Annotated in this window: 56 protein-coding genes, 1 tRNA gene and 1 other RNA gene (1 of these 58 only partly in view); 14 read left to right on the top strand and 44 right to left on the bottom strand. The window is 68.9% G+C overall.

From position 1 onward, the window contains the following. Positions 1-103: 103 nt before the first annotated feature. The 7 genes from ilvC to ACFQY2_RS15095 form a co-directional block, all read right to left on the bottom strand. Entirely contained in the window at positions 104-1,132 is a 1,029-nt protein-coding gene (ilvC, locus tag ACFQY2_RS15125) for a ketol-acid reductoisomerase (protein ID WP_378746774.1), read from the bottom strand. Positions 1,133-1,209: 77 nt separating this feature from the next. After that, on the bottom strand, positions 1,210-1,719 hold the full coding sequence (ilvN, locus tag ACFQY2_RS15120; RefSeq protein WP_378746773.1) for an acetolactate synthase small subunit: 510 nt from the start codon (positions 1,717-1,719) through the stop codon (positions 1,210-1,212). Positions 1,720-1,722: 3 nt separating this feature from the next. Continuing rightward, complete coding sequence (locus ACFQY2_RS15115) at positions 1,723-3,525, bottom strand: acetolactate synthase large subunit (protein ID WP_378746772.1); 1,803 nt, start codon at positions 3,523-3,525, stop codon at positions 1,723-1,725. 58 nt (positions 3,526-3,583) lie between these two features. Continuing rightward, positions 3,584-5,317: a dihydroxy-acid dehydratase gene (ilvD, locus tag ACFQY2_RS15110; protein WP_378746770.1), complete on the bottom strand. Its 1,734-nt coding sequence runs from the start codon at positions 5,315-5,317 to the stop codon at positions 3,584-3,586. Positions 5,318-5,326: 9 nt separating this feature from the next. Continuing rightward, a complete protein-coding gene (gene otsB / locus ACFQY2_RS15105; protein ID WP_378746769.1) occupies positions 5,327-6,124 on the bottom strand; it encodes a trehalose-phosphatase in 798 nt (265 codons plus the stop codon). After that, positions 6,121-7,545: a trehalose-6-phosphate synthase gene (locus ACFQY2_RS15100; RefSeq protein ID WP_378746768.1), complete on the bottom strand. Its 1,425-nt coding sequence runs from the start codon at positions 7,543-7,545 to the stop codon at positions 6,121-6,123. Before ACFQY2_RS15100 ends, otsB begins: the two co-directional genes overlap by 4 nt. Before the next feature lie 46 nt (positions 7,546-7,591). Beyond that, positions 7,592-8,815, bottom strand: coding sequence for an MFS transporter (locus ACFQY2_RS15095; protein WP_378746767.1), 1,224 nt, complete (start codon positions 8,813-8,815; stop codon positions 7,592-7,594). A gap of 144 nt (positions 8,816-8,959) precedes the next feature. On the opposite strand from ACFQY2_RS15095, the gene ACFQY2_RS15090 reads away from it, so the two are divergent. Continuing rightward, positions 8,960-9,238, top strand: a complete 279-nt coding sequence (locus ACFQY2_RS15090) for a hypothetical protein (RefSeq protein WP_378746765.1) — start codon at positions 8,960-8,962, stop codon at positions 9,236-9,238. Positions 9,239-9,264: 26 nt separating this feature from the next. Here the strand turns inward: ACFQY2_RS15090 and ACFQY2_RS15085 are convergent, their stop codons facing one another. Genes ACFQY2_RS15085 through ACFQY2_RS15075 form a run of 3 tightly spaced genes read right to left on the bottom strand, consistent with a single transcriptional unit; the run spans position 9,265 to position 11,907 of the window. Next, a complete protein-coding gene (locus ACFQY2_RS15085; RefSeq protein WP_378746764.1) occupies positions 9,265-10,443 on the bottom strand; it encodes an acetyl-CoA C-acetyltransferase in 1,179 nt (392 codons plus the stop codon). After that, complete coding sequence (locus ACFQY2_RS15080) at positions 10,440-11,111, bottom strand: CoA transferase subunit B (RefSeq protein ID WP_378746763.1); 672 nt, start codon at positions 11,109-11,111, stop codon at positions 10,440-10,442. The genes ACFQY2_RS15085 and ACFQY2_RS15080 overlap by 4 nt, the downstream gene beginning before the upstream one ends. A gap of 1 nt (position 11,112) precedes the next feature. Next, positions 11,113-11,907 carry a CoA transferase subunit A gene (locus tag ACFQY2_RS15075; protein WP_378746761.1) on the bottom strand — a complete coding sequence of 265 codons (795 nt, stop codon included), beginning with the start codon at positions 11,905-11,907 and terminating at the stop codon, positions 11,113-11,115. Between the two features lie 81 nt (positions 11,908-11,988). Here ACFQY2_RS15075 and ACFQY2_RS15070 point away from each other — a divergent pair, with 81 nt between their 5' ends. Continuing rightward, the gene (locus ACFQY2_RS15070) at positions 11,989-12,807 is read left to right on the top strand and encodes an IclR family transcriptional regulator (protein ID WP_378746760.1); all 819 of its coding nucleotides are present in this window, start codon (positions 11,989-11,991) and stop codon (positions 12,805-12,807) included. Between the two features lie 7 nt (positions 12,808-12,814). Here ACFQY2_RS15070 and ACFQY2_RS15065 read toward each other — a convergent pair whose 3' ends face one another. From ACFQY2_RS15065 to ACFQY2_RS15025, 9 genes are read right to left on the bottom strand one after another with little or no spacing between them, the layout of a single operon-like run. Beyond that, a complete protein-coding gene (locus ACFQY2_RS15065; protein ID WP_378746759.1) occupies positions 12,815-13,702 on the bottom strand; it encodes an alpha/beta hydrolase in 888 nt (295 codons plus the stop codon). Further along, the gene (locus ACFQY2_RS15060; protein WP_378746757.1) at positions 13,702-14,454 is read right to left on the bottom strand and encodes a 3-hydroxybutyrate dehydrogenase; all 753 of its coding nucleotides are present in this window, start codon (positions 14,452-14,454) and stop codon (positions 13,702-13,704) included. Before ACFQY2_RS15060 ends, ACFQY2_RS15065 begins: the two co-directional genes overlap by 1 nt. Further along, a complete protein-coding gene (locus ACFQY2_RS15055) occupies positions 14,451-15,134 on the bottom strand; it encodes a TetR/AcrR family transcriptional regulator (RefSeq protein ID WP_378746756.1) in 684 nt (227 codons plus the stop codon). The genes ACFQY2_RS15060 and ACFQY2_RS15055 overlap by 4 nt, the downstream gene beginning before the upstream one ends. Beyond that, positions 15,118-16,674 (bottom strand): class I adenylate-forming enzyme family protein, encoded by a 1,557-nt coding sequence (locus ACFQY2_RS15050; protein WP_378746755.1) that lies wholly within the window; start codon positions 16,672-16,674, stop codon positions 15,118-15,120. Before ACFQY2_RS15050 ends, ACFQY2_RS15055 begins: the two co-directional genes overlap by 17 nt. Beyond that, on the bottom strand, positions 16,671-17,780 hold the full coding sequence (locus tag ACFQY2_RS15045; RefSeq protein ID WP_378746754.1) for a branched-chain amino acid ABC transporter permease: 1,110 nt from the start codon (positions 17,778-17,780) through the stop codon (positions 16,671-16,673). Before ACFQY2_RS15045 ends, ACFQY2_RS15050 begins: the two co-directional genes overlap by 4 nt. Further along, positions 17,777-18,652 carry a branched-chain amino acid ABC transporter permease gene (locus tag ACFQY2_RS15040; protein ID WP_378746752.1) on the bottom strand — a complete coding sequence of 292 codons (876 nt, stop codon included), beginning with the start codon at positions 18,650-18,652 and terminating at the stop codon, positions 17,777-17,779. The genes ACFQY2_RS15045 and ACFQY2_RS15040 overlap by 4 nt, the downstream gene beginning before the upstream one ends. Next, a complete protein-coding gene (locus tag ACFQY2_RS15035) occupies positions 18,649-19,359 on the bottom strand; it encodes an ABC transporter ATP-binding protein (protein ID WP_378746751.1) in 711 nt (236 codons plus the stop codon). Before ACFQY2_RS15035 ends, ACFQY2_RS15040 begins: the two co-directional genes overlap by 4 nt. Continuing rightward, positions 19,356-20,132: an ABC transporter ATP-binding protein gene (locus ACFQY2_RS15030; protein WP_378746750.1), complete on the bottom strand. Its 777-nt coding sequence runs from the start codon at positions 20,130-20,132 to the stop codon at positions 19,356-19,358. Before ACFQY2_RS15030 ends, ACFQY2_RS15035 begins: the two co-directional genes overlap by 4 nt. Positions 20,133-20,151: 19 nt before the next feature. After that, positions 20,152-21,339, bottom strand: coding sequence for a substrate-binding domain-containing protein (locus ACFQY2_RS15025; protein ID WP_378746748.1), 1,188 nt, complete (start codon positions 21,337-21,339; stop codon positions 20,152-20,154). Positions 21,340-21,464: 125 nt separating this feature from the next. Between ACFQY2_RS15025 and ACFQY2_RS15020 the strand changes: the two genes are divergently transcribed. Beyond that, positions 21,465-21,905 (top strand): MarR family winged helix-turn-helix transcriptional regulator, encoded by a 441-nt coding sequence (locus ACFQY2_RS15020; protein ID WP_378746747.1) that lies wholly within the window; start codon positions 21,465-21,467, stop codon positions 21,903-21,905. Continuing rightward, complete coding sequence (locus ACFQY2_RS15015; protein ID WP_378746746.1) at positions 21,902-23,128, top strand: MFS transporter; 1,227 nt, start codon at positions 21,902-21,904, stop codon at positions 23,126-23,128. The genes ACFQY2_RS15020 and ACFQY2_RS15015 overlap by 4 nt, the downstream gene beginning before the upstream one ends. A gap of 32 nt (positions 23,129-23,160) precedes the next feature. Here ACFQY2_RS15015 and ACFQY2_RS15010 read toward each other — a convergent pair whose 3' ends face one another. Next, complete coding sequence (locus ACFQY2_RS15010) at positions 23,161-23,628, bottom strand: hypothetical protein (protein ID WP_378746745.1); 468 nt, start codon at positions 23,626-23,628, stop codon at positions 23,161-23,163. A 73-nt stretch (positions 23,629-23,701) separates the two neighbouring features. Here ACFQY2_RS15010 and ACFQY2_RS15005 point away from each other — a divergent pair, with 73 nt between their 5' ends. Next, a complete protein-coding gene (locus tag ACFQY2_RS15005) occupies positions 23,702-24,796 on the top strand; it encodes an LOG family protein (RefSeq protein ID WP_378746744.1) in 1,095 nt (364 codons plus the stop codon). 88 nt (positions 24,797-24,884) lie between these two features. Here ACFQY2_RS15005 and ACFQY2_RS15000 read toward each other — a convergent pair. Then, positions 24,885-24,957, bottom strand: a tRNA-Lys gene (locus ACFQY2_RS15000). A gap of 153 nt (positions 24,958-25,110) precedes the next feature. Between ACFQY2_RS15000 and ACFQY2_RS14995 the strand changes: the two genes are divergently transcribed. Both ACFQY2_RS14995 and ACFQY2_RS14990 read left to right on the top strand, forming a co-directional pair. Further along, positions 25,111-25,920 carry an inositol monophosphatase family protein gene (locus ACFQY2_RS14995; protein WP_378746742.1) on the top strand — a complete coding sequence of 270 codons (810 nt, stop codon included), beginning with the start codon at positions 25,111-25,113 and terminating at the stop codon, positions 25,918-25,920. 32 nt (positions 25,921-25,952) lie between these two features. Further along, a complete protein-coding gene (locus tag ACFQY2_RS14990; RefSeq protein WP_378746741.1) occupies positions 25,953-26,534 on the top strand; it encodes a hypothetical protein in 582 nt (193 codons plus the stop codon). Positions 26,535-26,582: 48 nt separating this feature from the next. Here ACFQY2_RS14990 and ACFQY2_RS14985 read toward each other — a convergent pair whose 3' ends face one another. Further along, entirely contained in the window at positions 26,583-26,780 is a 198-nt protein-coding gene (locus tag ACFQY2_RS14985; protein ID WP_378746740.1) for a hypothetical protein, read from the bottom strand. A gap of 99 nt (positions 26,781-26,879) precedes the next feature. Between ACFQY2_RS14985 and ACFQY2_RS14980 the strand changes: the two genes are divergently transcribed. After that, positions 26,880-27,539 (top strand): TetR/AcrR family transcriptional regulator, encoded by a 660-nt coding sequence (locus ACFQY2_RS14980; protein WP_378746739.1) that lies wholly within the window; start codon positions 26,880-26,882, stop codon positions 27,537-27,539. Positions 27,540-27,599: 60 nt separating this feature from the next. Further along, positions 27,600-27,950 carry a YciI family protein gene (locus ACFQY2_RS14975; RefSeq protein ID WP_378746738.1) on the top strand — a complete coding sequence of 117 codons (351 nt, stop codon included), beginning with the start codon at positions 27,600-27,602 and terminating at the stop codon, positions 27,948-27,950. 99 nt (positions 27,951-28,049) lie between these two features. Here ACFQY2_RS14975 and ssrA read toward each other — a convergent pair. Then, positions 28,050-28,419, bottom strand: a transfer-messenger RNA (tmRNA) gene (gene ssrA, locus ACFQY2_RS14970). Positions 28,420-28,565: 146 nt separating this feature from the next. On the opposite strand from ssrA, the gene ACFQY2_RS14965 reads away from it, so the two are divergent. Continuing rightward, positions 28,566-29,228 (top strand): SIMPL domain-containing protein, encoded by a 663-nt coding sequence (locus tag ACFQY2_RS14965; RefSeq protein WP_378746736.1) that lies wholly within the window; start codon positions 28,566-28,568, stop codon positions 29,226-29,228. A 55-nt stretch (positions 29,229-29,283) separates the two neighbouring features. Here the strand turns inward: ACFQY2_RS14965 and hflX are convergent, their stop codons facing one another. Beyond that, entirely contained in the window at positions 29,284-30,792 is a 1,509-nt protein-coding gene (gene hflX, locus ACFQY2_RS14960) for a GTPase HflX (RefSeq protein WP_378746735.1), read from the bottom strand. 72 nt (positions 30,793-30,864) lie between these two features. Here hflX and ACFQY2_RS14955 point away from each other — a divergent pair, with 72 nt between their 5' ends. Then, on the top strand, positions 30,865-31,509 hold the full coding sequence (locus ACFQY2_RS14955) for a class I SAM-dependent methyltransferase (protein WP_378746734.1): 645 nt from the start codon (positions 30,865-30,867) through the stop codon (positions 31,507-31,509). A 53-nt stretch (positions 31,510-31,562) separates the two neighbouring features. On the opposite strand, the gene dapF is transcribed toward ACFQY2_RS14955, so the two are convergent. The 16 genes from dapF to ACFQY2_RS14875 form a co-directional block, all read right to left on the bottom strand. Further along, positions 31,563-32,435, bottom strand: coding sequence for a diaminopimelate epimerase (gene dapF / locus ACFQY2_RS14950; protein ID WP_378746733.1), 873 nt, complete (start codon positions 32,433-32,435; stop codon positions 31,563-31,565). Between the two features lie 23 nt (positions 32,436-32,458). Continuing rightward, a complete protein-coding gene (locus ACFQY2_RS14945; RefSeq protein ID WP_378746732.1) occupies positions 32,459-32,998 on the bottom strand; it encodes a dihydrofolate reductase family protein in 540 nt (179 codons plus the stop codon). 40 nt (positions 32,999-33,038) lie between these two features. Further along, positions 33,039-33,953, bottom strand: a complete 915-nt coding sequence (gene miaA, locus ACFQY2_RS14940; RefSeq protein WP_378746731.1) for a tRNA (adenosine(37)-N6)-dimethylallyltransferase MiaA — start codon at positions 33,951-33,953, stop codon at positions 33,039-33,041. Between the two features lie 118 nt (positions 33,954-34,071). Then, positions 34,072-35,622 carry a tRNA (N6-isopentenyl adenosine(37)-C2)-methylthiotransferase MiaB gene (gene miaB, locus ACFQY2_RS14935; protein ID WP_378746730.1) on the bottom strand — a complete coding sequence of 517 codons (1,551 nt, stop codon included), beginning with the start codon at positions 35,620-35,622 and terminating at the stop codon, positions 34,072-34,074. Positions 35,623-35,711: 89 nt separating this feature from the next. After that, positions 35,712-36,443, bottom strand: a complete 732-nt coding sequence (locus tag ACFQY2_RS14930) for a regulatory protein RecX (protein WP_378746728.1) — start codon at positions 36,441-36,443, stop codon at positions 35,712-35,714. Between the two features lie 2 nt (positions 36,444-36,445). Then, positions 36,446-37,495 (bottom strand): recombinase RecA, encoded by a 1,050-nt coding sequence (gene recA / locus ACFQY2_RS14925; protein ID WP_378746727.1) that lies wholly within the window; start codon positions 37,493-37,495, stop codon positions 36,446-36,448. A gap of 244 nt (positions 37,496-37,739) precedes the next feature. Then, positions 37,740-37,961 (bottom strand): DUF3046 domain-containing protein, encoded by a 222-nt coding sequence (locus ACFQY2_RS14920; RefSeq protein ID WP_378746726.1) that lies wholly within the window; start codon positions 37,959-37,961, stop codon positions 37,740-37,742. A 16-nt stretch (positions 37,962-37,977) separates the two neighbouring features. Then, complete coding sequence (locus tag ACFQY2_RS14915; protein WP_378746725.1) at positions 37,978-38,286, bottom strand: helix-turn-helix domain-containing protein; 309 nt, start codon at positions 38,284-38,286, stop codon at positions 37,978-37,980. Between the two features lie 180 nt (positions 38,287-38,466). Continuing rightward, a complete protein-coding gene (locus tag ACFQY2_RS14910; RefSeq protein WP_378746724.1) occupies positions 38,467-38,949 on the bottom strand; it encodes a CinA family protein in 483 nt (160 codons plus the stop codon). Next, positions 38,946-39,521, bottom strand: coding sequence for a CDP-diacylglycerol--glycerol-3-phosphate 3-phosphatidyltransferase (pgsA, locus tag ACFQY2_RS14905; protein WP_378746723.1), 576 nt, complete (start codon positions 39,519-39,521; stop codon positions 38,946-38,948). Before pgsA ends, ACFQY2_RS14910 begins: the two co-directional genes overlap by 4 nt. Beyond that, complete coding sequence (locus ACFQY2_RS14900; protein WP_378746722.1) at positions 39,521-42,262, bottom strand: DNA translocase FtsK; 2,742 nt, start codon at positions 42,260-42,262, stop codon at positions 39,521-39,523. The genes pgsA and ACFQY2_RS14900 overlap by 1 nt, the downstream gene beginning before the upstream one ends. A gap of 147 nt (positions 42,263-42,409) precedes the next feature. Next, positions 42,410-44,086: a ribonuclease J gene (locus ACFQY2_RS14895; protein ID WP_378746720.1), complete on the bottom strand. Its 1,677-nt coding sequence runs from the start codon at positions 44,084-44,086 to the stop codon at positions 42,410-42,412. A gap of 60 nt (positions 44,087-44,146) precedes the next feature. Continuing rightward, entirely contained in the window at positions 44,147-45,124 is a 978-nt protein-coding gene (dapA, locus tag ACFQY2_RS14890; RefSeq protein WP_378746719.1) for a 4-hydroxy-tetrahydrodipicolinate synthase, read from the bottom strand. A gap of 69 nt (positions 45,125-45,193) precedes the next feature. Continuing rightward, positions 45,194-45,955, bottom strand: a complete 762-nt coding sequence (locus ACFQY2_RS14885; protein WP_378746718.1) for an SDR family NAD(P)-dependent oxidoreductase — start codon at positions 45,953-45,955, stop codon at positions 45,194-45,196. After that, positions 45,955-46,431 carry a dihydrofolate reductase gene (locus tag ACFQY2_RS14880; protein ID WP_378746810.1) on the bottom strand — a complete coding sequence of 159 codons (477 nt, stop codon included), beginning with the start codon at positions 46,429-46,431 and terminating at the stop codon, positions 45,955-45,957. Before ACFQY2_RS14880 ends, ACFQY2_RS14885 begins: the two co-directional genes overlap by 1 nt. 17 nt (positions 46,432-46,448) lie before the next feature. Next, complete coding sequence (locus ACFQY2_RS14875) at positions 46,449-47,258, bottom strand: thymidylate synthase (RefSeq protein ID WP_378746716.1); 810 nt, start codon at positions 47,256-47,258, stop codon at positions 46,449-46,451. Between the two features lie 94 nt (positions 47,259-47,352). Here ACFQY2_RS14875 and ACFQY2_RS14870 point away from each other — a divergent pair, with 94 nt between their 5' ends. The 3 genes from ACFQY2_RS14870 (at position 47,353) to ACFQY2_RS14860 (ending at position 48,874) form a co-directional block, all read left to right on the top strand. Next, a complete protein-coding gene (locus ACFQY2_RS14870) occupies positions 47,353-47,781 on the top strand; it encodes a TlpA family protein disulfide reductase (RefSeq protein ID WP_378746715.1) in 429 nt (142 codons plus the stop codon). After that, on the top strand, positions 47,778-48,362 hold the full coding sequence (locus ACFQY2_RS14865; RefSeq protein WP_378746714.1) for a DUF4395 domain-containing protein: 585 nt from the start codon (positions 47,778-47,780) through the stop codon (positions 48,360-48,362). Before ACFQY2_RS14870 ends, ACFQY2_RS14865 begins: the two co-directional genes overlap by 4 nt. Before the next feature lie 86 nt (positions 48,363-48,448). Beyond that, a complete protein-coding gene (locus tag ACFQY2_RS14860) occupies positions 48,449-48,874 on the top strand; it encodes an OsmC family peroxiredoxin (RefSeq protein ID WP_378746712.1) in 426 nt (141 codons plus the stop codon). Between the two features lie 8 nt (positions 48,875-48,882). On the opposite strand, the gene ACFQY2_RS14855 is transcribed toward ACFQY2_RS14860, so the two are convergent. The 4 genes from ACFQY2_RS14855 to ACFQY2_RS14840 all read right to left on the bottom strand — a co-directional run. Continuing rightward, positions 48,883-49,326 (bottom strand): hypothetical protein, encoded by a 444-nt coding sequence (locus tag ACFQY2_RS14855; RefSeq protein WP_378746711.1) that lies wholly within the window; start codon positions 49,324-49,326, stop codon positions 48,883-48,885. Beyond that, positions 49,323-50,069, bottom strand: coding sequence for a 4-hydroxy-tetrahydrodipicolinate reductase (locus tag ACFQY2_RS14850; RefSeq protein WP_378746710.1), 747 nt, complete (start codon positions 50,067-50,069; stop codon positions 49,323-49,325). Before ACFQY2_RS14850 ends, ACFQY2_RS14855 begins: the two co-directional genes overlap by 4 nt. Positions 50,070-50,130: 61 nt before the next feature. Then, positions 50,131-50,733, bottom strand: a complete 603-nt coding sequence (locus tag ACFQY2_RS14845; RefSeq protein WP_378746708.1) for a histidine phosphatase family protein — start codon at positions 50,731-50,733, stop codon at positions 50,131-50,133. A gap of 82 nt (positions 50,734-50,815) precedes the next feature. After that, positions 50,816-50,859: the final stretch of an aldo/keto reductase gene (locus ACFQY2_RS14840; RefSeq protein ID WP_378746707.1), read on the bottom strand. Its footprint extends 982 nt past the window's final position; only the last 44 of its 1,026 coding nucleotides appear in the window; the start codon falls outside the window, past its right edge; it ends in the stop codon at positions 50,816-50,818.

Raw genomic sequence — 50,859 nt, 5'->3', positions numbered from 1 at the left:
GCCCGGTGCAATACCGGACCCAGACCCTCGCAGCATAGGCTTCAACTAAACCAGTCCAACAAACGCGGACCAGTTCATGCGGGGCGCCCCTTCTTCATGCTGATCAGCGCGCTGCGCTGCCCTCGACGTAGTCCTCGTCCGCCTGCTTCCAGGCGAACAGCGAGCGCAGCTCCTTGCCGGTGACCTCGATCGGGTGCCCCTGCTCCTTCTCGCGAAGCGCGAGGAACTCCTCGGCGCCGTTGTCCTGGTCGTCGATGAAGCGCTTGGCGAAGGCGCCTGACTGGATGTCGGCGAGAACACCCTGCATCCGCTCCTTGACGCCGGCGTCGATGATGCGCGGACCCGAGACGTAGTCGCCGAACTCGGCCGTGTCGGAGATCGACCAGCGCTGCTTGGCGATGCCGCCCTCCCACATGAGGTCGACGATGAGCTTGAGCTCGTGCAGAACCTCGAAGTAGGCGATCTGCGGCTGGTAGCCCGCCTCGGTCAGGGTCTCGAAGCCGGCCTGGACCAGGTGGCTGACGCCACCGCAGAGCACGGCCTGCTCTCCGAACAGGTCGGTCTCGGTCTCTTCGGTGAAGGTCGTCTTGATGACACCGGCACGGGTGCCGCCGATGGCCTTCGCGTACGACAGTGCGAGCGCCCACGCGCCACCGGAAGCATCGCGCTCGACCGCGATGATGTCCGGAATGCCCCGGCCCGCGACGAACTCGCGGCGCACGGTGTGTCCGGGCGCCTTCGGCGCGATGAGGATGACGTCCACGCCCTCCGGAGCGTCGATGTAGCCGAAGCGGATGTTGAATCCGTGCGCGAACGCGAGCGCCTTGCCCGCCGTCAGACGGTCCTTGATCGACTCGTTGTAGATGGTGCGCTGGTGCTGGTCCGGGGCGAGGATCATGATCACGTCGGCCCACTCGGTGGCGTCGGCGACGTTCTTCACGGGGAAGCCGGCCTCTTCGGCCTTGGCGATCGACTTGGAGCCCTCCTTGAGGGCGATCGTGACCTCGACGCCGGAATCGCGCAGATTCATGGCGTGGGCATGGCCCTGCGAGCCGTAGCCGACGATGGCGACCTTCTTGCCCTGGATGATCGAGAGGTCAGCGTCGTCGTCGTAGAAGATCTCGGTGCTCACGGTGTGTTTCTCCTTGGTTGTGGTTTTGGCGGGCCCTTCGACATGCTCAGGGACCCAGAAATTCAGTTGTCGAAGGGTCAGCCCCGCAGGACGCGCTCGGTGATGCTCTTCCCACCGCGGCCGATGGCGAGCAGGCCGGACTGCGCCAACTCCTTGATGCCGAACGGTTCGAGCGCCCGCAGCAGCGCCTGGGCCTTGCCCTGGTCGCCCGTGACCTCGACGACCAGCGCATCCGGAGCGTAGTCGACGACCGAGGCGCGGAACAGGTTCACGACCTCGAGCACGTTGGACCGGGTGTTGTTGTCGGTGCGCACCTTGATGAGCATGTGCTCGCGCTGCACCGACGTCGAGAAGTCCAGCTCGACGATCTTGATCACGTTGATGAGCTTGTTCAGCTGCTTGGTGACCTGCTCGAGCGGCAGCTCGTCGACGTCCACCACGACCGTGATGCGCGAGATGCCTGGCACCTCGGTCACACCGACGGCGAGGGACTCGATGTTGAAACCGCGGCGGGCGAACAATCCGGCCACGCGGGTCAGCAGACCGGGGGTGTCCTCCACCAGCAGGCTCAGAACATGCGACGCCATGACTCAGATCTCCTCGTCGAACGCGGGCGCGTGGTCACGCGCGTACTGGACATAGCTGTTGCTGACTCCCTGCGGGACCATCGGCCACACCATCGCATCCGCACTCACGACGAAGTCGATCACCACGGGGCGGTCGTTCGTCTCCAGAGCGAGTTTAATCGCGGCATCCACCTCGTCCTCGCTCTCCACCCGGATCGCGAGGCAGCCATACGCCTCGGCGAGCTTGACGAAGTCGGGGATGCGCACCGTGCCGTGTCCGGTGTTGAGGTCGGTGTTCGAGTGGCGTCCGTCGTAGAACAGCGTCTGCCACTGGCGCACCATCCCGAGCGAGGAGTTGTTGATGATCGCGACCTTGATCGGGATGTTGTTGATGACGCAGGTCGCGAGCTCCTGATTGGTCATCTGGAAGCATCCGTCGCCGTCGATGGCCCACACCACGCGGTCCGGCTCGGCGACCTTGGCGCCCATGGCGGCCGGCACGGAGTAGCCCATCGTGCCCGCTCCCCCGGAGTTCAACCAGGAGTTGGGCCGCTCGTACTTGATGAACTGCGCCGCCCACATCTGGTGCTGACCGACGCCTGCGGCGTACACCGCCTCGGGTCCGGTCAGCTCTCCGATGCGCTGGATCACGTGCTGCGGTGAGAGCAGACCGTCGCTGGGCTGAGCGAATCCGAGCGGGAACTCGGACTTCAGCCCGTCCAGGTACGACCACCACTCCTCGGTGTCGGGCTGTGATCCCGCGATCGCGCCGCGGTAGGCGGTGTCGAGGTCGACGAGTACGTCGCGCACGTCGCCCACGATCGGCACGTCCGCTGTGCGGATCTTCGAGATCTCAGCGGGATCGATGTCGACGTGCACGATCTTCGCCTTGGGCGCGAAGAGCGCCGCGCGGCCCGTGACACGGTCGTCGAAGCGGGCGCCCAGCGAGACGATCAGATCCGCCTCCTGCAGCGACAGCACCGCCGGCACCGTGCCGTGCATGCCGGGCATGCCGAGATGCTGCGGGTGCGAATCGGGGAAGGCTCCCCGTGCCATCAGGGTGGTGACCACCGGTGCCCCGGTGGACTCCGCCAGCGTGAGCAGCTCGGCCGAGGCGCGACCGCGGATGATGCCGCCGCCGACATAAAGCACCGGCTTCTTGGCCTCGGCGAGCATCGTCGCCGCGGCCTGGATCTGCTTGCCGTGCGCCTTCGTGACCGGCCGGTAGCCGGGCAGGTCGATCTTCGGCGGCCAGACGAACGACGCCACGTTCTGCTGCGCGTCCTTCGTGATGTCCACCAGCACGGGACCGGGGCGCCCCGTCGAGGCGATCTCGAACGCGGCGGCGATCGCACCGGGGATGTCCTCTGCGCGCTTGACGAGGAAGGAGTGCTTCGTGACCGGCATCGTGATGCCGACGATGTCGGCCTCCTGGAAGGCGTCGGTTCCCATCAGCGTGGAGAACACCTGTCCGGTGATCGCGACGATCGGCACGGAGTCCATGTAGGCGTCGGCGATGGCGGTGACGAGGTTGGTCGCCCCCGGGCCGGAGGTGGCGATGCAGACGCCGACCTTGCCGGATGCCGAGGCGTAGCCCTCGGCGGCATGACCGGCGCCCTGCTCGTGCCGCACGAGGATGTGGCGCAGTTCCGAGGCGTCCATGAGCGGATCGTAGACGGGGAGGATCGCCCCGCCGGGGAGACCGAAGACATCGGTCACTCCGAGCAGTTCGAGTGAGCGGACGACCGCCTCGGCGCCGGTGAGCTCGGGCGCGGATGCGGGGCGCGCAGGCGGTCGTGGCACGGCGGGAGCCGAATCAGGAGTCATGTCATTCCTAGGTGATCGAGTGCGCTCGGGAGGCTGGGTCCCCGAGACTGTCGAAGGGTCAACCGGTCACAGCGCCCTGAGCTGCAGAGCGCACGAGACGGGAGTACTTGGCGAGGACACCACGGGTATAGCGCGGAGGAAGGGGCTCCCAGCCCTCACGGCGGGAGTTCAGCTCGGACTCCTCGACGAGTAGCTCGAGGGAGCGAGCCGCGATATCGACCCGTATCAGATCACCATCGCGCACGAAGGCGATCGGACCAGCGTCCACCGCTTCGGGTGCTATGTGGCCGATGCACAGGCCGGTTGTGCCGCCTGAGAATCGTCCGTCCGTCAAGAGTAGTACATCTTTCCCGAGCCCCGCGCCCTTGATGGCTCCGGTGATGGCGAGCATCTCGCGCATTCCCGGACCGCCCTTCGGGCCCTCGTAGCGGATGACGACGACGTCGCCGGCCTGGATCTCGCCGTCGGCGAGGGCGTCCATCGCGGCGCGCTCGCGCTCGAACACGCGTGCGGGCCCCTCGAAGACGTCGGCGTCGAAACCGGCCGACTTCACCACCGCGCCCTCGGGGGCCAGCGAGCCGTGCAGGATCGTGATGCCGCCGGAGGCGTGGATCGGGTTGTCGAAGGTGTGGATGACCTCACCGTCGATGGGATCGGGGTTCAGCTCGCGGAGGTTCTCGGCGAGCGTCTTGCCCGTGACGGTGAGCGCATCGCCGTGCAGAAGGCCTTCGTCGAGCATCGCCTTCATGATGACGGGGATGCCGCCGTGGCGGTCGACGTCGTTCATCACGTAGTTGCCGAACGGCTTCATGTCCGCGATGTGCGGCGTCTTGTCACCGATGCGGTTGAAGTCGTGCAGGCTCAGATCCACACCCGCCTCGTTCGCGATGGCGAGCAGGTGCAGGACGACGTTGGTCGAGCCGCCCAGAGCCATCGCCAGTGCGATCGCGTTCTCGAAGGCCTCCTTCGTCAGGATGTCCTTGGTCGTGATGCCCTGACGCAGGAGGTTGACGACGGCCTCCCCCGAGCGGTGCGCGAAGTAGTCGCGACGGCGGTCGGCGGACGGCGGGGCGGCGGAGCCGGGCAGGCTCAGACCGAGAGCCTCGGCGACGGATGCCATGGTGTTGGCGGTGTACATGCCGCCGCATGCGCCCTCACCCGGTGCGAACGCGCACTCGATGCGCTTGAGGTCCTCCTCGCTCATGCGTCCGGCGCGACACGCGCCGACACCCTCGAACGAGTCGATGATGGTGATCTCCTTCTCGGTGCCGTCCGAGAGCTTGACCCAGCCGGGTGCGATCGATCCGGCGTAGAGGAAGACGCTGGACAGGCCCAGTCGGGCACTGGCCATGAGCATCCCGGGGATCGACTTGTCGCAACCTGCCAGCAGCACGCTGCCGTCGAGCCGCTCGGCCATCATCACCGTCTCGACGGAGTCGGCGATGACCTCGCGCGACACGAGCGAGAAGTGCATGCCCTCGTGGCCCATGGAGATGCCGTCCGAGACCGAGATGGTGCCGAACTGCAACGGATATCCGCCGCCGGAGTGCACGCCCTCCTTCGCCCCCTGCGCGAGCCGGTCGAGGCTCAGGTTGCAGGGAGTGATCTCGTTCCAGCTCGAGGCGATGCCGATCTGGGGCTTGTCCCAGTCCGCGTCGCCCATGCCGACGGCACGGAGCATTCCCCGGGACGTGGTGGCCTCGATGCCGTCGGTGACGACTCGGCTGCGCGGCTTGATGTCGATTTCGGTGGGTGCGCCGGGCGCACCGGAAGGAGCTTCGCGGGAGGACATGACGGAAGTCTATTCCCGCCCTGAGGCGCGTTCGGTCGCGATGACGCCAAGGAGCTCGGCGACCTGCTGTGGGGACTCCACACGCACGGTGGCCGCCGTGTCGCCCGCGCCCACGCGCACTCCCAGATCATCAGCGGTCAGAACGCGCATGGCGTCCTCATCGGTGACGTCGTCTCCGGCGAAGACGATGCCGGTCGCCCGGGTGTGCTCGCGCAGGGCCGCGATGGCGGCGTCCTTCCCCTCCGCTCGGGAGGAGAACTCCAGGATGCGGTCGCCCGTGCGTCGGCGCCAGCGCGCAGCGCGACGTGCCAGCACCTGGTCGACGGCGGCGAAGGCGGCGCGCTCGACGTCGGGATGCGCCGGGCGTCCGTGGATGCCCACCCCGAAGGTCTTGCGCTCCAGCTCCACGCCCGGGTAGGCGGTCAGGAGTGGTTCGAGTTCCTCGAACAGCGACTCGCGGAGCTCGCGTTCCTCCGCCTGCTCCGGGATGTCGGACTCTCCCTCACCCGGGTACCAGTACTGCGCGCCGTGGGAGCCGGCCAGCAGCACCGGCGAATCGTCGGCGTGCTCGGCGATCTCGCGCAGGTGCACCAGGCTGCGGCCGGACACGTAGGCGACGAAGGTGTCCGGCAGCGCCGCGAGTCGGGCGACGGCATCCGTCACGGCGGGGAGCGCCCGCGCGCTCATCGGCTCCGGCACCAGCGGCGCCGCCGTGCCGTCGAAGTCCAGCGCCACCAGCAGCACGGGGGTACGGGCGATCGCGGTGACGGCGGCATCCGGCGATCCAGGGGTCCACTGCCGAGTCATGCGTGCTCCTCCTCTGCGTGGCGGCAACGGTGCGCCGCCTGGTCCAGGGCTCGCAGGAACGACTGCGACCAATCCGTGACGTCGTGCTCGAGCACGCGCTTGCGCAGCGAGCGCATCCGCCGGCTCTGCTCGTGACGCGGCATCTCGATGGCCGTGACGATGGCATCCTTCACGCCCTCGATGTCGTGCGGGTTGATGCGCACCGCCTGGCGCAGCTCGTCGGCGGCGCCGGTGAACTCGCTGAGCACCAGCACACCGCGGTTGTCCGCGCGGGTGGCGACGTACTCCTTGGCGACGAGGTTCATCCCGTCGCGCAGCGCCGTGACCAGCATCACGTCGGCAGCGAGGTACATCGCCACCATCTCCTCGCGCGGGAAGCCCTGATGCAGGTAGCGGATCGCGGTGTGCCCGAGCGTGTCGTGGTTGCCGTTGATGCGTCCGATCGCGAGTTCCACCTCGTCGCGCAGCAGCATGTAGGCGTTCACCCGTTCGCGGCTGGGGCTGGCCACCTGGATGAAGGCGACGTCCTCCACCGAGATGCGGCCCTGGTCGAGCAATTCGCCGTACGCCTTGATGCGGTGCCCGATGCCCTTGGTGTAATCGAGCCGGTCCACGCCCAGGAGGATGTGCTTGGGGTTGCCGAGTCCCTCGCGGATCTCGAGCGCGCGGGCCTGGATGTCGGGACGCCTGGCCAGCTCCCGGTACGGCGTCGTGTCGATCGAGATCGGGAAGGCCTTCACCTGACTGACGCGACCGTCGGGCATCGCCACCGACGCGGCCTTGGTCTCGTACCCCAGCCGCCGCTTGGTCGCCGCGAGGAAGCTCGCGGCATCCTGAGCCCGCTGGAAGCCGATGACGTCGGCGCCCAGCAGGCCGCGCAGCACCTGATCGCGCCACGGCAGCTGGGCGTACAGGCCGTGCGACGGGAACGGGATGTGGTGGAAGTATCCGATCGTGATGTCCGGACGCAGGTTGCGCACCATCTCGGGGACGAGCTGAAGCTGGTAGTCATGGACCCAGACCGTGCCGTTCTTCGCCACGGCGGCGGCAGCGGCCTCGGCGAACCGCAGGTTGACGGAGACATACGCCTCCCACCATTCCCGGTGGTACTGCGGTGGTGCGATCACATCGTGGTAGAGCGGCCAGATGGTGTCGTTCGAGAATCCCTCGTAGTACTCCTCGATGTCCTGCTCGCTGAGGCTGACGGGGATCAGGCGGATGCCGTCGGCGTCGAACGGCGCGATCTCGACATCCGGCATGCCCGCCCAGCCGACCCAGGCGCCGTCCACGCTGCGCATCATCGGCTCGAGTGCGGCCACGAGTCCGCCCGGCGAGGTTCGCCAGGTCTCCTCTCCATCTGCATTCACGATCCGATCGACCGGAAGGCGGTTGGCGACGACGACGAACTCTGCGGCGACCATGGGACTCCTCTGCTCGGTACCTCCAGGCTACCGAGCGCGAGCCGTGTCAGCGCAGGGGTGGTGAGAGCAGCCGGTTTGCGATACCGGCCGCCACCACGATCGCCGCGGCGGCGAGGGGCATGATCAGCGCCGCTGCCGTGCCGGTGCTCTCCGCCAGCTGACCCGTGATCGCCGCGGCCGCGGCCTGGCCGACCACGATCCCCGAGCCCAGCATCGTCATCACCGTCGCCGAACGGCCCAGCGGGCTGCGTGCGACCCCCAGACTGTAGAGCGTGACCAGCGTCGGTCCGATGCCGATCCCCAGCAGACCCAGCGCGATCGTCATGGTGGTGACGTCGGCAGCTCCGGCGACGAGCAGCGAGCCGCCCAGCAGGATGCCGCCGAAGACGATCCAGCGCGCGTGCAGCGTGAAGCGAGGAGGCAACCAGGCCACGCCGAGGGCGAGGATCGCCGAGCCGATGCCCATCACCCCGTAGAGCAGGCCGGCCTGCTCCGCCGCTCCGCGGTCGGCCATGAACGAGGTCAGCGAGGTGAGCATGGAGCCGAAGAACAGGCCGACGCCGAGGATGCCGATGACGACCACCAGCAGCACCGGTCGGAACAGGTCCGACGCCGGAGTGGGGGCCGACCCGTCGGCGCCTCGGGTCGCCGAGACGTGCCGCGCCGTCGGATGCAGTGCGAAGGCGCCCACGAAGACGAGGGTGAGGGCGGATGCCAGGGCGATCGGAGCCCACGGTGTGATCAGCGATGCCAGCGCCCCCACGATGAAGGGTCCGAACACGAACACGGTCTCGTCGGCCGCCGACTCGTACGACATGGTCGCGGAGGTGCTTCGCTCACGCAGGGCCTGCGGCATCCGCTCGTCTATGATCGTCACCAGCCGCGACCTCGACATCGGCGACACCTGGGGAGCCGTCGCGCCGATCGCGAAGGCGGACACCAGCACGAACGCCTGATCCAGAGGGCTGTAGACGACGACGGCGAACGCCGCGAGCATGATCGCGTTCAGCACCGCCGCGGCGATCAGTACCGGCCGCTGCCCGTAGCGGTCGGCTGCCGCACCCAGGAACGGCCCGATCAGGGCTGTGCCGAGACCGACTGCGGCCGATGTGATGCCGCCGAGCCCCAGGGAGCCGCGCGCGGTGACGACGACGGTCAGCACCCCCACGACCATCATCGCGAACGGAAGGCGCGCGATGAACGCGATGATGAAGTACGGCAGGCCTGCGAGGCGGATCAGGCTCGGCGAAGAAGAGGAGTTGTGCGTCATGGCTCTCGGGCGCCGCAGCGGTTCCGCGTGACGCCGGGTCGGGTGCCGCCGCTTTCCGCCGGAGATCCGACGGCCGGTAGATACACAGTCGATACTGCTGTCAACCCTACCCGAGCATCCCTGCCACTCGGATAGCGTGGAGCCATGCGCTATCTCCTTCGCACCGGACTGTTCAGCGCCATCAGCATGGGCGTGACCCTGCTGCGCGGCTCACGCGGCCAACAGGTCACGTGGCGCGCGATCCTCGGATGGGTCAGCTGGGCGATCACGTTCGCCCTGGCACTCGGCGCGATCAAGGACATGCGCCGCCAGGAGAAGGGTCTGCCCGTCGCGACGGACTCGCCGTTCGCCCCCAAGCCGGACAAGCGGGAGCGCAAGCAGAAGCGCCGCGACGAGGTCGCGCGGATCGCCTCCGAGCGCTGATCCCCACGCCCGGAGGTTCAACGGACTCAGCGGGTGAGGATGAGCGCCTCCCCCTGACCGCCGCCACCGCAGAGCGCCGCGACGGCTGTGCCGGATCCGCGCTGGGCGAGCCGGTGGGCGAGGTGCACGACCAGACGCGCGCCGCTGGCGCCGATCGGATGTCCGATGGCGATGCCGCCGCCGTCGGTGTTCACGATGTCGCTGGAGAGTCCGAGCTCCTGCTGGGACCGGGCGACCACGGCGCCGAACGCCTCGTTGATCTCGACGAGATCCAGGTCGGATGCGGCGATGCCCTGCTTCTCCAGCGCGCGCTCGATCGCACGCGCAGGCTGCGCCTGCAGCGAGTTGTCGGGACCGGCGGTCTGACCGTTCGCGCCGATGACCGCCAGCACCGGCCAGCCCTTCGCCTCTGCGTTCTCACGCGAGGTGACGATGACCGCCGAAGCACCGTCCGAGATCTGCGAGGAGTTCCCGGCCGTGATCGTGCCGCCCTCGGCGAAGGCCGGCCGCAGTCCAGCCAGCGACTCGACGGTCGTGCCGGGGCGCACCCCCTCGTCCTGGGTGACGACGATCGGGGCGCCCTTGCGCTGCGGCACGGACACCTCGACGAGCTCCGCGTCGAACGCGCCGTTCTGCTGGCCGGCGGCCGCACGCTGGTGCGAGAGGGCGGCGACCGCGTCCTGCAGTTCGCGCGTCATCTCGTAGCGCGGATTGTGCCGCTCGGTCGATGCGCCCATGCTCTCGCGGTCGTACACGTCGGTCAGCCCGTCGTGCGCCATGTGGTCGAGCACCTCGATGCTGCCGTAGGCCCAGCCGTCACGCGAGCCCATGAGCAGGTGGGGCGCTCGCGTCATGGACTCCATGCCGCCCGCGACGACGGTGGTCGCGTCGCCCGTGCGGATCATGCGCGCGGCATCGATGATGGCCGTCAGGCCCGACAGGCAGACCTTGTTGATCGAGCTCGCCGGGACGTCCCATCCGATGCCCGCTCCGATCGCGGCCTGCCGCGCGGGGTTCTGGCCGGAGCCGGCCGAGAGCACCTGGCCCATCAGGACGGCGTCGACGTCCGTCGGCGAGATGGCCGCCTGCTCCAGGGCACCGCGGATCGCGAACGAGCCGAGCTGCGGCGCGGTGAACGAGGCGAGCTGCCCCTTCAACCGTCCCTGGGGTGTGCGGGCGGCCGCGACGATGACGATGTCGCTCATGAGTTCTCCTTCAGATTCTCCGAGACGGTCAGGTGCTCGGACACGATGAGTGCCGGCTCCGTCGCGTCGATGACGTCCTGCACGCTCACTCCGGGTGCCGTCTCGACGAGCACCAGTCCGTCGGCGGTGACGTCGATCACGGCGAGGTCGGTGATGATGCGGTCGACCACCGCCCTGCCGGTCAGCGGCAGCGAGCACTCGTCCACGATCTTCGCGGAGCCGTCCTTGGCGACGTGCTCCATGAGGATGATCACGCGTCCGGCGCCGTGGACGAGGTCCATCGCACCGCCGGGCCCCTTGACCATCTTGCCCGGAATCATCCAGTTGGCCAGGTCGCCGTTCTTCGAGACCTGCATGGCCCCGAGGATGGCGGCATCGATCTTGCCGCCGCGGATCATGCCGAAGCTCGTGGCGGAGTCGAAGAAGGCCGCGCCGGGCAGCAGGGTCACGGTCTCCTTGCCGGCGTTGATCAGGTCGGGGTCGACGTTCTCCTCCGTGGGGTACGGGCCGACGCCGAGGATGCCGTTCTCGGACTGCAGCACAAGGGTCACGCCGTCGGGGACGTAGTTGGGCACGAGGGTCGGCAGGCCGATCCCGAGGTTGACGTACGAGCCGTCGGCGAGCTCGCGGGCGGCTCTGGCCGCCATCTCATTGCGCGTGAGGGCCATGTCAGTTCCCTTCCTCGGTTCCTGAGCCCGTCGAAGGACGGACGGTGCGTCGCTCGATGCGCTTCTCGATGTCGGAGCCGACCTCCACGACGCGGTGCACGAACACTCCGGGCAGGTGGATGCCGTCCGGGTCCAGCTCACCGGGCTCGACGAGCTGCTCGACCTGGGCGATGCAGATCCGACCCGCCATCGCGGCGAGCGGGTTGAAGTTGCGGGCCGCCTTGTTGAAGACGAGGTTGCCGTGCCGGTCGCCCTTGAGCGCGTGCACGAGCGCGTAGTCGGTGGTGATCGACTCCTCCAGCACGAACTCACGCTGCTCGCCGTGGAACTCGAACGTGCGGGTGTCCTTGACCGGAGACGCGACGGCGATCGTGCCGTCTGGGTGGTAACGGCGAGGCAGACCGCCCTCGGCCACCTGCGTGCCGACGCCCGTCTGCGTGAAGAAGGCGGCGATGCCCGACCCGCCTGCCCGGAGCTTCTCGGCGAGAGTCCCCTGCGGAGTCAGTTCGAGTTCGAGATCGCCCTCCAGGAACTGGCGTTCGAACTCCTTGTTCTCCCCCACGTACGACGACGTCATCTTGCGGATGCGCTGCGCGGCGAGCAGGATCCCCAGTCCCCAGTCGTCCACGCCGCAGTTGTTGCTCACGACACTGAGGTCCGTGGTGCCCTGCGCGTGAAGCGCCTCGATGAGGAGCATCGGATTGCCCGAGAGCCCGAAGCCGCCCACGGCGAGGGATGCTCCGTCCGGGATGTCGGCGACGGCTTCCGCCGCCGATGCGAACTGTTTGTCGATCACAGGGCCACTCCTTCGTGATGGGTCACCTCCAGCATCCGCCCGAGGCGCGACAGCGGGCAAGCGGATGCTTGCGATGTGGTCATGAGAACGAGTAGCGTCCATATTGTGGAATCACCTTCTTCCGGGCGGCGTACGGTTCCCGGGGCGCAGGCGATCGCCCGTGCCTCGGCGCTGCTGCGTCTGGTCTCGGCGTCCGCTGACGGTGCGTCGCTGCAGACGCTGGCCCGGGATGCCGAGCTCAGTCGCTCGACCGCGCACCGTCTGCTGACCGCCCTGCGCGTGGAGGGGCTGGTCGATCAGGATCCCGCGACATCGCGGTGGATGCCCGGCCCCGAGCTGTATCTGATGGGAACAGCGGCGGCGTCGCGGTATGACATCACCGAGATCTCTCGCGATATCGTGCGGTCTCTGGCGGTGAAGACCGAGGAGAGCGCGTTCCTGTCCACCCGCCGCGCAGACGAGACGGTGTGCCTGATCCGCGAGGAGGGGTCGTTCCCCATCCGGTCCTTCGTGCTCAGCGAGGGCATCCGCTTTCCGCTGGGCGTCGCCAGCGCCGGCATCGCGATCCTGTCTTTCCTCCCTGACCACGATGTGGATGCCTACCTGGAGCGTCATCCCGAGCTCGAGGAGCGCTGGGGACGCGCCCACGGCCCGGGACCGCTGCGCAAGCGGCTGGCCGAGACGAAGGAGCGCGGCTACGCCGTGAATCCCGGCCTGATCGTCGAGGGATCGTGGGGCATCGGCGCCGCGGTGTTCGACCGCGAGGGTCGCGCCGAGTGGGCGCTGAGCCTGACCGGCGCGGAGTTCCGCTTCGGCCCCGATCGGCTCCCCCAGCTCGGGCGCACTCTGCTCGCGCATGCGCACCAGCTGTCCTCCCGGATCGCCGGCGCCAGGCACTGAAAGCGGGTCAGCCGAGCTCGGCGCGCAGCAGCGGCGCCAGCTTCTCGGCACCGCGATGCGACATGACCACCGTGTAGTGGTTGAGGTCGTGCAGCGCCACGTGCCGCACCTGGGGGAACGTCTCGAGCAGCCGCGCCAGATGCTCCGGCGCGTACAGCCCGGGCGTCTCGTTCTGCAGTCCGCGGGGGACGGTGAGGAACAGCGTGGGCTTCGACAGCGCCGACAGCGCATCCGGAAGCGTGCTGCCGGTGTTCATGTCGGCGGTGTCCTCGGCCATGATCCGGTAGCTCGTCGCCGAGCGCAGCGCGCCGCCGTCGGGCACGAGGTCGTAGGCGATGTACGCCTCGAGCTCGTCGCTCCAGTCGTCGGCGAAGGCCGGGTGGCCGCGCCAGAAGTCGTCGATGTAGGCGTCGACACTCGGCCAGCGCTGCGACAGCCGCTCGGCGACGGGACCGAGGATCATCGGCACCAGCTGCTCGGGCGCGACGCCGGCAGGCACATCCAACGGCAGTCCGCCGTCGACGAGCATCAGGCGGGAGACCCGATCGGGATGCCGGTGCGCGACGGCGACCGCGACGAAGGCGCCCATGGAGTGCCCGACGACGGTCGTCTCGGCGATGCCGAAGGCGTCCAGCACGGCCGCCATGTCGTCGGCGTGCACCGCCATGCCCGCGGGTCCCCGCACGGCGTGGCTGGCACCCCGACCGCGCAGGTCCGGAGCGATCAGCCGCACACCCGGCAGACGGTCCACCAGGAACGGCCACGCCAGGTGCGACGAGGTGACGCCGTGGATGAGCAGCGCGGTGTGCGCGGCCTCACCCTCGGGCTCCCAGACGCCGACGCGCAGGTCACCCCCGGTCACGGGAACGTCGACGGTGCGATAGGTGTGGGGCATCAGCGGGAGCTCCATCCGCCGTCCATGGTGTACGACGCACCGGTGACCATGCCCGCGGCATCCGAGACCAGCCATCCCGCGAGCGACGCGACCTCGGACGCCTCGACGAGTCGCTTGATCGCGCTCTCCGTGAGCATGATCTTCTCCACGACGTCGGCCTCGGGGATCCCGTGCAGGCGCGCCTGGTCGGCGATCTGCTTCTCGACCAGAGGAGTGCGCACATACCCCGGGTTGATGCAGTTGCTCGTGGTGCCGTGCGGGCCGCCCTCCAGCGCCGTCACCTTCGACAGTCCCTCCAGCCCGTGCTTGGCCGCGACGTAGGCGGACTTGAAGGCGCTGGCGCGCAGCCCATGGACGCTGGAGATGTTCACGATGCGCCCCCAGCCGCGCTCGTACATGCCGGGCAGCACCGCACGGATCAGCAGGAAGGGAGCCTCGAGCATGATGCGCTGGATCGCGCGGAACGCGTCGGGATCGAACTCCTCGATCGGGCTCACCCGCTGGATGCCGGCGTTGTTCACGAGGATGTCGGCCTGCAGCGCCACGTCGTCCAACGCCGCCGTGTCGGAGAGATCGACGACCCACGCCTCTCCCCCGATCTCGTCGGCGGCAGCGGTGGCCGCGTCGGCATTGAGGTCGGCGATGACGACGTGGGCGCCGCGACGCGCGAACTCCTGCGCGCAGGCCCGTCCGATCCCGCTCGCCCCACCCGTGACGATCGCCCTTTTTCCCGCGAGATCGTGCTCGGTCATCGTCCTGCCTCCTCAGTGCTGTGCGACGTCGTGCTGTCCGGGCGCAGCGCTCGAGCGATGAACGCGGTCATGCCGTCGAGTACGGCCGGGGCGATCTGTGCGGGCGGGTTGCCGTCGGCATCCTTCTCCCAGAGCAGATACCGCATGCCGATCAGTTCACCGGCGCCCATCAGCGCCCAGGCGACGACCTCGGTGTCGAGCTCCTCGGCGACCTCGCCGCTGCGCTGGGCGGCGGCGAGCCCGGCCTGGTAGCCGTCGACGATGCGTTCGTAGTGCAGCCGGAGCATGGCAGGCGACACGAACTCCGCCTCGCGGACGACCCGGTACAGGGCGGGATGCCTGGCAGTGAAGCGGAAGAACCCCTCGAACCCGAGCCGCTCGGCCTCGATCCGGCCGGACGCCCCCGCCATCGCCTCGGACATCGAGTGCCGCACCCTGCTGTTGAGATCCAGCACCAGCGCCTCGAAGATGGACTGCTTGCTGTCGAAGTACAGGTAGAACGTTCCCAGCGCCACACCGGCGTGTTCGGTGATCTTCACGATCGAGGCCTCGTGATACCCGAGGTCGGCGAAGACCTGTTCGGCCGCCTCCAGGAGGCGTCGCCGCGTCTTCTGCCCCCGCGTGGTCAGCGGACGTCCGGTCGCCTGGGAGACCGGCGGGTCCTCAGTGTGCATGGTCATGGTTCTCCTTCTGCTCGCGGAGCAGTTCCTGCGCCCATCGGCGCAGTCGACCTCGGGCGATCTTGTCGATCGTCGAGCGCGGCAGCTCGTCGACGAACTCGATGTGCGCGGGAAGCTTGAACGACGCCAGACGTTCGGCGGCGAAGGCGCGCAGTTCATCGGCGGAGACCGGCGCGACCGTCACGACGAACGCGAAACCGCGCTCCCCCCAGGTGTCATCCGGCACACCGACCACGGCGCAGGCGGCGACCAGTGGATGCGCCCCGAGAGCACGCTCGACCTCAGCCGGCGCGACGTTCTCTCCGCCCGAGACGAAGATCTCCTTGAGCCGATCGACGACGTGATGGACGCCGTCGGCATCCCGGCGCAGCAGGTCGCCGGTGCGCAGCCAATCACCGTTCATGGCGCGCTCGGTGGCCTCGGGGTCGTCGAGGTAGCCGGCGAACACGCTCGCACCGCGCACCCACAGCTCCCCGGTTGCGGCGCCCTCGAGTTCGCAACCGGTGAGAGGGTCGACTATCCGGGCGTCGACGCCCGGATAGGGTCGTCCGACCGCTCCCGGATGCGCCGAGACGAGTTCCGACGGGAGGTGGAGCACGTTGGGGCCCGCTTCGGTGAGCCCATAGCCCTGCGTGAACAAGACCCCGCGCTGCGCCCAGTGCGCGACGAGGTCTTCGGGGACGGTCGCGCCTCCTGCGACGACGCGTCGCAGCGTGGACAGGTCGGCGGACGCCCACAGCGGATGCCGCTGCAGCATCCGGTACTGGGTCGGAACGCCCATCATCGCGGTGACGCCTCGCGCGGAGATCAGCTGCAGCACGCGCCCGGGGTCGAACGAGCGCTCCAGAACGACGGTGGCGCCCCGCCACCAGGCCTGCAACGGCTGCACGTTCCACGCGGCGACGTGGTACTGCGGCAGCATGGCGAGCACGACGTCGTCGGTGTTCAGCGGCATCGCCCGGTCGAGGGCGAGGTTGTTCCAGAAGCAGTTCTCGTGCGTGAGAATCACGCCCTTGGGGGCGGCCTCGCTCCCGGAGGTGTAGATGATCAGCAGCGGATCGTCGTCCCGGGCGGGCCGGCGGGGCGCGGATGTCGCCGAGCCCGGCGCCTCCCGCTCGATGCCCGACACACCCAGCACGGCGTTCGGCGCGTCGATCTCCGCGATCTCGAGGGCCGCCGCCGCCAGCGAGCAGTGCTCGTCCTCGATCAGGAGCAGGGCGGGATCGGTCCGGGTGAGCAGGTCCGCGAGCTCCGCCGGTGTCAACCGCCAGGAGAGCGGGACGAAGCCGATCCCCAGCTCAGCGCAGGCGAAGAACGCCACGATGTGGTCGGTGGAGTTTCCCGACACGGTGGCGATCCGCTGACCGGCGCCGTAACCGGCATCCGCGAGCCGCCGCACCAGGGCGTCGGTGCGGGCCGCGAGTGTGCCGTAGTCGGTGCGGACGCCGCGGTCGTCCACGGCGACGCGCGCGGGAGCCGCGGCGGCGCTGTCGCGCAGCCAGCGACCGATCGTGTGCGGGCCCGCCATGGCATCCATCATGGCGCGACCGCCTGCCGATCGATCTGCTCCTCGAGCGCATCCAGGCCCCCGCCGGTCTGCCCGCCGCGTCGACGTCGCAGCCACGAGTCGACGGTGCCGGCGATGCCGCCGGGGAGGAACATAACCACGAGGATGAAGAGTACGCCCAGGATGAACAGCGGCTCCGACAGGGGCACCCGCAGCACATCGGGCAGCTGCTGGATGCCGTCCGCGCGGGCGAGCACCGTGAGCCGCTGGTCGAGGATCGTGTACAGCACACCCCCGAGGACGGCTCCCCAGCGGAAGCCGACGCCTCCGAGGACCACCATGACGAGCACCGTGATGGTCAGGTCGGCCCCGACGGCGCTGGGCTGGGTGCCCGACTGCAGCAGCAGGTAGGCGACGCCGGCCAGTGAGGCGCAGAGTCCGGCGATCACGAAGACCAGGAGTCGGGCCCGGGACGGATGCAGCCCGAGCACGCGCACACGCAGCTCGTTCTCGCGCGCCGCGGCGGCGAGGTGCCCGAGGCGCGAGCGATCGACCCAGAGCACGATCAGGTAGACCAGCACGACGACCGCCAGGCAGACCCAGTACAGGTTGCGGGTGTTGACCACGCCGACCAACCAGTCGGGAACGCCGGCGGTGTTCAATCCCAGGCCCTCCTCGCCGCCGGTGATCGCCTGGTTGCGGCGCACGAGCACGGATCCGGCCTGCGCGAACGCGAGCGTGACCATCGCGAAGGGGATGCCGTTCACGCGCATGGCCACCGCTCCGGTGACCACGGCGATGACGATGCCGCCGAGCAGTGCGACGAAAACTCCGGGCACCAGCGGCAGCTCGGCGGCTCTGAGCACGATGCCCAGTCCGTAGGCTCCGGCGCCGAAGTACAGAGCGTGCCCGAAGGACAGCATCCCGGCCGTGCCGAGCAGCAGGTTGTACGACAGTGCGAGGGCCGCGAACACCATGCACAGCGACATCAGCGCGAGCGACCCGGGCGTGTACGTCGGGCCGGGGAGGATGCCGGGGATCGACAGGTTCAGCATCGGCAGCAGCGCCAGGGCTACGACGAGGACCACCCCCACGAGGAGCGGGAGAAGGCGGGAGACACGGGTCGCGCGCATGATCATGCCCTCTTTCCCATCAGCCCGGCCGGGCGCACGAGCAGGACGACCGCGAGCAGGATCACGACGATGAAATCGCCCGTTCCGCCCAGATAGGTGTTGGCGACCTGCTGCATCACGGCGACGAGCACCGAGGCGATGGCCGCTCCCGTGAGCGAGCCCAGACCGCCGACGACGGTGACGATGAACGCGAAGATGAGCAGGGTGGATCCCATGTGCGCCGACACGTACGTCAGCGCGTGCATCGCGAGGACGCCGCCGATGCCCGCCGCGGCGCCGCCGATCGCGAACACGAGCGTGAAGGAGCGGCGCACGTCGATGCCGAGCGCGGTGACCATCGCCCTGTTCTCCACACCGGCGCGGATGATCATGCCGTAGCGGGTCTTCTTCAGGAACAGCACGAGGCCCGCCAGCACGAGGCCGGCGGCGATGATCAGCACCCAGTACTTGTTGGGGATGCTGGCGCCCAGCACCGAGGTGGTGCGGCTGAGCCAGGCCGGCCCGGCGATCGTGATCGGGTCGGTGCCCCAGATGCCCTCGAACAGCGCGACCGCGGCGAACGACAGTCCGACCGTGACGAGCACCTGCTCGATGTGCCGTTCGTACAGCGGCCGGATCAGCAGCAGTTCCGTGCCTGCCGCGAAGACCGCGCCGACCACGGCCCCGATGAGGATCGAGAGCAGGAATCCGCCCCAGCTGGTGACCCCGATGGCCTGGGCGACGGCCCAGCCGACGAAGGCGCTGAGAGTGAGGAAGGCGCCGTGCGCGAAGTTCAGCACGTGCATGAGCCCGTAGATCAGGCTCAGGCCGCTGGCGACGAGGAAGTACAGCGCGCCCAGACCCAGGCCGATGATGAGAGTGAGGATGAGAGTGCTCATGCGTGCTCCTCGGCGCTGACGCCCAGGAGGCGCCGGGTCAGGTCGGCATCATCGAGGATCTCGGATGCGCGGCCGACGAACGCCACGCGCCCATCGGCGATCACGATGGCCTGATCGGCCAATCGCCGGACGACATCGAGGTTCTGCTCGACGAGCAGCATCGGGACCACCCGAGCGGCCTCGGCGAGCGCGTCGGACACCTCGGTGACGATCTTGGGGGCGAGCCCCTTGGTGGGCTCGTCCACCAGCAGCAGGCGGTTGTCGTTCAGCAGTGCACGGGCGACGGAGACCATCTGCTGCTGCCCTCCGGAGAGGGTGCCAGCGCGCTGGTCGCGACGCGTGACGAGGTCGGGGAAGAGCTGTGCGACGAAGTCGCGACGCGGTTCGCGCTGGCGCTCGGCGAGCGCGAGATTTTCGGCGACGGTCAGTCCGGCGAAGACGTCGCGGTCCTCGGGCACGTACCCGACGCCCCTCTGGACGATGCGGTGCGTGCTCAGCCCGTCGATCCGCTCACCGTCCAGCAGTACCTCGCCCTTGCGGGTGATGAGGCCCAGGATGCCTCGCAGCGTCGAGGTCTTGCCCGCTCCGTTTCGACCGAGCACGGCGGTGATGCCCGTGGCCGGCACGTCGAAGGTGACGTCCTCGACGACCTGCTGGCCGGCGATCCAGGCGCGCAGGTTCCGCACCTGCAGGATCGGGGCGCTCATGCGCTCGTCCCCAGGTAGGCGCTCTGCACGGTCGCGTTCTCCATGATCCGCTGCGGGGTGTCCACGGCGATGATGTTGCCGAAGTACATCACGGCCACCAGGTCCACCAGTCCCATCAACACCTCGATGTGGTGCTCGACCATCAGCACGGTGCAGCCGGTCTCGGCCTGCAGAGCCCGGATGCTGTCGACGAGCCCCGCGACATCGCCGGAGGCGACACCCGCCATCGGCTCGTCGAGCAGCACCAACCGGGAGCGGGTGGCCAGGAGGACGGCGATCTCGAGTTTGCGCTTGTCGCCGTGGCCGATGTCGCCCGCGCGGGCGTCCAGCCGGTGCCCGAGGCCGACCGAGTGCAGCAGCTCCTCGGCGCGGACGCCGGCGGCATCCGTGCGCCTGGGGAAGTGGAACAGCGAGTAGCTGCCGCGCTGGGTCGCCTGCACCGCGGTGCGCACGTTCTCGTGCACCGTCAGCTGCGGGAACAGGCTGGAGGTCTGGAAGGTTCTGCCCAGTCCCGCCCGCGCGCGCTGGGGCACGCTGGTGCGGGTGATGTCCACGCCGTCCATCAGGATGCGCCCGGCAGTGGGCCGGACGAGCCCCGAGACGGCGTTGAACAGCGTGGTCTTGCCTGCGCCGTTGGGTCCGATCACTCCGACCAGGGCACCCGGCTCGATCGCGAGGTCGACGTCCTTGAGGATGGTCGCACCTCCGATGTCGAGGCCGAGACCCTCGATCCGAAGCGCAGCTCCGCTCGCGGACGGGACTGGGGTGTTCATCGTGGGCTGATCCTCCGGGTCACGGGGCGACGTCTGCGGCGGGAACAGTGGAGACCAGCTCGGGGACGAAGGAGCCGTCCTGGGCGACGAGCCTGGCCTGGTACATGTCCTGCAGCAGCGCGTGATCCTCGGCGCGAACCGTGTTCTTGCCCTTCGGCCCCTCGAACTCGAAGCCCTCAAGCGCGGCGATCATGGCATCCACGTCGCCCTTGCCCTCCTTGACAGCCTGCACGAGCATGATCGCGGCGTTGAAGCCGTCGGGGCTGAACAGATCGGGCTCGCCGCCCGCCTTCTCCAGACCGGTGACCATCGCGGTGTTGACCTCGTTGTCGGGTGCGGCGGCGAAGTAGTGGTTCAGGAAGTTGATCTTCTCGGAAGCGACGCCGTAAGCGCCGAAGGTGGCGCTGTCGCCGAGACCCGTGACCACCGGGATGTCGTCGAGCACACCCTGCTGGCTCATCGCCTGCCACATCGCACCGGAGGTGGCTCCGGCCCAGGCGACGAACACGAGATCCGGCTCGGCGGTGAGAACCTGCTGCGCGAACGGGGTGAACTCGGTCACGTCCTCGGCCACCAGCACCGGCTCGACCGTCGCACCCTTGGCTCCCAGGATCGCCTCGACCGCAGCGACGTTGCCCTGCCCGAACGCGGTGTTCTGCGCGAACACCGCGATCTTCTTGCCGTCGATGTCATCAAGGAAGGTTCCTGCGGTGGCGACGTCCTGCGCGGACTGTCGACCCGAGCGGAACGTGTAGTCGTTGATGCCGGTGACGGCGTCGGCCGCCGCCGGGCCGGAGATGAAGAGCACCTTGTTCTGTGCGGCCTGCTCCGCCACGGCGAGCGCGACACCTGACGAGGCGCTGCCCAGCAGGATGTTCACGCCGTCACCGATGAGCTCCTTCGCCGCGGTAACCGCCGTGTCGGGGTCGCCCGCGTCATCGCGGTTCTCGATGACGATGGTGGTGCCGTCCACCGCGCCGGTGCCGTCGGTGGCGTAGTCGAGACCGACGGCGAACGCGTCCAGGTACTGCTTGCCGTAGCCCGCGAGCGGGCCCGTCTCGCTGGTGATGACACCCACTCGCACTTCGGCAGGACTCTGGTCACCGCCGTCGGCAGCGGGTGCGCCCGCCTGCGGCGCACACGCCGTGATCACGAGGGCCGCGGTGACGAGCACCGAGCCGAGGAGCAACTTCTTCGTAACTCGCATCTGGAGGCCTTTCAGCAGTGGAAGGTAAGAACATGAAACCCGATTCAGGTAATGTATAGCACGGGTCGGCGCAGGTCAACACAGCACGGCATCCGATGCATACCGCACGATATATACTTCATGGCATGAATAGAGCGGATGTGATCCCGTCCCTGGTGCTGTCCGCCCATGCGCTGGCCCGTATCGCCGCCCAGGAGGCGGGGAACGAGGCGCCCTCGGCGCAGTGGCGTGCACTGGGCATCCTGGAACGGCTCGGCAGCCTGCGCCTGGGCGAACTCGCCTCCGCAGCGCGGACCACGCAGCCCGGCATGACCCGGCTCATCGGCGCACTCGCGCAGTCCGGACTCGTGGTCAGAACCGCCGATCCGGCCGACACCCGCGCGACCGTCGTGACCGCCACTCCCGCCGGTCTGCAGGCGCTCGCGGACTGGCGCACCGAGATGCGCGACACGCTCGCCCCCCGCTTCCGCGAACTCACCGAGGAGGACTGGTCCGCGCTGCAGCGCGCCGCCGACATCCTCGCCCTCCACGCACAGGAATCGAGCACGACAGGAGACGTCGCATGAGCGGAGCACCCCAGGGATCGGTCTGGCGTCAGCCCGCACAGGTCTGGGCGGTGGCGTTCGCGTGCGTCGTCGCGTTCATGGGAATCGGCCTCGTCGACCCGATCCTTCCGGCGATCGCGGAATCCCTGCAGGCATCCCCCGTCGAGACCGAGCTGCTGTTCACCAGCTATCTCCTGGTCACCGGGCTCGCAATGCTCGTGACCAGCTGGATCTCCAGCCGCATCGGAGCCAAGGCGACTCTGCTGACGGGCCTGGGACTGATCGTGGTCTTCGCCCTGCTGAGCGCTCTGAGCGGCAGCGTCGACTGGGTCATCGGATTCCGGGCGGGCTGGGGCCTGGGAAACGCGCTGTTCATCTCCACGGCGCTCGCCACCATTGTCGGAGCCGCCGCCGGCGGCAGCGGGGCGGCTATCGTGCTGTACGAGGCCGCTCTGGGTCTCGGCATCGCCATCGGACCGCTCCTGGGCGGCCTGCTCGGCGAGGTCAGCTGGCGCGGGCCGTTCTTCGGCGTCGTCGCCCTGATGGCCATCGGCTTCATCGCGGTGCTCGCCCTGGTCAGCAGCGGCGAGGACGCGCGCGTGCCGATGCCGTTCTCGGCGCCGTTCCGTGCGCTGGGACGACCTGCCCTGGCGATCCTCGCCGTCGCCGCCCTCTTCTACAACATCGGGTTCTTCGTGCTGCTGGCATTCTCGCCGTTCCCCCTCGGGTTCGGCGCCATGGGCATCGGCTTCACGTTCTTCGGCTGGGGTGTCGCGCTCGCCGTCACGAGCGTATGGGTCGCCCCGGCGCTCATGAGACGGCTGTCGCGGACGACGATCATCCTCGCGACGCTGCCACTGCTCGCGGTCGATCTCGTCGCCGCCGGGATGGTGGTGGCCAGCCCGGCGGCTCTCGTGGTCTGCATCGTCGTCGGCGGCCTGCTGCTGGGTGTGATGAACACCGTGCTCACCGAAGCCGTCATGGAGGCGACGGATCTGCCGCGCTCGGTGGCTTCCTCCGCGTACTCCGCGGTTCGCTTCCTCGGCGGCGCGATGGCTCCGCCGGTGGCCGCGGCGCTCGCTCATGCATTCGGCGACACCGTGCCCTACGTGTTCGCTGCGGCGTCCGTCATCGTCGCGGCTCTGACCGTGCTGCTCGGGCGCCGCGTGCTGGCGCACATCGACGATCCCGGTGACGGTGCCGGAGAGGACGCCGAGGCGATTCTGCTCGGCGACGCGGCCTGATACGGGGTTCTGCCTGAACGGAAGCGGACGGGCTACTCCACCATCAGGTCTTCGATCTCCAGGTCCTCGTCGAGCAGACAGTAGATGATCATGTCCGGGTACTCCTCCGGCGCGAGGTAGAGCAGTGTGATCCCGCCGTCGCCGAACACGATCACGCCGTCCAGGACGATATCCGCTCTGAGATCGCGGAGCGCGCTCTCCACGTCGGCGTCATCATCGCCCTCGTACGCGGCATCGGTGAGCTCCTCGGCCACCTCCTGTTCGCGTTGGTCGAGCGTCTCCTGCGTCAGCCTGGCCAGCGCATGGCGCACGGTCGACTGCATCGCGTCCATGTCGGGCAGGTCCTCACGGACGATGTCGTCGTCCTCATCGTCGTCGTCGTCGCGCTCGAATTCCTCCTCGAATTCGTACTCCACGGTGACGCGGCGCCCGCCGGGCAGCTCGACACTGGCTGTCAGAGCTCCGTCCTCGTCCTGGTCGATGTCGTCAAGCTCGATCATGAGAACCTCCTGATCGCCATGATGTCACCGCGTCGCGGCAGGCGGAAGTGCGAGTGCGCCTAATCTCGTCGACATGCGGAGAACTCATGGACGTGTGATCTACATCGACGCGCTCGACGACCTCGACGACCGTCTCGCTGCCGGAGCGCGCTCCCTCTCGGGGTGGCGGCTTCGTGGCATCGACCTGCGCGATCGCGGCGGGGCGCTGCGGGCGGTGGAGGTGACGGGGGCGCTGTTCCTGGGATGCCTGCTGCGTCCGGAGGACGGCGAGTCCGTGCGGGCGCGTGGCGCGATCGTCTTTCCGACGATCCCGGCCGTCCCGGTCGACATGTACCGGACCGCGCTGTACACCCCGCAGGAGCTGTACGACACGGCGGATTACCCGCAGAGCCTGGACGCGCGTGTCTACGCCTGGTCGCAGCACCAGGACTCCAGGGACACCGCCCTGGCGCAGGCGCTGCACGACCACAGCCTCGGCCTCGCCCTCGAGGACTGGACGCGGGAGCGGACGCTGGTGGGAGTGATGGGAGGTCACGACGCCGCACGCGGCGAGCGCGGCTACGTCGACGGCACGAGGCTGGGGCGGATGCTGGCGCAGACGCACACCGTCGCCACGGGCGGCGGTCCCGGCGCGATGGAGGCGGTGAATCTCGGCGCGTACCTGTCCGAATACGACGAGGACGCACTCGGCGAGTCGATCGAGATGCTCGGCGCGGTGCCGGACTTCGCTCCCCGCATCGGCGACTGGGCGGATGCCGCCTTCACCGTGCGCGATCGCTTTCCGGCCGGCGCGGAGTCCCTCGGCATCCCGACGTGGTACTACGGGCACGAGCCGCCCAACCCGTTCGCGCAGGCGATCGCGAAGTACTGCCATAATGCGCAGCGCGAGGCGATCCTGCTGCAGGTCTGCCAGGCCGGTATCGTGTTCCTGCCCGGCGCCGCCGGCACCATCCAGGAGATCTTCCAGGACGCCTGCGAGAACTACTACGCGGACGAGTCGTCCATCGCCCCGATGGTGCTCGTCGGCCGCGAGTACTGGACCGAGCACTACCCGGCTTGGCCGCTGCTGAAGGCTCTCGCGAAGGGGCGTCCGATGGAGGGGCACGTGCACCTCGTCGAAGGCATCCAGGAGGCCGCGGAGCTCATCGGCGGCGGTGCATCACCGTAGCGGCGCTTCGCTCAGGCGCGTCGCGCGCGGAGCGCCTGCTGACGCAGAAAAGCCACGAGGACTGGCGAGAGTCTTCGTGGCTGATCCGTGCACCCCCAGGGACTTGAACCCTGAACCCATTGATTAAGAGTCAATTGCTCTGCCGATTGAGCTAGAGGTGCGTGGTCCGAGTGAGCACTCCGACCGAGGAATTACATTACCAGCGGCGCGAGTGCGCACCAAATCGCTTCCGGAACCCGGGCGCGTTGCGTATCGTTTCACGACCGATACACGCCCGGCCTCTCGCGATGTCACCCCCGGGCTAGCCTGGAAGAGTGACCGCCTCCCCCTCCGCCACGGACTTCAGTGCTGACCTCGAACTCGCGCTCCGGCTCGCGGACGCCGCCGATGCGCAGTCCCTCCCGCGATTCGACGCGCCCGATCTCGAAGTCTCCCGCAAGGCGGACCGCACGCACGTCACCGACGCCGATCTCGCCACGGAGCGCGCGATCCGCAGCATCCTCCGCGACGAGCGGCAGGAAGACGGCGTCTTCGGCGAGGAGTACGGCAGTCAGGGTGACGCGCACCGCCAATGGATCATCGACCCCATCGACGGCACGGCGAATTTCCTGCGCGGTGTTCCACTGTGGGGCACCATGATCGCTCTCGCCGTGGACGGCGTCCCCCAGGTCGGTGTGGTCAGCATGCCCGCTCTCGGGCGGCGCTGGTGGGCGTCGACCGGTCAGGGGTCATGGACCGCGACGGGTGCCGGCCCACGGCGTCTCTCCGTGTCCGGCGTCGACTCCCTCGACGACGCGAGCGTCAGCTTCCAGAGCATCGCGCAGTGGTCGGATGCCGGCAGGCTGCCCGAGCTGCTCGCGGTGGCCGACAGGGTGTGGCGGGATCGCGCCTACGGCGACATCTTCAGCTACATGCTCCTGGCCGAAGGACGCATCGACATGGTCGCGGAGTTCGACGTCAAGGAGTACGACATCGCGGCGGCCGTCCCCATCGTCCGCGAAGCCGGTGGCCGCATGACCGCGTTCGACGGCGCCGACACCCTGTCCTCCCTCTCCGCCCTCGCCACCAACGGCATCCTGCACGACCCGTTCCTCTCCCTGTTCCGCGACGCGCACCGCTCCTGAGCGCCGCACGCGCCCCCTCCCCCACGGATCACATGAAAAACCGCACCTCCCTGGCTGTCGGCGTGCTGCTGGCCGCTCTGACCATCACCGCGTGCAGCGGCACGCCCCCGGCCCCTGACCCGACGCCGACGTCCGACTCACCGCCGCAGACCCCTCAGGCGACGGTGACCACGAACCCGTCCCCGGTCGCCCAGACACCCCGCGCCACGGCCGGTGAGCCGCTGACCTGCGACACGATGATCTCCGCGGGGACCGTCGATGCGCTGACGTCCCAGGGCTGGACGTTCAAGGAGCAGCCGCTCACGATCGGCGAGACGGTCATCGACGGCGGCCTGCGCTGCGATTGGGCCGACTACACGACCGCGTCGGATCACGGTCAGATGTACGGCTGGGGGCCGATCAGCGAGCAGGTGGCGCGTACGGCGCAGTCCGCTCTGGAGCGCGACGGCTGGCTGCGCTCCCGCGAGGACGGCAGCACCTATCTCACGGAGGACCCCTCGTATGCGATCGCGAAGGACGACGACGGGTTCGGGATGACCTACGAGTTCGGCGACGGCTGGGTGAAGTTCGCGGACACGAAACAGGGGCTGCTGCTCATCGAATGGAATGAGTGACGCAGCCCCCGTGAGCGTCGGCGCCGCGCACGCGGCGGCGCCGCAGGATCACTTGCCCTGCTGGTTCCAGTTGTCGTGGCGACGGGTGTCCGAGCCGCGCTGGCGCATGACGTAGGCGAGCGCCAGGCTCACCAGCAGGATGCCGGCCGAGAACACGGCTCCCTGTGCGGTGTCCAGGCTCCAGGAGAGGCCGAACAGGTAGAAACCGCCCAGGAACAGGACCATGAACACAATGAAGTCGACCACGTCGAAAGCCTCCCGATCGTCGGATAACCCCTTCAGCTTACTGGTGTTCGATCGGCGGCGTTGACGCGGTCATCGACACCGCGCCGCTAGATTGAAGGCATGCCGAGGATGCCGAACGTCGCCGGGCCCGCGCGGCGCGGACGCCCCGGACATGACCGAGCGGACGTCATCCGCGCCGGCGTGCAGCTCTTCAACGAGCAGGGCTACGAGGCCACCTCGGTATCGGATCTGACCGGACGGCTCGGCCTCACCAAGTCAGCGCTGTACCACCACGTCGACTCGAAGGAGCAGATCCTCCAGGTGGCACTGGAGGACGCGCTGGGCGGGCTCGAGCAGGCGCTGACCGACGCTCTGAGTCGCCCGACCGCGTCCGAGCGGCTGACCGGGATCATCCACGGCGCGGTGCGCGTGCTCACCGAGCGGCAGCCGCAGGTCACGCTGCTGCTGCGCCTGCGCGGCAACAGCGCGATCGAGACCGCCGCGCTCGCGCGCCGACGGAGCTTCGATCACACGGTCACGCAGCTGGTACGGGAAGCGCAGTCCGAGGGTCTGGTGCGGACCGACCTGGATGCCGGCGTCGCGACGCGACTGATCTTCGGGATGATCAACTCGGTCGTCGAGTGGTACCGGCCCGACGGTCCCGTCGATCCGGAGCTGCTCGCCGAGGAGATCCTCACCGTCGTGCTGCGCGGACTTCGTGCACACGACGACGGCCTGCCTCCGCAGGGGGGCACAGGAGGCGAGTCGCCATCACCGTGACAGCGGCTGCCGTCGCCGCAGGACCTCATCTCACCTCACCGAGCTGTCCAGGAGACTCGCATGCCCCAGTTCGCCATCCTCATCTACACCGATGACTCCGCCCACGCGCCGGATGCGACGAAGGAAGACCTCGCAGTGCCCGACGGGCACGCGGACGCGATGACGAAATCCGGGGCGATGCGCGCGGCTTACGCGTTCACGCCGCGCGACATGGCGCGTTCGGTTCGCGCCGGCGGAGTGAGCGACGGCCCGTTCGTGGATGCGGAGCAGGTCGTCGCGGGCGTGTACATCCTGGAAGCGCGGGACTGGGACGAGGCCCTCGCGCTCGCGTCGACCGACCCGTCCATCCACGGCGCGAACGGCATCGAGGTCCGACTGATCCACAGCGGAGGTGTCGTCGAGAGGCCATGACCGGCCGAACGCGCAGGGCATCGGCTGGGGAAGACGCAAAGAAGCCCCTCGATCCCGGTGTTTGCCAGGGATCGAGGGGCTTCCTCGGTGACAACGGCTTGGTGGAGCTGGGGGGAATCGAACCCCCGTCCGACGCTGCTCATCCACGTCTTCTCCGGGCGCAGTCTGTGAAAGCGTTCTGCTCGGCTCCGACCTTTGTCACAGACACCTAAGTCGACGAGCCCAGCCTGGGAAGAGTCCCGCATGACGTCCAGACGCCGTCCTGCAGCAAGATCCCTAGATGACGCCAGGGTCCGTATCGGGATCACATACGGTCTGACGGACTATCGGGCTCGCTTATGCAGCGAGGGCGAAGTCGTTGCGCTTTGTTTCGGCAACTATTGTTTTGCAGGGAGCGTTCACGAGATAACCCTGCATCCTCGGCCCGCTTCTCGTCGATACACAGGCGCCGTCGAAACCGATCAGCCCCGTGGACCTTCTTGCGAAGGAGCCGCTGTCACACTGTGGAATTACCAACCGGGCGCCTTCGCGCCCGAGCATCACAGACTACAACGGATCCGCGGTGCATGCTATTCCGGCGCCGACACGGCGGCGGTGTGACGTACAGTCTCCCTCATGAGCGACGTCATCATCACCGTCCGCGGCGAGCACGAGCTGCGCATCGCCCCTGAACGCGCCACCGTGCATCTGACCGTCTCCTTCGACGGCGCCGACCGCGCACAGGTCGTGGAGAGAACCCTTGCGGCCGTGGGCCCGACGCGCGAGCGCCTCGAGACGCAGAAGGCCGCGGGCAGTGTCGTGGAGTGGTCCAGTGAGCGCATGGGCGTCTTCAGCGACCGTCCGTGGAACAGCGAAGGCCGACAGCTCGCACCGCTGCACCGCGCCAGCGTCGAATTCACCGCGACGTTCTGCGACATCTCGGCGATGTCCGAGTGGGTGGCCGAGATCTCGGGCGAGGACGGCGTCTCGGTCGGCTACATCGACTGGCATCTCACACCGCAGACGGAGGCGGAGGTGGAGCGGGAGGTCGCCGCTCAGGCCGTCGGTGTCGCCGTCGCACGGGCCCGCGCCTACGCCGAGGCGCTCGGGCTGCACAACGTCATGCCGCTCGAGATCGCCGATCGCGGTCTCATCTCGGAGGGCGGCATGCCGGTGCAGGCCAAGGCGGCCATGCGGGCCGGCGCCGCATTCGACATGGAGGCCTCCGGCGGTTTCGAGCTGCAAGGAGAGGAGATCACCGTCTCGGCCACCGTTGAGGGTCGCTTCGCGGCCAACTGAGTCGATCTGCAGACCGAGCGCAGCCGGCCGGGCAGCACCCCGTCGACGACCCCGGTCAGCCGACGGTGTAGGGCGCGAGTTCGGCGGCCAACCTCTCGGAGACGTGCGCGTGCACCCGCGTGCCGCCCTCTTCGTGCTCCGCCGAGATCAGGACACCCGTCTCGTGCACCGCGGACACCAGCTCGCCACGGTCGTACGGCACGAGCGCGTGGACCTCGACGGCGGGCATCGGCAGCATGCGCTCGATCGTGGCCCGAAGTCCGTCGATCCCCTCACCCGTTCGTGAGGAGACGAAGTGCGCGTCGGGCGCGAGCCCGCGCAGCACGAGCCTCTCGTCCTCATCCACCAGGTCGGCCTTGTTGAAGACGATGATCTCCGGAATGCCGCGTGCGCCGACGTCGCCCATCACGTCGCGGACGGTCTGCAGCTGCGCGGAGGGATCCGGATGCGAGCCGTCGACGACGTGCACGATGACATCGGCCTCCGCGACCTCTTCCAGCGTGGAGCGGAACGCCTCCACCAGCTGGTGCGGAAGGTTGCGGACGAAGCCGACGGTGTCGGTGAGCGTGTACACGCGTCCGTCGGCGGACTCGGCGCGCCGCACGGTGGCATCCAGGGTCGCGAACAGGGCGTTCTCGACCAGCACGCCGGCACTGGTCAGCGCGTTCAGCAGACTCGACTTGCCCGCGTTCGTGTACCCGGCGATCGCCACCGAGGGAATGGTGTTGCGCTTGCGCTCGGCGCGCTTGGCGTCGCGGGCCGGAGCGAAGTCGCGGATCTGACGGCGCAGCAGCGCCATCCGAGTGCGGATGCGACGGCGATCGAGCTCGATCTTCGTCTCACCGGGGCCGCGCGAGCCCATTCCCGCGCCGCCGGCGCCGACCTGTCCACCGGCCTGGCGGCTCATGGACTCACCCCAGCCGCGCAGGCGCGGCAGGAGGTACTCGAGCTGCGCGAGCTCCACCTGCGCCTTGCCTTCGCGGCTCTTGGCGTGCTGGCTGAAGATGTCGAGGATCACCGTCGTGCGGTCGATCACCTTGACCTTCACCACGTCCTCGAGCGCGCGGCGCTGGCTGGAGGCCAGTTCGGTGTCGGCGATCACGGTGTCCGCACCGACCGCGGCGACGATGTCCTTCAGTTCCTGGGCCTTGCCCCGGCCGAGGTAGGTTGCGGGATCCGGGTGAGGCCGGCGCTGCAGCAGGCCGTCGAGCACGGCCGCTCCGGCCGTCTCGGCGAGTGCGGCCAGTTCGCGCAGTGAGTTCTCGGCATCCTCCTGGGCCCCCTGCGGGTACACACCCACGAGGACGACGTTCTCCAGCCGCAGCTGCCGGTATTCGACCTCCGTGACGTCCTGGAGTTCTGTGGAGAGACCTCCCACGCGCCGCAGCGCATGCCGGTCGTCCAGATCCCACTGATCACCGTCGTTCGCGCCGTGCACAGCGGTGGAATCGCTCTGCAGAGCCTGAGCGGCGCCGAACACCCTCGCCTCGGTGCGCGACTCTGCGCGCGCGAGCACGCGGTCCAGCGCTTGCGATGTGGTGCTGTCGTCGTGCGTCTTCGTCATCCGGTCCTTTTCTTCGACGTCATATGCTCAGGGCGCCTTAACCTTAGCCCCGTCGTCCGGTACGCTCACTGCATGCCGTCCGACCACTATTTCAGCGCGGCCCCGGCAAGTGCAGAGAACCTGCGCACCCTCCGTGTCACCCTCGCGGGTCAGGATCTGGAACTCACCACCGCCGGTGGGATCTTCAGTCCCGACCGACTGGATACGGGGACGGCCGTGCTGTTCGCCAACATGCCTCCGCTGCCTCCCGGGGGCGACTTCCTCGACCTCGGATGCGGCTGGGGCCCCATCACACTCACCATGGCTCTCTCCGCCCCCCACGCGACCGTGTGGGCCGTGGACGTCAACGAGCGCGCCCTCGATCTGACTCGCCGCAACGCCGAGGCTCTCGGCCTCACCAATGTGAACGCCGTCAGGCCCGAAGATGTTCCCGACGAGGTCTCGTTCCGCACGATCCGCTCCAACCCGCCCATCCGCGTGGGCAAGAACGAGCTGCACGGAATGCTCGAGCACTGGATCCCTCGGCTGGACCAGCGCAGCGACGCCTGGCTGGTCGTGCAGCGCAACCTGGGCTCCGACTCGCTGCAGCGCTGGATGGCGTCGACCTTCACACCCGGATTCAGCGTGCACCGTGCCGCCACGGGAAAGGGCTACCGGGTGCTGAAGGTGCGCCGTCACGGTGACCCGCCCACCAAGCCGATCGCACTCGCGGGCTGACGCCGATCGCACTCGCAGGCTGACGCCGACCGCGCCGACCTCCGCCGTGGAGTTCAGACCAGGTCGATCTCGCCTCGGTAGACGAGCTGCGCGGGTCCCGACAGAGCCACATGCTCGCCGTCCTCGGCGGGGAACATGCGCACTCCGAGGGTGCCGCCCGGGACCTCGACGCGCCACAGGTGCGGAGCACGCGCGCCGGCCCAGTGCCGGACGGCCAGAGCGGAGGCGACCGCGCCCGTTCCGCAGCTCAGCGTCTCGCCCGAGCCCCGCTCGTGCACGCGCATGCGCAGCTGTCCCACCCCGTCGCGCATCAGCGGCTCCCCCGGCACGACGAACTCGACATTGGCGCCGGCTGCGGGCGCGGGGTCCAGGATCGGCGTGGGGTTCAGGTCGAGGCCGGCGAGCTCCTCATCCGAGGCCAGCGCCACCACGACATGAGGATTGCCGACGTCGATGCCCAGGCCGGGCCGTGCCACCGAGAGACCCGCAGCACGCGCGAGCGGCTCCCCTCCCGCCAGACGCCAGCGACCCAGGTCGACTTGGTAGCCGTTCTCGCTGCGCATCACATCGCGCACACCCGCGCGAGTGCCGATCGGAAGGGTGGAGCCCGGCTCCAGCGTCGCCAACGAGGAGCGCAGCAGGTAGTGCACGAACACCCGGATGCCGTTGCCGCACATCTCGGAGACGGACCCGTCTGCGTTGCGATAGTCCATGAACCATTCCGCGGTCGGCTCCTCCGCCAGCGCCGCCGCCCCCTCGGGGATCGCCGTCGAGCGGACGACGCGCAGCACGCCGTCGGCGCCCACGCCGAAGTTGCGGTCGCAGAGAGCCTGCACGCGGCTCGGTGTCAGATCGAGCGCTCCGTCGACGTCCTCGATGATGACGAAGTCGTTGCCGGTGCCGTGCCCCTTGGTGAATGCGACCATGCGGCAAGTCTACGGGTCGCGGGTCAGGCGTCCTCCAGCGGGCCGAGCACGCGATACCGCCCGCACAGGAAGCTCTGATTGCGCGCTGCATCGAGCAGCTGGAGGTCCAGTGCCCGCGGGAGCACCGGCGCGCCGGAACCCAGCGTGACCGGCGCGTACTGCACCCAGACCTCATCGATCAGCCCCGCATCGGCGAAGCGGCCGACGAGCTCTCCCCCGCCGACGATCCAGAGGTCCTTGCCGCCGGCCGCGGCGGTCATGTCGGCGTGCACGGTGCGGACGTCATCCTGCGTCAGTCGAATATCTGCGCCCCGCGGGAGTTCGAGATCACGGTGCGAGAACACCCAGGTCGGCAGCGTGTAGCTCCAGCCGTCGGCGTCATGTTCCATGATCCACTCGTAGGTGTGCGCGCCCATCGCGATGGCACCCAGCCGTGCCTGGAAGCCGGGGTACGCCATCGGGCCGTCGTCGTCGATGTCCTGTCTGAGCAGCCAGCCCAGGGAGTGGTCGGCTGTGGCGATGAACCCGTCCAGGCTCGAGGCGGTGTAGTAGTGGGTGACCATCACTCCATGGTGCCGAGGACCACCGACATCGACAAGGGAGTCAGAGCTCTTCCAGAAGTCGCGTGATCGGCTCGGCGTCGGGCTCGAACCATTCGATCCCGGGGTAGCGTTTGAACCACGACACCTGCCGGCGCGCGTACCGTCGGGTGAGAGCCTGCGTCTCGGCGATGGCCTCCTGTTCGGTCCGCTCGCCGCGCAGCTGGGCGAGGGCCTGCGCGTAGCCGATCGCCCGCGATGCGGTCACGCCGCGCTCGATGCCCGCATCCCGCAGCTGCCTGACCTCATCCAGCATCCCCTCCCGCCACATCCGCTCGGTGCGCTGGTCCAGCCGCTGGACCAGCGCCGCACGGTCGACGTGCAGACCGAGGATGCGCGTGTTCGGATGCCACGGCTCGGGGACCTCGGGCAGGGCGGCGCCGTGCGTCGCACCGCCCTGTTCGAGGACCTCCAGCGCGCGCACGATGCGACGGCCGTTCTTCGGATCGATCCGCTCGGCGGTGGCCAGATCCCTGTCGCGGAGCCGTTCGAAGAGCGCGCCCGCACCCAGGGACTCGAGATCCGCCTCCAGCCTCGCGCGGACTTCGGCATCGCGCGGCGGGAACCGGAAGTCGAAGACCACGCTGGAGACGTACAGACCGGACCCGCCGACGAGGATCGCGTCCGCGCCGCGCGCATGGATCTTCTGCACGGCGGCGCGCGCCAGCGGTTGATACCAGGCGACGGCCGCTTCCTGCGTGACCTCGCGGACATCGAACAGATGGTGCGGGATGTCGCGCCGCTCATCGACGGGCAGCTTGGCCGTGCCGATGTCCATGCCGCGGTACAACTGCATGGCATCCGCATTGACGATCTCGGCAGGGTTGCCGCGATCACGCAGCCGCTCGGCGACGTTCAGGGCGAGCTCACTCTTGCCCGTGCCGGTCGCTCCCACGACCGCCCACACCCGCTCGCTCATGCCACGCCCAGCTCGGGGGTGTGCACAACTTCGCAGATCTGCGCAGCCCCGCAGGCGTTCCGCTGCAGCCCTGCGGAGTTGCGCGGATCTGCGAGCGAACGCGAAGCGATGACTGCGCTCACACCCCGGCGCGCAAGGTCGGCAGACCCAGCGACACCGCGCGCGGCGCACCAGCCGCACCGGAGGGCGCCGGGACTGCGCAGCTCGCGGCCTGCGCGCGATCCCACGCGTCTCCCCCGCGGGTGCGGCGGATGCGCAGCGGCGCGCCGGTCGGGTCGTCGGCGAGCAGGTGGAAGGGTGCGCCGTGCGTGATCCTCACCGTCACCGCGTCGCCGGGGCGCGGCAGCTCCGATCCCGGGGTCACCTCGAAGTGCACCAGCCGGTTGTCCTCGGCGCGGCCGGTCAGGCGATGCGTCTCGGCATCCTTCTTGCCCTCGCCGACCGAGACGAGAACCTCGACCTCGCGGCCGACCTGCTTCTGGTTCTCCTCGAGCGAGATGCGCTCCTGCAGCGCGATCAGGCGGTCGTAGCGCTCCTGGACGATCTCCTTGGGGATCTGATCGGCCATGGTCGCCGCCGGAGTGCCCTCGCGGATCGAGTACTGGAAGGTGAACGCGCTGGAGAAACGAGCCTGCTCCACGACGCGCATGGTCTCCTGGAAGTCCTCCTCGGTCTCCCCGGGGAATCCGACGATGATGTCGGTGGTGATCGCGGCGTGCGGAATCCGCTCGCGCACACGCTCCAGGATGCCGAGATAGCGGGAGCTGCGATAGGAGCGGCGCATGGCCTTGAGGATGCGGTCGCTGCCGGACTGCAGCGGCATGTGCAGCTGCGGCATGACGTTCGGCGTCTCGGCCATGGCGTCGATGACGTCGTCCGTGAACGCGGCGGGGTGCGGGCTGGTGAAGCGGATCCGCTCGAGTCCGTCGATCTCGCCGGCCGCGCGCAGCAGCTTTCCGAAGGCCTGACGGTCGCCGAACTCCACACCGTAGGAGTTCACGTTCTGGCCGAGCAGGGTGACCTCGATCGCGCCGTCCTCGACCAGCAGGCGGATCTCGCTGAGGATGTCGCCTGGACGACGGTCCTTCTCCTTGCCGCGCAGGCTGGGCACGATGCAGAAGGTGCACGTGTTGTTGCAGCCGACCGAGATCGACACCCAGCCGCTGTGCGCGGAGTCGCGCTTGGTGGGCAGAGTCGACGGGAAGACCTCGAGCGCCTCGAGGATCTCCAGCTCGGCCTCACCGTTGTGCCGCGCCCGCTCGAGCAGGCCCGGGAGGGACCCCATGTTGTGCGTGCCGAAGACCACATCGACCCAGGGCGCCTTGTCGAGCACGGCCTGCTGGTCCATCTGCGCCAGGCAGCCGCCGACGGCGATCTGCATGCCCGCGTGCTTGTCCTTCCGGGACTTCAGGTGACCGAGCGTGCCGTACAGCTTGCCCGCGGCGTTGTCTCGCACCGCGCAGGTGTTGATGATGACGATGTCGGCGTCCTCGCCGGCATCCGCGCGGACATAGCCCGCACTCTCGAGGGAGCCGGAGAGGCGTTCGGAGTCGTGCACATTCATCTGGCAGCCGAAGGTGCGCACCTCGTAGGAGCGTCGGCGCCCGTCGGCGTCGACCGCGGCCAGAGAGGGCGCGATGATCGTCGGTTCGGAGGAGAGAAGAGACATGATCCAGCCATTCTACGATCCAGCGTCGAGGAACGCTCGGCATCCGCCGTGCGCGCTCGCCCGGCCGGGGGAACAGCTGCACCCGTGGGTCAGTCGGATTCCACGAAATGCACACCGGATCGACCGCTTGGGCGACCGCTCCCCGCTTCGCGCAGCGCCGTGCGTGCGGCGTTCATCGCGGATGATCCGCCGTACCCGCGCCGGGCGAGCTGGCCGACGAGCCGTCGCAGCGCCGCATCCGGATCGAGCCGGCTCAGGGAACGCGCCTTGCTGCGGGCGTACTCCAGCGCACGCTCCTCGTCGTCGTCGGGCAGCTCGGCGAGCGCCTCGTCGACGACGTCGCGCGGGATCCCCCGCTGCGCGAGGGAACGGGAGAGCGCCACCCTCCCCTGCCCCTTGCGTTCGACGCCGGCCGTCACCAGCAGCGAGGCGAGCGTGCGGTCATCCAGATACCCGCGATGGAGGAACTCATCGATGATCTGCTCGATCGTGTCGCGGTCGATGTCCTGCGAGCGCAGGACCGTGCGGGCTTCGGAGACCGACAGCTGCTTGGCGCGCAGCTTGCGCACGAGCACCTCTTCGGCCTGCCGCCGAGTCTCCTCGACGTCGGCGGATGCCGGCACGCTCGTCGGCGTGGCGTCCGGGTCCGCGACCGGTCCGAAGCGCATCGGCCCGTCGGCCAGCGCGGAGCGCCAGAGCCCATCAGGACCGGTCCGGCGCGGGACGTCGGTGTGCTCGGTCGCCTGCTTGCCGGACGGGCGTCCGCCGAAGAGGGGGATGACGGGGGCGAGGTGCTCCTCGCCCCCGTTCAGGTCGGACATGATCAGGCCGGGCGGCGCTCGGCGAGCTGGTCGGCGGGCGCTTCGTCGCCCGCCTTCATCCCGATGCCCAGCTTCTGCTTGATCTGGGTCTCGATCGCGAGCGCGATGTCGTCGTTCTTGATCAGGAAGTTGCGGGCGTTCTCCTTGCCCTGGCCGAGCTGGTCGCCGTCATACGTGTACCAGGAGCCGGACTTCTTCACGATCCCGTGTTCGACGCCGAAGTCGATCAGGCTGCCCTCACGGGAGATTCCGACGCCGTAGAGGATGTCGAACTCCGCCTGCTTGAACGGCGGCGCCATCTTGTTCTTGACGACCTTGACGCGCGTGCGGTTGCCGACCGCGTCGGTGCCGTCCTTCAGCGTCTCGATGCGGCGGATGTCCAGTCGGACGGACGCGTAGAACTTCAGCGCCTTTCCACCGGCGGTCGTCTCGGGCGATCCGAAGAACACGCCGATCTTCTCGCGCAGCTGGTTGATGAAGATCATCGTGGTGTTGGTCTGGTTCAGACCACCGGTGAGCTTGCGCAGCGCCTGCGACATGAGGCGCGCCTGGAGTCCGACGTGCGAGTCGCCCATCTCGCCCTCGATCTCGGCGCGCGGCACGAGAGCCGCGACGGAGTCGATGACGATCAGGTCGATGGAGCCGGAGCGCACGAGCATGTCGGCGATCTCGAGAGCCTGCTCCCCCGTGTCGGGCTGGGAGACGAGCAGCGCGTCGATGTCGACGCCGAGCTTGGCCGCGTAGTCCGGATCGAGCGCGTGCTCTGCGTCGACGAAGGCGGCGATGCCACCCGCGCGCTGCGCGTTGGCGATGGCATGCAGGGTGAGCGTCGTCTTACCGGAGGATTCCGGTCCGTAGATCTCGACGATGCGTCCACGCGGCAGTCCACCGACGCCGAGAGCGACGTCGAGAGCGATGGAGCCGGTGGGGATGACCTCGACCGGTGCACGCTCGTCGCTGCCCAGCCGCATGACCGAGCCCTTTCCGAACTGGCGGTCGATCTGGGCGAGGGCGGATTCCAGTGCCTTCTCGCGGTCCGAGGGTGATGGCATGACGTGCTCCTTCTGCTCGTGTGCTGCCGCCTGTAGGCTGTCGCGGCCACCCCGACTGGGGTCGCTCTCCGACAAGGCGCATGGCTCAGTGCCACGACATTCACGCTAGGAGGTGCCACCGACATTGCGTCGGCGGGGCCACCGATTGTGGATGACAGTCGCGCTGAGACCACTTGTGCAGAACGATACGCGCTCATCGAACACATCTTCGACGACACGCCGACGATCTTCGGCGCATATTCGATCAGTGCTTGCGCGGCTCCAGCCGTCCCACCCCGTAGCGTCGCTCGGCGGGCACGTCCGCCTCCTCGCACAGCGCCAGCCAGATGTCGCGCGGCGCCACGCCGGCATCGAGTGCCTCCGCGGCCGTCGTACCGAGTCCGGTCAGCACCAGGTCATGCGTCAGCGAGGTGGCTCTCGCCCCGAACTCGTCTTCGACGGCGCGCAGGAACTCACTGCGTCTCATGCGTGTGGGAGGCCGCTCAGTGCAGAGACAGCTCGGGCTCGACGGACGCGACCAGGTCGTCGGGGACCACGTCCGGGAAACCGCTCAGGCCCTCGATGACCGAGATGCGGTCGCCGACCTCGCGCATGATCGTCGAGATGGGGACGTCGAGGGCGTCGGCCACCGAGGCGAGGATCTCGCTCGACGCCTCCTTCTGGCCGCGCTCCACCTCGCTGAGGTAGCCGAGCGCGACGGACGCCCTGCTCGCGACCTGACGGAGGGTCCGACCCCTCTGCAGGCGGAAGTCCCGTAGGACATCGCCGATCTCCTGTCGTACAAGGATCATCGGAACCTCCTCTCCGTCGCCTCACTCGGATCCGCATCCGAGCGGACAGCCAGTCTAACCCGTTCGCTTGGCACCGAACCTACTGTTTCGCGCTGTGCTTCTGTTGTGAAAGTTCTCATCGTGGTCGTTCTGGTGTGTCGAATCTTGAGCACATCATTGTCAACCTTGCCGCTGCGCGGGCTATTCCCGGACCGCCTCGAGCGCGAGCAGGATGGCGGCGTCGCGCGCCCGGGTGCGGATCTCATCGCGCGAGCCCTCGAACACGAAGACCCGCGACCGCGCTCCGAGTGGTGTGGCCACGCCGATGTGGACGGTACCCACCGGCTGACCGTCGGGCGATACCGGCCCGGCGATGCCCGTGGTGGACACGCCCACGTCAGCAGGACGTCCGCCGACGGCGACGGCGCGACGCACGCCGTCCGCCATCTGGATTGCGACGTCGGGGTGCACCGGGCCGTGAGCGGCGAGCAGAGCGGCGTCCACGCCGAGCAGAGTGTGCTTGACCGGCGTCGCGTACGCCACGACCGCACCCCACAGCACGGCGGAAGCGCCGGGCACCGTGACGATCTCGGAGGCGACGGCTCCCCCAGTCAGCGATTCGGCCACACCCAGGGTCCAGCCGCGCTCGCGCAGCGCCGAGACAAGCTGTGCCGCCGTGGTCACGGCGCGCTTCGCCTGCCGCGGGACTGCGCGACGACGTAGTCGACGCCGCTGGCGACCGTGAGCAGCAGAGCGAGAAGCATCAGCACCAGCGTGACGACCGTCCACGCCGGCTGGCCGATCAGCACGTGCAGCGGCAGCAGCGCCCACCCGAGTGCGACACCCTGCACCACGGTCTTGATCTTGCCCATCCATGCGGCGGCGACGACGTGCTCGTGCACGATCGTGAACCGGTGGATCGTGATCCCCCACTCGCGGATGAGGATGATGATGACGATCCACCACGGCACCTCGCCGAGGATCGCGAGTCCGAGGAATCCCGCTCCGGTGAGGAGTTTGTCGGCGATCGGGTCCCACAGCTTGCCGAAGTCGCTGACGATGTCGTAGCGCCGGGCCAGGTAGCCGTCCACCCAGTCGGTGGAGATGCCCACGACGAAGAGCACGCCGGCCACCCACCGCAGCGCCAGGTCGTCCGCGCCGAACGTTCCGGCCAGGAGCAGAAGGACGAAGAAGACGACCGCGAGCGGGATGCGGGCGATCGTGATCGCGTTGGGCAGCTGACGGGGGATGCTCATCAGTCGCGGCCCGTCAGGCCCCAGGCGTCCTCATCGCCGTCGTCGTCGCTCTCCACCACGGGCATCCCCTCGAACTGCTGCTCGATCGGGTCCTGCGAGTACATGTCGTGCTCGGCGGGCGCCGCAGCAGGTGCGGATGCCACGGGGGCCGCCGCGGGCACGTCGTCGCCGCGGAGCTTGGCGAGCACGCCGGGCAGCTGCTCGTTGGTCACCAGCACGTCGCGCGCCTTGGACCCCTCGGAGGGTCCGACGATCTCGCGCGATTCGAGCAGGTCCATCAGACGACCGGCCTTGGCGAACCCCACGCGCAGCTTGCGCTGCAGCATCGACGTCGACCCGAACTGCGACGAGACGATCAGCTCGGCTGCGGCGAGCAGCAACTCGAGGTCGTCGCCGATGTCCGCGTCGACCTCCTTGCGCTTCGCCTCGGCCGACTCCTGGACATCGGGCCGGTACTCGGGGCGGGCCTGCTGCGTGACGTGCTTCACGACCTCCGCGATCTCGCTCTCGTCGACCCACGCGCCCTGCAGGCGGAACGGCTTGGACGAACCCATCGGCGAGAACAGGGCGTCACCCTGCCCGATCAGCTTGTCGGCGCCCGGCGCATCGAGGATGACTCGGCTGTCGGTGACGCTGGTGACGGCGAACGCCAGCCGCGAAGGCACGTTGGCCTTGATCAATCCGGTCACGACGTCGACACTGGGACGCTGGGTCGCCAGCACCAGGTGGATGCCGGAGGCGCGAGCCAGCTGCGTGATGCGCACGATCGAATCCTCGACGTCGCGCGGCGCGACCATCATCAGGTCGGCGAGCTCGTCGACGACGACGAGCAGATACGGATACGGCTTGAGCACCCGCTCGCTGCCCGCAGGCAGCTCGACCTCACCGGCCCGCACGGCACGGTTGAAGTCGTCGATGTGACGGAAGCCGAACGACGCGAGGTCGTCGTACCGCATGTCCATCTCCTTCACGACCCACTGCAGTGCCTCGGCAGCCTTCTTCGGGTTCGTGATGATCGGCGTGATGAGATGCGGCACGCCGGCGTAACTGGTCAGTTCCACGCGCTTCGGGTCGATGAGCACCATGCGCACGTCGGCGGGGCGCGCCCGCATGAGCAGGCTGGTGATCATCGAGTTCACGAAGCTGGACTTTCCGGACCCCGTGGATCCGGCGACCAGCAGGTGGGGCATCTTCGCGAGGTTGGCGACGACGATGTTCCCGCCGACGTCCTTGCCGACGCCGATGGTCATCGGGTGCGTGCTCTTCTGCGCCGCGGCCGAGCGCAGCACATCGCCCAGGGCGACCGTCTCCTTGTCGACGTTCGGGATCTCGATGCCGATCGCGCTCTTGCCGGGGATCGGTGAGAGGATGCGCACGTCGTTGGAGGCGACGGCATACGAGAAGTTGTTGCTGAGCTGCAGGATCTTCTCGACCTTGACTCCGAGGCCCACCTCGATCTCGTACTGGGTGACCGTCGGGCCGCGCGAGAAGCCGGTGACCTTGGCATCCACCTTGAACTGCTCGAGCACGCTGGTGATCTGGGCGATGGTGCGATCCGTCGCGTCCGAGCGCGTCACCGGAGGCGGACCGGCCTTCAGCACGCCGGGCGACGGCAGCACGTACGGTGCGGCGGGCGCCTGCAGGGCGTTCGCGCCCGGACCCGACGTGCCGAAGCCGTCGAGACCAGGCAGCTCGCCGGTGGAACCGTCGTCATCGAGCAGCGCCGTCGCGTTCTGCTCGCCGAGCACGTCCGCGAGCGCGCTGATGTCGGTCAGCACCTCGGTGGCGGCGTCCTGCGCGGAGTCCTCCACGATGACGGCCTGGTCGTAGGCGGCCTTCTTGCTCGGCTCCTCGAGCAGCGCCGTGATCGCCTGCGAGTCGACGTCGTCGTCGGGGTCCTCCTCGCGACCGGTCTTGTTGCGCCGCCACCATGGCAGGGCGTCGTCCTGCTCGGCATCCTGCGGAGCTTCGTCGGTCGCCGCGGGGCGCAGCGGGCGCTCGGCGCCGAACATCCACGCATACAGGTCGCCGAGGCGCTCGCCGATGCGGTTCGGCGGCGTCTTGGTGAGGATGAGCACACTGAGCACCACCAGCACCGCCAGGACGACATACGCCACGATCGGTGTGAGGAAGGCCAGCGGCTCCCCCAGCATCCAGCCGAACAGGCCTCCCGCGGCGCTCAGGGCGGGCATGCCGTCCTTGGGCTGCGGACGGGCGAGGTCGCCGAACTTGTCGGCCGCCCCTGAGGCGACATGGCAGATCCCGGCGAGAGCGAGCACGAAGAAGCCGAACCCGATCCCGATGCGCCCGTTGTCGTTCACGGACGACGGATGCCGGAACAGCCACCCGGCGAGGAGGAGCAGCAGCACGGGAAGGACGAACGCGACCCGCCCGACGAGCAGACCCCACGTGTACGCGCTGATGTTCTGGGCGATCAGCTCGCCGATGAAGAACCACTCCACGACCGCGCCGGCGCAGGCGAGCAGCACCAGCAGGAAGGGGAATCCGTCGCGGCGCTGCTCCTTCTCGAGCGATTCCGGCCCGAAAGCGCGGAACAGTCCGCCGACGCCGTGGGCCAGGCCGAGCCACATCCGCACGCCCAGCGGCGGCTTCTCGGCCTCGTCGACGTAGCGCTTCGGTGCGGGCGCCGCCTTGCCGCCGGACCGGGGAGACGCCTGCCGCCGGGGGCGCGACGAAGACGCCGCGGACGCGCGCTCGGACTTGGTGGTGCTCCTGGCCATGCCTCCACGGTACGGCCGCTGACCGACATCCGGGCGCAGTGACGCGGGTTTCCGGGGGATCACGCTCGGATCCGGGATCCGCGATCGGGTCCCGAGCCGGTGGCGGGGCGCTGCTGCGCCCGGATCCGGCACGGGACGGCGGGGCGGCTACGCCTCGATGACGAGCGGGACGATCATCGGACGTCGACGCAGCTTCTGGTTGACCCAGCGGCCGATGGTCCGGCGGACGATCTGCGACAGCGCGTGATTGTCCCGCACGCCGTTGCCGGCCGCCTCTTTCAGCGCCGCGACGATCTTGGGCACGACGTCGTCGAACACGCGATCGTCCTCGGCCACGCCGCGGGCGTGGATCTCCGGGCCCGACACGACCTGCCCCGTCGTGGAGTCGACGACGATGATGACCGAGACGAAGCCCTCCTCGCCGAGGATGCGGCGGTCCTTGAGATCCGCATCCGTGATGCCGCCCACGGTCGAGCCGTCGACGTACACGAAGCCGATGTCGAGCTGCCCGGCCACTCGGGCGTCGCCGTCGCGCAGATCGATGACGGTGCCGTTGGAAGCGATGAAGGTGCGCTCCTCGGCGATCCCGGTGTCCTGGGCGAGTTTCGCGTTGGCCGTCAGGTGCCGGTACTCGCCGTGCACGGGCAGCACGTTGCGGGGCTTGAGGATGTTGTAGCAGTAGAGCAGCTCGCCCGCGGCGGCGTGACCGGAGACGTGCACGCGCGCGTTGGCCTTGTGCACGACGTTGGCGCCGAGCTTGGTCAGTCCGTCGATCACGCGGTAGACGGCGTTCTCGTTGCCCGGGATCAGACTCGACGCGAGGATGACCGTGTCGCCCTCTCCCGGCTCGATCGCGTGGTCCAGGTTCGCCATGCGGCTCAGCACCGCCATCGGCTCGCCCTGCGACCCCGTCGACATGTAGACGATCCGGTCGTCGGGCAGGTCACGCGCCTTCTTGTAGTCGATGAGCACGCCGTCCGGCACCCGCAGGTAGCCCAGCTGCTCGGCGATGGTCATGTTGCGCACCATGCTGCGGCCGAGGAACGCCACGCGCCTGCCGTTCGCGTGCGCCGCGTCGATCACCTGCTGCACCCGGTGGACGTGGCTGGAGAAGCTGGCCACGATCACTCGGCGCGGCGCCTTGGCGATCACCTGATCGAGCACCGGTCCGATCGAGCGCTCGGTGGGCGTGAATCCCGGCACGTCGGCATTGGTGGAGTCGACGAGGAACAGGTCGACACCCTCGTCTCCCAGACGCGCGAAGGTGTTCAGATCGGTGATGCGTCCGTCCAGCGGCAGCTGGTCCATCTTGAAGTCGCCGGTCGCCAGCGCCAGACCGGCCGGCGTGCTGATCGCCACGGCCAGCGCGTCCGGAATGGAGTGGTTGACCGCGATGAACTCGAGATCGAACGGGCCGACCTGCTCCTCCTGCCCCTCCTGGACGGTGAGGGTGTACGGCTTGATGCGGTGTTCCTTGAGCTTCGCCTCGACCAGCGCCAGCGTGAGGCCGGATCCGATCAGCGGGATGTCGGCCTTGAGCCGGAGCAGGTACGGGACGGCGCCGATGTGGTCCTCGTGGCCGTGCGTGAGCACCACGCCCACGATGTCGTCCAGACGATCCTTGATCGGCTCGAAGTCGGGCAGGATCAGGTCGACGCCCGGCTGGTGCTCCTCGGGGAAGAGCACGCCGCAGTCGACGATCAGGATCTTGCCGTCGTACTCGAACGTGGTCATGTTGCGGCCGATCTCACCGAGACCACCGATCGGAGTCACGCGGAGCGTGCCCGGGGCGAGTGGTTCGGGAGCGGCGATGGGGGTGGACATGGACGTCTCCTCTGTCGGGCACCGCGTGCCCGTTCGTATGTGTTCAGCGCGTGGACGCGCTCAGCGTGTGGTGCCGTGCACCTTAGGCAGGGCGCCGCCGGCGGCGGCGTTGCGGTCGGGACGGAAGTTCGAGAAATCGGCTCCGGGGACGCCGGTGACCAGCGACAGCTCGTCCTCGATGATCGCGGCCTCCCATTCCTCCGGTCCGACCAGGGGCAGGCGCACACGCGGGCTGCCGATCCGGCCGAGGCCGTGCAGGATGTACTTCGCGGCGACGGTTCCCGGGATATGCGTCATCACCGCGCGCACGAGCGGCTCCAGTCGCTGGTGCTCGGCGGTGGCCGCCTTGAGATCGCCCCGGTTCACGGCGTCGATCATGGTCCGGTACGGCGCGGAGGTGATGTTCGCGGTGACGCCGACCAGTCCGGTCGCCCCGATCGCCAGGTGCGGCAGCACGTTCGCGTCGTCGCCGGAGAAGTACATCAGGTCCGTCTGGTTGAGCACGCGGCTGACCTCGGAGAAGTCGCCCTTGGCGTCCTTCACCGCGAGGATGTTCGGGTGCTTCGCCAGGCGCAGGATGGTCTCGTACTTGATCGGCACGCCCGTGCGCCCCGGGATGTCGTACAGGATGACCGGCAGATCCGTGGCGTCGGCGACGAGGCGGAAGTGCGTGAGGATGCCGGCCTGGGTGGGCTTGTTGTAGTAGGGCGTGACGATCATGATGCCGTCGGCGCCGGCCTTCTCGCTGGCCTTGTAGAGCTCGATGGCGTGCGCGGTCTCGTTGGAACCGCCGCCGGTGATGATCTTCGCCCGTCCCGCCGAGACGTCCTTGCCGACCTCGACCAGTCGCAGTTTCTCATCATCGGTCAGAGTGGATGTCTCGCCGGTGGTGCCGGTCACCACGATCCCGTCGGCGCCGTCGGCGATGACGCGATCCATGTGCTTCTCGACCGCTGGCCAGTCCACTTCGCCGTCGGCGGTCATGGGGGTGGCCAGCGCGACGAGAACCTGTCCGAAGGGATTGTCCGAGTGGGTCATGCACTCAGGTTATCGCGTCGGCCCCGGATTCATGCGCCGGAGACGGCGCCCGATGCCCGGCCTCGTCGCTCAGACCCGCCCGCGGCGCGCGACGCCCGCGGTCAGGGAGCTCGGCAGCAGCCTGGCGGCCGCGACGATCACCTTGTACCGCAGCGACGGGATCGACACGGATCGGCCGTGTGCGGCATCCCGCAGGCCCTCCCGCACGACGTCCTCGGCATCCAACCACATGAGTCCCGGCACGCCTTCCTCGCCGGGGGCGAGGCCCATGCGGGCATGGAAGGTGGTGTGCGTGAACCCCGGGCACACCGCAGTGACGGTGACACCGTCGCGGGCGTACTCGGCGTTCGCCCAACGGCTGAAGCCGATCAGCCAGCCCTTGCAGGCGGAATAGGTCGAGCGGGAGATGAATCCGGCGACCGAGGCGACGTTGATGATCCGCCCGCCGCGGCCGCGCATGGCTCGGATCGCGGCATGCATGAGCCGCATCGACGCCTCCACGTGCACGCGGAGGTGGCGCACCTCATCGTCGATGTCGTTGTCGGCGAAGTGCAGCGGCAGCCCGAAGCCGGCATTGTTCACGAGAAGGTCGATCGGTTCGCCGGTCCGGGCGAGTCGTGCGGCGACGCGCCCGACGTCGCCCTCCTGCGACAGGTCCGCGACGATCACCTCGACCGCGACACCGTGCGCAGCCCGCAGCCGGGCCGCGAGATCCTCCAGCGCGCCAGCGCCACGAGCGACGAGCACCAGGTCGGCGCCCCGCATGGCCAGTTGACGCGCGAACTCGGCGCCGAGGCCGGCACTGGCGCCCGTGATCAGTGCGGTGGGCATCAGCGCTCGTAGCCCAGGAAGCGGAAGCGGATGCCGGTGCGGGACGTCTGCCACTCCCCCTCATCGACCAGTCGCCAGCCCTCTCTGGACGGCGCGAACGCGTCTCCGTCGACCGCCAGGTCGAGCTCGGTGACCTCCAGTCGGTCGGCCTCGCCGATCACCTGCCGGAAGATGTCGGAGCCGCCGATGATCCAGACCCGGTCCAGACCGCGCACCGCCTCGGCGAGGTTCGCGGCGCGGCGGACGCCCTCGGCGCTCCAGTCCTGCTGGCGGGTGATGACGATGTTCTCCCGGCCGGGCAGCGGCCGGAACCGCTCCGGCAGTGAGTCCCAGGTGCGGCGCCCCATGACCACCGGCTGCCCCAGGGTGATCTCCTTGAAGTGCGCGAGATCCTCGGGCACGTGCCAGGGCATGCCGCCCTGCGCTCCGATCACACCGCCATCCGCTTCGGCCCAGATCAGACCGACCATCGGCATCGCGGAGGAGACCGCGCTCATACCGCGACCGCCCCACGGATCGCGGGGTGGTGCCGGTAGTCCACGACCTCGAAGTCCTCGTAGTCGTAGTCGAGGATCGACTGCGGGGTGCGCGTGATGCGCAGCGTGGGATACGGGAACGGCTCACGGGTCAGCTGCTCGCGCACCTGGTCCTGGTGATTGTCGTAGACATGGCAGTCTCCGCCGGTCCAGACGAACTCCCCCGGTTCGAGACCGGTCTGCTGAGCGACCATGAGCGTCAGCAGGGCGTAGGAGGCGATGTTGAAGGGCACACCGAGGAACAGGTCTGCGCTGCGCTGGTACAGCTGGCACGACAGCTTGCCGTCCGCCACGTAGAACTGGAACAGCGCGTGGCAGGGCGCCAGCGCCATGTCGGGGATGTCGGCCGGGTTCCAGGCCGACACGATGAGCCGGCGGGAGTCGGGGGTCGCCCTGATCTGCTCGATCACCTGCGAGAGCTGGTCGATGCTGCCGCCGTCCGGGGTGGGCCATGACCGCCACTGCACGCCGTACACGGGGCCGAGCTCGCCGTCGGCGTCCGCCCATTCGTCCCAGATCTTCACACCGTGCTCCTGCAGCCAGCGCACGTTCGAGTCGCCGCGCAGGAACCAGAGCAGCTCGTAGGCGATGGACTTGAAATGCACCCGCTTGGTGGTGATCAGCGGGAAGCTCTCGGCCAGGTCGAAGCGGATCTGCCGACCGAAGACGCTGGTCGTGCCGGTGCCGGTGCGATCATCCTTGTGCGTGCCGTTCTCGAGCACATCGCGGAGCAGGTCCTCATAGGGCGTGGGGATGGCGGCGCTCATGCCAGCAACGATACCTGCGCGCGGAGCGTACGGAGGGAATGTCATGCGCTGTCACATCGGCCTCTCCCCCGGCCTGCGCCCCTATCGTGGACACATGCCCCTCACCTCCGCGCTCCTCTCGCTGGGCGCATTGGTGCTGATCGCCGTCGTCGCAGGAGTCATCTGGCGTGCCGCGGACGGTCGGCGCCGGGGCGGCTCGACCTCGGCCGTCGATCTGGCCGACCTCGGTGTCACGCCCGGCCGGGTCTCGCTCGTGCAGTTCAGCACCGAGACGTGCACCCGTTGCCCGCAGGTGCGACGGATGCTGCAGAGCGTCGCCGCCGGCCACGACGACGTCGACCACATCGACGTCGATCTCACCCACCGACCTGATCTCGCCCGACGCCACCGGGTGCTCAGCACCCCCACGACGTTCCTGATCGGCACGGACGACACTCTGATCGCGCGCTTCAACGGCGCGCCCCGCCGCGCCGACATCGAGTCCGCGCTGTCCGAACTCCCCGCACTCCAGGAGGCATCATGACCGACTCCGCTCCCGCGCGCGGCATCGACCCACGCGCTCCGCGCTTCGGCGCGTGGATCACGTCCGTGCTGCTCCTGGTGGCGACATTCCTCGGACTGACCGGCATCGCGGCGCAGAGCGCGTCGGCGACCTTCGGCTGGTTCGCCTACCAGCCGCTCGCGAACGCGACGTTCGTCGGCTCCGGCTGGGCGCTTCCCGCAGCATCCTTCGGCCAGCGCGTCATCGACCCGGCCTTCCTGCTCGCTCTCGTCGTCGCGCTGCTGTTCCTGTGGGGAGTCCTCTCCCCCACCACGCACCCGTGGAGCACGCTGTTCCGCCGCGTCGTGCGCCCGCGCCTCGCACCGCCGACCGAACTGGAGGACCCGCGTCCTCCGCGCTTCGCGCAGGGCGTGGGACTGCTGGTGGTGACGGTGGGCCTGGTGCTGCACCTGGTCGGTGTTCCGCTCGCTCTGCCGATCGCGACCGCCGCGGCCTTCGTCGCTGCCTTCCTCAACGCCGCATTCGGCTTCTGCCTGGGCTGCCAGCTGTATCTGCTTCTCCAGCGTGCCGGCGTGCTCGGGCGCACCAGCCGCACGGCCTGAGGACCGGTACCGTCCGAGCGCCCTCCTGGGTAGGCTTACGGGACGACGCGACCCCGCGACGACGACCGCCGATCTCAGGAGGAAACATGTCCGTCACCAGCGAAGCCGCAACCACCTGGACCGGGTCCTTGGCAGAGGGCTCGGGAACGGTCGCGTTCTCGTCATCGAACCTCGGCACCTTCCCCATCGACTGGAAGGCGCGCAGCGAGGGATCCGACACGACGACCACGCCCGAGGAGCTCATCGCCGCCGCGCACGCCTCGTGCTTCAGCATGGCCCTCGCACACGCGCTGAGCGAGAACGGCACTCCGCCGGAGCGCATCAACGCGTCGGCGTCCGTGACCTTCAAACCGGGCACCGGCATCACCGGCAGCCACCTCAACGTCAATGCGACGGTCCCGGGCATCACCCCGGAGAAGTTCCAGGAGATCGCCGAAGGCGCCAAGACCGGCTGCCCCGTCTCACAGGCTCTCGCCGGAATCGAGATCACCCTCGAGGCCAGTCTGGCCTGAGGCGGGAGTCAGGGCCGGATGCGCGAGAGCCGGATCGCCTCGCGGATGCTGGCCCTGGCATCCTTCCGCCGTCCGGCGGCGTCCTGGACCACCCCGAGCCGGTAGCGGGCGCGCCAGTCGCCCGTCGCCTCATCGGCGGCCGCCGTGTAGGAGCCGACAAGCGGATCCGCGTCTTCACGGCGCACGCGCCCGCTCGGTGTCAGCTCCGCCGGCGCCGGCGGCATCCCGCCCTCGCCGTCGAGGATGCTGCCGAGCCGCTCGGCCGCGAAGCCGAACATCAGTTCGCGCACCAGTGCCCACGCGCCGATGGGCGCGATGATCACCAGCGCGATGCCCATGCCCACCGCCGCCGGGGTGCCCACGGCGAAGAACATCACCCCGAGCCACACCGCGATGACGATGTACAGCAGCAGTGCGGCGCCCATGACGACGACGCTGATCCGGGAGCTCACGACCGCGCCCCGATGCCGATGTCGATGATGTTCTCCAGTCCGACGACGATGCCCCGTGCGTCGCGCGCGAAGGGCAGCGCCAGCCGGATCCCGGGTGCGTAGGCGGCGGCGGAGTCCATGGTGTCGTGCACGATCGACAGCGATTCGCCCGCGCCCGACAGAATCGCCTCCTGACGGGCGATCACCCCCGGACGGCGCAGCGAGTGCACGGGGACGCCGGCCACCTGCTGTCCCCTGGCGCGCTGATCGCCGTGCGGCGCGGCGAAGGGTCCGTGCTGCTCACGCGCGTCCGCCATCAGCTCGGCGGTGCGCACGGCGGTGCCGCTGGGCGAATCGATCTTGGTGTCCCGATGCGACTCGACGATCTCGGCGAAGGGGAAGAACGGCGCTGCCGCGGCCGCCAGTGCGGTGCCGAGTGCGGAGCCCAGGGAGAAGTTCGGGATGAACACCGCTCCCGTCTCCGCTGCGGTCACCAGGGGGCGCACCAGGGCGATGCGCTCCTGCGACCATCCCGAGGTGCCGACGAGCACGTTGATACCGCGGTCGATCGACGCTCGGACCACGTCGATGCTCACGGCCGGCACCGACGCGTCGACCACCAGATCCGCGCCGTCGAGTTCGGCGAGATCGCTGCCGGATCCGAGCACCCTGCGCACCTCGAACCCCTCGAGCTCATCGATCACCCTGTGGATGATGTGGCCGAGCTTGCCTGTTCCGCCGACGAGGGCAACCTGAGTGGTCATGCTTCCAGTCTAGATTCGCCGCTCGACCCGGTTCGCCGAGTGTCGCCGGTCGTGGTGCCGCTCAGACCGTGAGCGCGTCCGGCAGACCGGTGCGCAGCTCCATCGGCAGGTGGCCGAGGTCGTTGTGGTTCATCAGAGTCCAGGGGCGACCCTGCTTCTGTGCGATCACGCTCAGACCGCAGTGCGCCTGGTTGAGAGTCATCCACCGCCAGTCCGGCGCCCCCAGCACCTCGCGCACGAACCAGGAGATCACGAAGTTGTGCGTGATGAGCACCTCGTGGACGTCGCCGTTGCGTCGACGGAGGAACTCCCCCACCGCATCCGACATCTGTGCGGCGCCTGCTTCGATCTCCGCGTCGCTGATCGAACCGAAGAACGGCTCGTAGACGCTCGGGGTGTCCTCGGTCATCCCGCTGGGGACGCAGTCGAACAGCAGCGCCGACGGCACCGGGTCCACGGAGGGAAGTCGCGCCGCGATCGCTCGTGCGGTCTCGGCTGCGCGCAGCAGCGGGGAATGCCAGACGGCGTCGAGCGGAAGGCCCGAGAGCCGGTCTGCGATGAGTTCCGCCTGACGCTGACCTCGAGGTGAGAGCGGTCCGTCGTCGATGCCGTGCTCGGCGTCGACGTGCTCACCGTGCCTGACCAGATAAATGTAATGCGTCACAACCCTGCTCACTTCATGCCACCGCGCCGGGGCTCTTCCAGCTTAGGACACGCGTACGACGCTCGGGCCCGGAAGATGCGGATCACTCACTGGCGCGGGCGAGCTCGGCGATCTGAGTGCGGGAGA

Source organism: Microbacterium sp. GCM10027623 (genome assembly GCF_042666935.1).
Classification (GTDB): Bacteria; Actinomycetota; Actinomycetes; order Actinomycetales; family Microbacteriaceae; genus Microbacterium.
The sequence above is the reverse complement of the archived record's forward strand: the minus strand, read 5'-3'. Positions and strand labels throughout refer to the sequence as shown.

Coding starts and splice junctions, on each gene's coding strand:
- ACFQY2_RS15095 (WP_378746767.1), bottom strand. CDS start 8,815: ATGACGCACAACTCCTCTTCTTCGCCGAGCCTGATCCGCCTCGCAGGC.
- ACFQY2_RS14865 (WP_378746714.1), top strand. CDS start 47,778: ATGACCGACTCCGCTCCCGCGCGCGGCATCGACCCACGCGCTCCGCGC.
- ACFQY2_RS15045 (WP_378746754.1), bottom strand. CDS start 17,780: ATGATCATGCGCGCGACCCGTGTCTCCCGCCTTCTCCCGCTCCTCGTG.
- ACFQY2_RS14895 (WP_378746720.1), bottom strand. CDS start 44,086: ATGTCCACCCCCATCGCCGCTCCCGAACCACTCGCCCCGGGCACGCTC.
- ACFQY2_RS15015 (WP_378746746.1), top strand. CDS start 21,902: ATGAGCGGAGCACCCCAGGGATCGGTCTGGCGTCAGCCCGCACAGGTC.
- dapA (WP_378746719.1), bottom strand. CDS start 45,124: ATGACCCACTCGGACAATCCCTTCGGACAGGTTCTCGTCGCGCTGGCC.
- ACFQY2_RS15010 (WP_378746745.1), bottom strand. CDS start 23,628: ATGATCGAGCTTGACGACATCGACCAGGACGAGGACGGAGCTCTGACA.
- ACFQY2_RS15025 (WP_378746748.1), bottom strand. CDS start 21,339: ATGCGAGTTACGAAGAAGTTGCTCCTCGGCTCGGTGCTCGTCACCGCG.
- ACFQY2_RS15060 (WP_378746757.1), bottom strand. CDS start 14,454: ATGACCGAGCACGATCTCGCGGGAAAAAGGGCGATCGTCACGGGTGGG.
- ACFQY2_RS14880 (WP_378746810.1), bottom strand. CDS start 46,431: ATGCCGATGGTCGGTCTGATCTGGGCCGAAGCGGATGGCGGTGTGATC.
- miaB (WP_378746730.1), bottom strand. CDS start 35,622: ATGTCTCTTCTCTCCTCCGAACCGACGATCATCGCGCCCTCTCTGGCC.
- otsB (WP_378746769.1), bottom strand. CDS start 6,124: ATGACTCGGCAGTGGACCCCTGGATCGCCGGATGCCGCCGTCACCGCG.
- ilvD (WP_378746770.1), bottom strand. CDS start 5,317: ATGTCCTCCCGCGAAGCTCCTTCCGGTGCGCCCGGCGCACCCACCGAA.
- ACFQY2_RS15115 (WP_378746772.1), bottom strand. CDS start 3,525: ATGACTCCTGATTCGGCTCCCGCCGTGCCACGACCGCCTGCGCGCCCC.
- ACFQY2_RS14850 (WP_378746710.1), bottom strand. CDS start 50,069: ATGACCACTCAGGTTGCCCTCGTCGGCGGAACAGGCAAGCTCGGCCAC.
- ACFQY2_RS14965 (WP_378746736.1), top strand. CDS start 28,566: ATGAGCGACGTCATCATCACCGTCCGCGGCGAGCACGAGCTGCGCATC.
- ACFQY2_RS15090 (WP_378746765.1), top strand. CDS start 8,960: ATGCGCTATCTCCTTCGCACCGGACTGTTCAGCGCCATCAGCATGGGC.
- ACFQY2_RS15070 (WP_378746760.1), top strand. CDS start 11,989: ATGAGAACGAGTAGCGTCCATATTGTGGAATCACCTTCTTCCGGGCGG.
- ACFQY2_RS15005 (WP_378746744.1), top strand. CDS start 23,702: ATGCGGAGAACTCATGGACGTGTGATCTACATCGACGCGCTCGACGAC.
- ACFQY2_RS14930 (WP_378746728.1), bottom strand. CDS start 36,443: ATGTCCGACCTGAACGGGGGCGAGGAGCACCTCGCCCCCGTCATCCCC.
- dapF (WP_378746733.1), bottom strand. CDS start 32,435: ATGGTCGCATTCACCAAGGGGCACGGCACCGGCAACGACTTCGTCATC.
- ACFQY2_RS15050 (WP_378746755.1), bottom strand. CDS start 16,674: ATGATGGATGCCATGGCGGGCCCGCACACGATCGGTCGCTGGCTGCGC.
- ACFQY2_RS14955 (WP_378746734.1), top strand. CDS start 30,865: ATGCCGTCCGACCACTATTTCAGCGCGGCCCCGGCAAGTGCAGAGAAC.
- pgsA (WP_378746723.1), bottom strand. CDS start 39,521: ATGAGCATCCCCCGTCAGCTGCCCAACGCGATCACGATCGCCCGCATC.
- ACFQY2_RS15100 (WP_378746768.1), bottom strand. CDS start 7,545: ATGGTCGCCGCAGAGTTCGTCGTCGTCGCCAACCGCCTTCCGGTCGAT.
- ACFQY2_RS15080 (WP_378746763.1), bottom strand. CDS start 11,111: ATGGCCCTCACGCGCAATGAGATGGCGGCCAGAGCCGCCCGCGAGCTC.
- ACFQY2_RS15035 (WP_378746751.1), bottom strand. CDS start 19,359: ATGAGCGCCCCGATCCTGCAGGTGCGGAACCTGCGCGCCTGGATCGCC.
- ACFQY2_RS14915 (WP_378746725.1), bottom strand. CDS start 38,286: ATGATCCTTGTACGACAGGAGATCGGCGATGTCCTACGGGACTTCCGC.
- miaA (WP_378746731.1), bottom strand. CDS start 33,953: ATGAGCGAGCGGGTGTGGGCGGTCGTGGGAGCGACCGGCACGGGCAAG.
- ilvN (WP_378746773.1), bottom strand. CDS start 1,719: ATGGCGTCGCATGTTCTGAGCCTGCTGGTGGAGGACACCCCCGGTCTG.
- ACFQY2_RS15085 (WP_378746764.1), bottom strand. CDS start 10,443: ATGAGCGACATCGTCATCGTCGCGGCCGCCCGCACACCCCAGGGACGG.
- ACFQY2_RS15040 (WP_378746752.1), bottom strand. CDS start 18,652: ATGAGCACTCTCATCCTCACTCTCATCATCGGCCTGGGTCTGGGCGCG.
- ACFQY2_RS14980 (WP_378746739.1), top strand. CDS start 26,880: ATGCCGAGGATGCCGAACGTCGCCGGGCCCGCGCGGCGCGGACGCCCC.
- ACFQY2_RS14870 (WP_378746715.1), top strand. CDS start 47,353: ATGCCCCTCACCTCCGCGCTCCTCTCGCTGGGCGCATTGGTGCTGATC.
- recA (WP_378746727.1), bottom strand. CDS start 37,495: ATGCCATCACCCTCGGACCGCGAGAAGGCACTGGAATCCGCCCTCGCC.
- hflX (WP_378746735.1), bottom strand. CDS start 30,792: ATGACGAAGACGCACGACGACAGCACCACATCGCAAGCGCTGGACCGC.
- ACFQY2_RS14920 (WP_378746726.1), bottom strand. CDS start 37,961: ATGAGACGCAGTGAGTTCCTGCGCGCCGTCGAAGACGAGTTCGGGGCG.
- ACFQY2_RS15055 (WP_378746756.1), bottom strand. CDS start 15,134: ATGACCATGCACACTGAGGACCCGCCGGTCTCCCAGGCGACCGGACGT.
- ACFQY2_RS14860 (WP_378746712.1), top strand. CDS start 48,449: ATGTCCGTCACCAGCGAAGCCGCAACCACCTGGACCGGGTCCTTGGCA.
- ACFQY2_RS14945 (WP_378746732.1), bottom strand. CDS start 32,998: ATGGTCACCCACTACTACACCGCCTCGAGCCTGGACGGGTTCATCGCC.
- ACFQY2_RS14875 (WP_378746716.1), bottom strand. CDS start 47,258: ATGAGCGCCGCCATCCCCACGCCCTATGAGGACCTGCTCCGCGATGTG.
- ACFQY2_RS15020 (WP_378746747.1), top strand. CDS start 21,465: ATGAATAGAGCGGATGTGATCCCGTCCCTGGTGCTGTCCGCCCATGCG.
- ACFQY2_RS14975 (WP_378746738.1), top strand. CDS start 27,600: ATGCCCCAGTTCGCCATCCTCATCTACACCGATGACTCCGCCCACGCG.
- ACFQY2_RS14900 (WP_378746722.1), bottom strand. CDS start 42,262: ATGGCCAGGAGCACCACCAAGTCCGAGCGCGCGTCCGCGGCGTCTTCG.
- ACFQY2_RS14990 (WP_378746741.1), top strand. CDS start 25,953: ATGAAAAACCGCACCTCCCTGGCTGTCGGCGTGCTGCTGGCCGCTCTG.
- ACFQY2_RS14885 (WP_378746718.1), bottom strand. CDS start 45,955: ATGCCCACCGCACTGATCACGGGCGCCAGTGCCGGCCTCGGCGCCGAG.
- ACFQY2_RS15065 (WP_378746759.1), bottom strand. CDS start 13,702: ATGCCCCACACCTATCGCACCGTCGACGTTCCCGTGACCGGGGGTGAC.
- ACFQY2_RS15030 (WP_378746750.1), bottom strand. CDS start 20,132: ATGAACACCCCAGTCCCGTCCGCGAGCGGAGCTGCGCTTCGGATCGAG.